Raw genomic sequence first — 57184 nt, 5'->3', positions numbered from 1 at the left:
CTTGAGAATGAGGAATCGTTAAATGCTCTTCTTGTATTTCTAAATCACCATAGAATAAAATATCAATGTCAATGGTTCGAGGGCCCCAATGAATCTTGCGAACCCTTTGTAATTTTGCTTCAACCTCATGAAGGTAAGTCAGCAACTCTTGCGGAGAAAGGAGACTTGAGATTTTTAAAGCTAAATTGATAAAATCATCTTGTTTGACACCACCTACTGGTGAGCTTTCATAAAATTTTGATTGTTTTTCAATAATAATTTGGGGGTGTTCACCCAATAGACGTACCGCTTCATGCAGATGATACTGACGATCACCCATGTTACTCCCTAAACTTAAATAAATGGTTTGCATCTTTTACTCCTTCATAAACACTACATTTTTAAATCAGCCACGCATTTCAATCTCAGCAGAATCAAAAATGCCTTCAATTGGTACCGCTAATTTTCTAAGATGAATTTCGACTGCTGCAATTCGTTCAGAGCTTGCTTTGACAGCTCTTATAATCTCAAAAGCTAAATTTTCAATCAAATCTGCTCTAGAAGTCGCAATAATTTGTGCGGTGGCCTCATAAAAATCAACGTAAGATAGGGTCTCTTCCAATTGGTCTAATCCAGAAAAATCAAAGTTTGTTTCAACAATGAGGTCGACTTCAATATTTTGACCGACCACTTTTTCTTCTGGAAGAACACCAATATGGGCTTTAAATTTCATATTGTTTAGCTTTATTTTATACATATTTCTCCAACTTTGAGTGTCAAAAAGGCTATGAATCTCTTCATAGCAATATTTTCAGAGATATTTTACAATCGCTTTCCAAGCTTCTTCGATTCCTGTTTTATCCGTAGATGAGAAGATGATAAAATCATCGGTACTGTCAAATTTTATCGCTTTTTTAATGATTGATTCGTGCTTGTTCCATTTGCCATGCGCTACTTTATCCGCTTTTGTTGCGACCAAAATGACTGGAATATGGTAGTATTTCAAAAACTCATACATCATAATGTCATCTTCTGAGGGCTCATGACGGATGTCAACTAGACTAACGACCGCACGTAAATTCTCGCGAGTGGTGAGGTATTCTTCAATCATTTTACCCCATTTTTCACGTTCTTTTTTGGAAACGCGGGCGTAACCATAGCCGGGCACGTCAACAAAGTGAACTTGATCATCAATATTGTAAAAGTTCAAGAGTTGTGTTTTCCCTGGTTGTCCAGAAGTGCGGGCGAAATTTTTTCGGTTGAGCAATGTATTGATAAAGCTTGATTTCCCAACGTTTGAACGTCCTGCAAGCGCAATCTCAGGCCAATCATTTTCTGGATATTGCTTTTTTGAAGCTGCCGAGATGGTCAGGCTAAGGTTATTTGTATTAATCGTCATTTTTTTCAGTCTTTCGTATCATTTGGGGTTCTGCTTTACCATCGACAACTTCTGCGTTGATGACAACTTTAGTGATTTCGTCGTCACTTGGCACTTCAAACATGATGTCCATCATTGTTTCTTCTATGATTGAACGAAGTCCACGCGCTCCTGTTTTACGCTCAATGGCCTTTTTAGCAATTGCAAAAAGAGCATCCTGCGTAAAGTTTAAATCAACGCCGTCAAAGAATAAAAGTTGTTGATATTGTTTAATCAGCGCATTTTTAGGTTCGGTCAAAATACGAATTAAATCCTCTTCTGTCAGACGTTCTAAAGCAGCAACAATCGGTAGACGACCAATAAATTCGGGAATCAATCCAAATTTTTGAATGTCTTCGGCGATGATTTCTTGCATATAAGAATCTTCTTCGCTCAATTTTTTATTATTGGCACCAAAACCGATGATTTTTTCACCTAAACGTTGTTTAACGATTTCTTCGATCCCGTCAAAGGCGCCACCGACGATAAAGAGAATGTTTTTGGTATCGATTTGAATCATCTCTTGGTTAGGGTGTTTACGCCCGCCTTGTGGTGGCACACTAGCTACAGTTCCTTCAATAATTTTCAAAAGGGCTTGTTGGACACCTTCACCTGAAACGTCACGGGTGATAGAGACATTTTCTGATTTTTTAGCGATTTTATCAATCTCATCAATATAAATAATCCCACGTTCTGCGCGTTCAATATTGAAATCAGAGGCTTGCAAGAGTTTGAGTAAGATGTTTTCGACATCTTCACCGACATAACCTGCTTCTGTCAAACTGGTTGCATCGGCAATTGCAAAAGGAACATTGAGCGACTTTGCGAGGGTTTGAGCAAGGAAAGTTTTCCCTGAACCTGTCGGGCCAATCAGCAAAATATTTGATTTTTGGAGTTCAATATCCTCGGCAAGTTTACTTCCTGAGAAATTGATTCGTTTGTAATGATTATAAACAGCTACGGCAAGAGCTCTTTTGGCTCTTTCTTGCCCAATGACATAGGCGTTGAGCAGTTCTAACATTTCACGTGGTGTCTTTACTTCGAGCATTTCCGAAGTTTTTTCTTCCTGCATTTCTTCTTCAAGAATGCGCGTTGAAAGTTCGATACATTCGTTACAAATGTAAACGTCTGATCCGGCAATCATTTTTTTGACATCATCTTGGCTTTTTCCACAAAATGAGCAATGGATATCTGGGGTAAGTGTATTATTTGGCATAATTCTTTTTAATTCCTAATTTTAAAACAGCGTGCCAGAAAAGGCATGAATGGCGTTTACGAGGTTAGTAAAAGCATTGAGCACAAAGAGTGTGCCTAAGCCCCAGCGCTTTTTACGGAAACACTGAATGGCAATGACAATACTAACCCAACAAAGGAGGGCTGTAAATAGCCCAAAAATTGATTTCGTCATCTTATTTTACTCTTTTATATTTTTTGATGGTAAAATCGTAGGGATTTTGCGCATCTTTATGATAGGTGCTTTGTGAAATTTCTTGATAATTTTCCCAAGCAAATTGACTCGGAAAGTAGGCATCACCTTCAAAATTACCATGAACAACCGTGCGATAGAGCAATTCAAGTTCGGGTTCAAAAAGGGCTAAAATCTCAGCACCACCTGTAATAAAAAGGTCTTTTTCTTGGTTTTTGTACCACTCAAGAACTTCTTTAGGACTGTGCAAAACAAGCACGTTTTCATTTTCTGAGCTGTAATTTTCATCTCGCGTCAAAACAATGCTTAAACGTCCAGGTAAAACGCGCTTGTTCATGCCGTCAAAGGTTTTGCGCCCCATGAGAATGACTTGATTCATGGTTGTCGCTTTAAAATGTTGCTGCTCAGCTGGCAGGCGCCAAGGCATTTTTTCGTTTTTGCCGATAAGTCCTTGCTCGTCTTCGGCCCATATTCCAATAATCATCGCAGTCCCCTTCAGAGAATTTTCACTTTTACTATTATAGCAAATTTTTAACATTTTCGCTTTGTCAAGTTTTCTTCATCAAGGCTTTATTTTCCTGCTTTATACAAAAAAACAATGAATTTTATTAAAAAAATTCACTTTTTCCTTTACAAATTTGAAAATAAGTGTTATCATAATAATTACATTAGTTTGTTTCAATCTTTCCTGTTATGATTAAAGCAAATTAGTCCCCCAACTAGACTTCTTGCTGAGATTGACTCCGAGGGGTCTAGTTTTTTTGTTTTTTAGGCTTATTTTTAATGATTTTAACAGAAATTACCTCCATTTTTACTGACGTAAAGTTACGTCAGCAAATTCTCTCTGACGGATTTTTTCGTCAGTATTTTCTCTGGCTGATTTCTATTTTTTTTAGATAAGAAAGTGTACTTTTTATGAATCATATCGCTCTTTTTGAACCACGTATTCATTTTAATACGGGAAATATTGCGCGGACTTGTGCTGCGACAAACACTACTTTACATTTGATTGAGCCGTTTGGCTTTGAAATTTCAGATAAAAATCTCAAACGTGCAGGATTGGATTATTGGGACAAGGTCAATATTATTTACCACAAAAACTTGCAGGACTTCATGAACTCAATTGTTGACGGTGGCAAGCTTTATTTGGTCAGCAAATTCGCCGAGCAAGTTTATTCTGACGTGGATTATTCTGATGACAGCTCTGATCACTACTTCTTGTTTGGACGAGAAGACACTGGCTTACCTGAAGCATTTATGCATGAACATCGCGACGAATGCATTCGCATTCCGATGAATGATGAACACGTCCGCTCGCTCAATCTGTCAAATTGTGCCTGCATGATTGTCTATGAAGCCATTCGTCAGCAAAATTTCCGCGGTTTAGAACGCATACATACTTACGAAAAAGACAAATTGAAGTAAATTTACTGACGTAACTTTACGTCAGTAAAAAAGTTCATCCAGTCCTCTGATAAAATATTATCTACTAAAAAAAGCGAGCCTTATGTGCTCGCTTTTTTATATTATTCTTATGAATTAATCAATTCGGCTTGAGAAACTTTTTCTTTTTGTGGTGCTTTCTTATGGTTGAAAATTAAATTTAAAACAATCGCAGCTACAGTACTCATCACAATGCCATTAGAAACAAAGGGCTGGATGAAGCTAGGTAAAGCTGAAAACAAATTTGTAGAGTTAAAACCAACTCCCATTGCCACTGAAACGGCAGCGATAAGCAGATTTTGATTACCTTCAAAGTCTACTTGACCAAGCATTCTTACACCTTGTGTTGCCACCATACCAAACATCACAAGCATAGCACCGCCCAAGACAGGATTCGGAATCAACTGAGCAATGGCTGCAAATTTAGGAATCAAACCCAAAACAAGCAAGAAAGCAGCTGTGTAATAAAGCGGCTTACGTGTTTTGATGCCTGACAATTGCACCAAGCCGACATTTTGCGAAAAGCCAGTATAAGGGAAAGTATTGAAAATTCCACCTAACAAAACGGCAAAACCTTCGGCACGATAACCATTGCGTAAGCGTTGCTCATCAAGGTTTTCACCCGTAATATCGGCTAACGCCAGATAAACACCCGTTGATTCAACGAGGGAAACAACAGCAATGATAATCATCATCAACGAATCTACTAAATAAAATTTTGGTGCAGCAAAATAGAAAGGCTGAGGCAAATGTGCCCACGGTGCTTGTCCGACGACATTAAAATCAACCAAACCCATGCCAGCCGCCAAAATTGTACCAGCAATCAAACCAATTAAAATCGCAATTGAACGGAGAAAACCCTTAGCAAAAATGTTAATCAACAAAATAACAGCCAATGTGAAGAGGGCCAAAATCAAACTTTGCAACGTTGGCTTCGCCACATTATTACCCATATTGCCAATTGCCACCGGAATTAAGCTCAAACCAATCGTTGTAATCACAGAACCTGTGACAATCGGAGGAAATAGTTTACGGATTTTTGAAAAAATGCCAGAAATTAAAATCACAAAAACTCCCGCAACAATCAATGAACCAAACATCGCACCAGAACCATGATTTTGACCAATAATAATCAATGGCGCAACAGATTGAAAAGCTACACCTAGTACCACCGGCAAGCCAATTCCAAAATGTTTGCGCAGTTGCAACTGTAAAAAAGTCGCAAAGCCACAAAGGAAAATATCAGTAGAAATCAGATAAGTCAATTGTGTCGGCGAATAATGAAGTGCGCTCGCAATCATAATCGGAACCAAAATAGATCCCGAATACATCGCTAAAAGATGCTGCAGACCCAAAAGGGCAGATTTGGAGTGGTTTTCTTTTGTTTTTTGAAACATTTTTTAGTTTTCCTTCAATTTTTCTTTATTTTCTTATTTTGGCTTAATTTTAATCGAAAGCAAGGTCATCGGCTAGGGCAAAGCGGACTTGACCATTTTCAAACTGAGCAATGCGGGCAAGACTTGTCAGTTTTATCCCTTTTTCTAGAAGTTGTTGACGACCATTTTGGAATGATTTTTCGATAACGATTCCCATTCCAGCAACATCAGCACCAGCTTGATGCATTAACTCTAGTAGCCCAAGTGCGGCTTGACCATTTGCTAAAAAATCATCAATGATTAGGATTTTGTCAGTCTCTTCAATGAGTTTCTTAGAAATCTGTACAGTTGAAGTCAATTTTTTAGTGAAAGAGTAGACTTCAGTAGAGAGTAATTCGTCATTCATCGTGACATTTTTGGCTTTTTTAGCAAAGACAAGCGGAACTTGAAGTGCTTCTGCTGTATAAAGTGCTGGCGCAATGCCACTGGCTTCAATAGTGACCACTTTTGTAACTACTGCTTGCGCATAAACTGCGGCAAAACGTTCACCAATCGCCCTCATCAAAGCATAATCAACTTGGTGAGTCAAAAAACGGTCAACTTTGAGGATATCCTCCCCTAACACTTGACCATCTGTATGAATGCGGTCTTCTAATAATTTCATTGGTTCTCCTTAATAAATTCGGTGCTACTTTTGCCCAAAAGTAAACAAAAAACGCCCTGTTAAACTGAATTAACAGGGCGTTTCAAATACGCAAAAAAAGAAATCTAATTTTATTGAAAAATTGAATTTCCTTATTGTCTCGCATTTACGGTACGAGGTAGAAACGCCCAGCCATATCCCAGGTATAAATAAGATGATATTTCAAGGGGGCTTTCAACCCCTGAAATAGTATTATAGCAAAATTTTATGAAGATTTCACTAATAAAAGCGAACAATTTTAGAAAAGAAGAATCAAATGTTCGGTTCTCACAGTAACTAAGAAAGATTTTTTAGGGTTGAAATATTTTATAATTTAGGTCAACCTAATCTTTTTGCCAAATTAGATAACATATGCTATACTATTGCTATTATCATTACACGGGAGATGAGAAAGTGTTAACATTATCAAAAACTGAACAAGATTATCTCAAAGCAATCTATACCCTAGAAAAGAAAGATACCAAAGCGTCTGTAAGCATTCATCAGGTGGCGCAAAGGCTATCTGTGGCTAATCCTAGCGTCACCGAAATGGTCAACCGCCTCTCTAAAAAAGGACTTGTTGACTATTTTCCTTACCGCGGGATGACCTTAACACCGAGCGGAGTGACTCAAGCACGTTTTATCTTAAAGAGTCATCGGGTATGGGAAACTTTTTTGGTGGAAAAATTGGGCTATTCTACTAAAGAAGTCCATGAAGAAGCTGAAAACTTGGAGCACGCTTCCTCGCCCAAGCTTGTTGAGTCGCTCTATGCACTCCTTGATTATCCTCAGAAAGATCCTCACGGCTCTTCAATTCCGTCCGAACTTTTTTGGACGGAGAATAATGTAGAAATTACTCTAAATCAGGCTGAAACAAATAAAAGCTATGCTATCACTGCTCTAGATAATGAAGGACTGGATTTTTTCCGAAAACTTAAACAACCCCTTCCTCATCTCATCACCATTATAGAAGTTCTTCAAGACAATTCTTTAATCATCAAGGAAGACAACGAAAAAATGATCATTATTCCTCTATTTTTACAAGATAAAATCCGTGTGATTCAGCGAACAGGACAAATTTCTGATGCTTTGTCTTAAAAATTTCTGACATTTAAATTTTACACTTAGAAAAGATAAACATGAACAATCAAAAAAATCAACGCCATCGATTCGTCCAGCATCCCAATGGTAAATCTTTAGAAGAAATAAATAGCACAGTCAAAGTCCCCAAGGACTCAAGCTTTTTCAAAACACTCCTTGCTTATTCTGGGCCCGGAGCGCTAGTCGCAGTGGGATATATGGATCCTGGTAACTGGTCAACTTCGATTACTGGGGGCCAAAATTTTCAGTATTTGCTCATTTCTGTTATCTTGATGTCAAGTCTCATCGCAATGCTCTTGCAGTATATGTCGGCAAAGTTAGGAATTGTCAGTCAGATGGATTTGGCTCAAGCGATTCGTGCACGGACAAGTAAGCCTTTAGGCTTCGTGCTTTGGGTCTTAACGGAGCTTGCAATCATGGCTACTGACATCGCCGAAGTCATTGGAGCAGCCATCGCGCTTTATTTACTTTTTAATATTCCCCTCATCTTAGCTGTGTTTATCACCGTCTTTGATGTCTTTATTCTTCTCTTATTAACTAAAGTTGGATTTAGAAAAATCGAAGCGCTGGTCATCTGTTTAATCCTAGTTATCCTCTGCATCTTCATCTATCAGGTGGCACTTTCTAGCCCTAATTTGAAAGAAATGCTTCAAGGTTTCATTCCTAATAGTCGCACCTTCTCCTCTTCTCCTTCAATAGCGGGCATGACACCACTAACAGGAGCATTGGGAATTATAGGAGCAACTGTTATGCCTCACAATCTCTATTTGCACTCGTCAATTTCTCAAAGTAGGGCGCTTAATCGTGCAGATAAAAAAGAAGTGAAAAAAGCAGTCAGATTCTCAACTTGGGATTCTAACATTCAGCTCTCTATTGCTTTTGTTGTAAATTCATTATTATTGATTATGGGTGTGGCTGTTTTTAAAACTGGGGTGATTGATGATCCTTCTTTCTTTGGACTTTATGATGCCCTTTCTACTCCTTCGCTTTTGAGTAATGGGCCTCTTGCGGAAGTTGCTAAAACAGGCGCTTTATCGACCTTATTTGCGGTAGCTTTACTTGCTTCGGGACAAAATTCTACAATTACAGGAACTTTGACAGGTCAAGTTATCATGGAAGGTTTCATTCATATGCATCTGCCGGTTTGGGCGCGGCGACTAGTCACTCGGCTGCTTTCAGTCCTTCCTGTGCTCATTTGTGTACTCATGACAAAAGGCTACAGCTTAAAAAGGCAGCATGAGGCGATCAATAACCTCATGAATAATTCTCAAGTCTTTCTCGCTTTTGCCCTACCTTTTTCAATTATTCCTTTGTTAATGTTGACTAATAGTAAATCCGAAATGGGAGAATTTAAAAATAATTGGTTCATACAAGTACTGGGTTGGTTTTCTGTCCTTTCGCTCACTTATCTTAATTTAATCAGTATTCCTGATCAAATTAAAAACTTTTTCCCTGAAAAGTTCGCTCCTCTCTCGGAGATACTTGCGCTTCTTATTATTGTTATCGTTCTTTGTTTACTCATTTGGACGACGGTGGAGCTCTATAAGGGAAATAAAAAATTGGCGTGGAAAAATAAAGGTTGACTGGCGTCATCTGTGTAAAGAAAAAGTCCTGTGAAATGAAATTCACGGACTTTTATCTTACTATTTTTTAGTGGATGTTTTATTTTTAAATGCCGTCGCCATTCCAAATTGAATTTTTCACGACTACGTAATCAACTTTGGTGAGTGCAGATAAATCACGACCCCCAGCGTAAGAAATTGAGCTTTGAAGGTCTTCTTGCATTTCTTTCAAGGTATCTTTGAGTGAACCTTTATGTGGCAAAATGATTTTCTTTCCTTCAACGTTTTTGTGTTCGCCTTTTTGATATTCTGAGGCTGAGCCGAAATATTCTTTGAAAAGTTGTCCATCTTTTTCGATGGTTTGACCTGGAGATTCTTCGTGAGCGGCAAAAAGTGAGCCGACCATAACCATTGTTGCTCCCATGCGGATTGATTTAGCGATGTCTCCGTGAGTTCGGATGCCTCCGTCGGCAATGACAGGTTTGCTAGCGGCTTTTGCACACCATTTAACAGCTGCTAATTGCCATCCGCCTGTACCAAATCCTGTTTTGACTTTGGTGATGCAGACTTTACCTGGACCAATGCCGACTTTTGTCGCATCGGCACCAGCATTTTCAAGTTCACGAACGGCTTCCGGTGTGCCAACATTTCCAGCAATGACAAAGGTTTGTGGCATCAAGCGTTTGATGAGTTGAATGGTTTTGATGACAGACTCTGCGTGACCGTGGGCGATGTCAATCGTGATAAATTCAGGAATGACTGCTTGCGCTGAAATTTCTCGGATAAAGGCGTGTTCATCGGCTTTTACTCCAACGGAGATCGAAGCAATCAAGCCTTGCGCGTGCATTTTTTGGATGAACGCCAATCGGTTTTCTGCCTCAAAGCGGTGCATGATGTAAAAATAACCGTTTTTAGCTAACATTTCAGCAATTTTATCGTCAATAATTGTCTGCATATTGGCAGGAACAACGGGCAATTTGAAGGTATATTTGCCAAGTTTAACGCTGGTATCAGCTTCTTGGCGGCTGTTAATGATACATTTGTTCGGAATGAGTTGGATATCTTCGTAGTCAAATACTGAGTTGAGATTGTTCATATTTTTCTCCCTTTAAGCTGTTTATGCTTGGAATTTTTTGCTTACAGAAAGACCGACCAAACCTTACGGCTTCGCTGGTTGAGCGATTGTAAAATCTCTGTTTGCCCAACCTTCCTTCTTTATTTTAGCTTATTCGGATTTATTTTTAAAATTTTTACTGCCATTTTGTTGAAAAAGTCTTGGAAATGTTCGGAAATAGAAAAAACTGCTCGTTAGAACAGTTTTTTATTTATTTTTGGTGAATAAACTTCCCCGCCGATAAAGCCAAAAGAATACAAGTTCGTAAATTACGACAAAAATTAAGAAAGTATGCATGAAAAATTGTTCAGGCAAAACATTGATAATCGGGTCGGTCGCTGGGTCAAAAAGCCAGCTATTATCCCGAAAAAGCACTTCATGAAAAGCGACAAAGAAACGATCAAAACCAATGAGCCAAGCAACAAGGCCCATTGCCAAAGGAAAAATCATCACAACGCGCAGGGCGTTATGAAAAATCATCAGTAGATTTTCTTTGACAAAGAGGATGAGGGCTGGCAAAAGTGCCAAAACGAGTGCAAACGCCAGCATAAAAAGTTGTTTAACTTCGGCAAAATGCTTTAAACCACTGGCGGAGGAGGGGAAGTCGGGCATTTTCAGCTGATTTACAAAAGGATTGACCAGATAATTCATGAGCGCAAGAAAATTGTGCCAGAGCTGAGCCGCATTCATTTGAGCAATTTCAGTCAGATGATACCAGGAAATTTCAAGTCCAAAGAGCGGAATCGCAAGGAAAATAGTCAAGCTCACCGAGAGCGCAATGACCCACAAAATACTTAGAGAAAAGATAATTTTATCGCGCATACGGACTCCTTTGGGCTGATTTGATTGGTTTTTTCTGTGAATTTTTACTGACGGAATTTCGTCAGCGTTTTTTCTCAGAGATTTTACTGACGGAAAGTTGCGTCAGTGTTTTCTCTCAGAGATTTTACTGACGAGAATTTGCGTCAGCGTTTTTTCTCAGAGATTTTACTGACGAGAATTTGCGTCAGTGTTTTTTCTCAAAGATTTTACTGACGGAAAGTTGCGTCAGTGTTTTCACTCAGAAATTTTGCTGACGAAAAGTTGTGTCAGTGTTTTTTCTCAGAAATTTTGCTGACGAAAAGTTGTGTCAGTCAGAAAATATGCTGACGTCTTTAAACTTCCCACTCGTCAAGACTCGCCACAACGTGCGTTGGTGCAATGGGCAAATGTGGCACTTCTTCTGGCTTGGTAAAGCCTGTGGTAACCAATAAGCTATCAATGCCATTGTCAATTCCTGTGTGAATATCTGTCAAATAATTGTCGCCCACCATCAGCAAATCTGCTTTAGGAAGTCCCAATTTTTCAACAGCCTTATCCGCGATAATTTTTTCTGGCTTACCAATAATTGTTGCCTCAACGCGCGTTGCTGCTTCAAGCATTTTAATCAGCGAACCCGCACCAGGCGTCAATCCGCGCTCATTTGGCAAATTCAAATCAGGATTTGTTCCAATAAATTTCGCCCCTTTATGAATCGCAAGTGTTGCCAAAACGAGCATTTCGTAAGTCAAATCAGTGTCCAAAGCCACCACGACGTAAGCTGGATTTTCTCGGTCTTTCTTGTAGCCCGCCTCGTAAATCGCCTCTTTCAGCCCATCCTCACCGATAATATAAACCGATTTTTCCAAGCCTAAATCATTCATGTAATCAACAGTAGCCAAACTTGCCGTATAAATCGTTTCTAATGGTGTATCAATATCAAACTGATTTTTCAAGCGCCGTTGCACAACTTCTGGCGTTTTTGTCGTATTATTCGTCACCAAAAGATAAGGAATTTGCGCCGCTTGCAGCCGATGAATAAAGCGTTCCCCCGCAGGAATCCGTGCGTTTCCGAGATAAATCGTGCCGTCAAGGTCAATCAAATAACCCTTGTATTTTTTATTAGTCATTTCTTCAATTCTTTCTTCTTTTATTTAGAAAATGTGAGCAGCACCGCACTCCCGTCAGTCCTTTTTCTTTAACAGAAAATCCGTCAGCATTTTCTCTAATCCTACTGTTCAAATTTAATTTTCGTCAGTAAATTCTCCAGATTTTTCTGACCCATTTGTCCAATGAATCTCAATTTGGGTGCCACCATCATTAAAATTATGATGACTGATCTGACCCTGCCAACTTAACAAAGCCCGAATTTCCTCACCGTATAGCACCTCATGATTGTATTTGATAAAAATCTGCGCCGGTTGCCAATCCTTTCGAAAATCAAAAGCTACCATATCCGCTGCCCAATCATAATATTTCGCATTATTAACATGACCATTCATGTCCAAGTCCGAAAAACGTACCGGATAAGCCATCTCCTGCGGCTCAACAAATTCATCACTTTTGGCAAATTTATGCGGTCGCAAAATCTTGGCAATTTTTTCTGACGCATAAGGCGCCACAATATCATCCAAAACTCGCTCAATCTTTCGGCTCTCTTGATTCATCAGCACCCAAGTCGAATTAATTGTCAATAAGAGCGCCCCATCCTCTGCAAAAAACGAAAACTTCCGATAACAGAAAAATTTATTGTAACTCGTTGCCTCCGTCTCAATCGTGAGTTTCTCATTAAACCTTGGCAACCGATTTATCTTCAACTCATACTCAATAACTGCCCAAAAGAGGCCATATTTTTCCGCCACCCAGACATCAGAGCGGCCAAGTACCGTCGATTGCTCACCCGAAATCTGTAATGCTACCGCGAGCAAACTTGAGATTCGCATCTTCTTAAAGGCATCACTTTCATAAAAAGGCACCCGATAACTTTGTTGATATTTTAAACCCATTTTTTACTAACCTCAACCTCTATTTTAGCAAAAAAAAGAGTGATTTTCAGAAATCACTCATAAAATATCAAAAAATTAAACTTCGCAGAAGCTAAACCCTCTGACAAGCAATTCCCAAAGTGTCAATCAACTGCTGCTCATAAGGATCCTTAGCATGATATTCATCAATGTAATAAATCGCCTTCACCCCAGCAGCCACGACCAATTTAAGACAGGCCAAACACGGAAAAAGCGTCGTATACAAAATCGCTCCTTCTGGAGAAACCCCATGCTTTGCAGCTTGTGCAATCGCATTTTGTTCCGCATGAACCGTTGCCACACAATGCCCATATTTATCCTCAATACAGCCAATATCCGTACAATGCGGCATTCCAGAAACCGCCCCATTATAACCCGTTGATAACAATTGCCCACTTGGACTCACCAAAAGCGCACCAACCTGTGCGTGCGTACAAGTCGAACGTTTTGCGACTACTTGCACAATCTCCTTGAAATATTCATTCTTGCTTGGCCTTATAAATTTCTCTGGCATCTGAAAGCTCCTTTAACTCTTCTTTCTCCCATTATAACAGAAAAATTAAAGAAGAACTTCTCAAAAATCAAAAATAATCACTCTGTCTCCTGAATCGCTTCTTCTAAGAGCTTGTTCACGCGTTGAATCTCAATAATCGCACGATCATTCGCTTGATTACTTTGGTTTTTCAATTGATTGATCTCATTATTTAAATCACTAATCGCTTGATTTGCTCTGTCCAATTCTTCTTGTTTTTGGCTCACAACTTTTTGAACCTCTTCAACTTTTCTATTGCCTTCCGCTATTTTGTCGTTAATTTCACCATTTTTTTGAGCAATTTCGTTATCTTTTTGAGCATTCTCTCCCCGGAGCTGGTCCACTAAATTCTGAGCATTCTTTAACTCTCCCTCTAATTTAGTCGCCTCTGCTTTTTTTACGTTCACTCGCTCTTTCAAAACATTGATATTACTATAGATAGCTTGAATATCAGATTGTCCTGCCTAAAAATCTTCGGCAAATGTTTTTAGCCCTTGTCCCGAAATCAATACAGCTCCCAAGACCAGTACTACCATTAAAGCTTTTTTATAATTCATTATTAACCCTCTTTTCTTTAGTTCTTATTTTTTTATAATACTAGTATTCTTGTCGACAACTGTATTCTATCAAAAACAAGCCAGCTAATCAATAATATTTATCTGCTGTAATTATCTTTTTATTATTAAAAACAATTAAGAAACTCTAATGAAATTCAAATGAAAAAATAATTTTTATTCTTATTTTATAAAAAATATTATAAAAAAAAAACACCCGTAAGTGTTTTTAATTTATCCATATATTCACTTCATTTTTCACCATTTTCAAACAAAGCCGCATAATTTTTCTGGTCAATCACCATATTCAAATCTAAGTTTCCGCTATAACCAGGCAACTTGCCCTGATCTGTAAACTGTTGCATCCCGTAAGTCAACGATGTTTCTGGCGAAGCGTCCCAAACTCCCGTATTTCGTCCATAAGCTGCAATCCAAATCGCATTAAATTTATCTGTAGAAATCTTGTTATCTTTCAAAAACCAATCTTGAGCGTAAATTCCGATATTTTTTGCCCCAGCTTTTGCTAGTTCTGAGCGAAAAGCCTCGATTCCCTGGTTCATGTTCTTCATATTGGTCACTTCAACATCCAACCAGTAGTAAGTCGGATGATAAACCGAAGCTCGCCGATAAAAATCACGCGCTTGTTTTCTCATTTCAGTTTCATTCTTTCCCGTCACGAAAGCATAAACAGCAACTGGAATTCCCCGTTCCTGAAAATTCTTGATATGCTCTTTAAAAGCCTTATCCTCCCCATCCTTAGTTGCCGAATTATCCGCATGACCATAAGAACCGTTCACCCGAACAACTGCTCCGATGATGTGCTGACTCAAGGTATTATAATCGATGTCACTCGGACGTTGCCAGCCTGACAAATCAACAACCGGCTTATTCAAATCTAAGACTTTTTGATCCAAAACAGGATTCATCATAATATTGGAAGTTGCTAAACTTTCTGACGAACTCGGACGAATGCGAACAAGCCCCAAAAGAAAAACCATTCCTATCATTAAAATTAAGAATAAAACCGCCCCTATTTTTTTTAGTTTACGTCTCATTTTAAATCTCATTAGTTGTATTGTAACAAAAATTTTATCAAATCACATTAAAAATGGACTAAAAATCCAATTTTTCTAATAAAAATTCCTGAAAAACATTATTTCCTAACTCAAACCCCTTATCTGTCAATTGAATTTTTTGGCGATTGTTATTCAAAAGCCCCTGTTCAATCAGCTTTGTAACTTGCTCTCCATACAATTTTTCAAAAGATAAAGCAAATTTTTCTTCAAACTTAGCTACTGAAACACCTGATTTTTTTCGCAATCCAAGAAACATTTCTTCTTCTACTTGCTCTTTTTTCGAGAGAATCTCCTCATGAACGCGTTTGTCCTGAGCATTAGCCGCCAAATAATGATGAATAGGACCACGATTTTTATAACGAACCCCAGCCAAATAACCTGAAGCCCCTGCTCCGAAGCCATAATATTCCGCATTATTCCAATAAGTCAAATTATGCTTACTCTCAAAACCAGCACGAGCAAAATTAGAAACTTCATAATGTTCATAGCCCCTTTGAGCTAAATTTTCCATGATATATTCATACATATCTGCATTTTTATCCTCACTGGGAAGGCGCAAAAGTCCCCGCCGTTGCCGGTTCATAAAAACGGTATGATCTTCCAAAATCAAACTATATAAAGCAACATGGGGCAAATCCAAGCTCAAGAAACGCTCCAAATCATCTTGAACCATTTCCATCGTTTGCCCTGGAAGGGCATAAATCAAATCAATCGTGATATTTTCAAATCCTGCCGCCTTCAAGCGTTCAATGGATTCATAAACCTGAGCTTGCGTGTGTGTCCGCCCAATTTTTTTGAGCAATTGATTATTGAACGTCTGAACCCCTAGTGAAATCCGATTCACCGCCGAATGAGCCAAAACTTCGATGACCTCATCGGACAAGTCCCCTGGATTTGCTTCAACTGTAAACTCTTCTAGATACGTCAAGTCTAAACGAGCCGTCAAAGCAGACAACAATCGTTCTAACTGCAGAGCGCTCAAAACAGTGGGTGTTCCCCCACCGATATATAAAGTTCTCAATTTTTTGATTTCAAAACTTTCAAATTCTTCAATCAAAGCCTCAATATACTCATCAATCGGTTGTCCAGTGGTTAAAACCTTAGCAAAATCACAGTAATAACAGATGTGAGAACAAAAGGGAATATGCACGTATGCTGAATCTACTTGATTAGTCATGCGCTTTTACCCTCCACCATTTCTTTCGAAGAATAACCAAGGCTATTATCCCATTGACCAACATCAAATAAATTGGGAAAGCAAGACTTGTAAAGGACCAAACACTCATGGCGAAAAAGCCTGTCCCCGCATTGAAAACACCCGCGACAAATGGCTCCCAAGTTTCCGTTTCTGGATAACGCCAAGCCTTTACTATAGTTGGAATTGCTGCCATGATATCTGCCAAAATTGCAAAACAAATTGCCAAATCCGGCTCTCGTGTCAAGCCCCAAACTACTAAAGCAAGGAGAGACACCAAACCACAAATCACGTCAAAACGCTCAATCGCCCAAAAAGATTTTCGATTCATAAAAGAACAAATAAAAATCAGAGCCGTTGTCGAAAAAGAAATTAAAACGGGAAACTGTCCCCAATTCCACCCCCTTGAGAGCGCCGCAAAAAAGCCAATTGCCGGAGCAATAGACCATAAGAGCCAAGACACTTTGTTGGGACGAACACGACCAATAATCGTGGCCCAAGCATAAGGAATATTAAATACGAGCGATACCGCTGCGCCAATAAATATCATAAATTGCATAAATTTAATTATAGCAGAGTATTTGCAATTTATAAAGTAAACATCATATTCAGATTTGTAAAACAAGGCGATTTAACTCCCATTTTTCATATTTTATTTCAAAAAAAGCAGCCACCTCTGTTGGACTGCTTTATTTTTCTTTTTAAAAAATTCCAAGAACTTTCAAAATGAGCAAAAGATTTAAAAATGTAAAAATAAGACGACCCACATTTCGCAAGAAATGAAATACCCCTATCAAAACAAGACCAAATCCCAAAATATAAAGTGGATGTTCTCTCAGAAAAACACTGAGAGAAGTAATCATCCCTTGATTACGCTGTAAGAGTTGTTCTCCTTGATGCGTTAAGTTTCCTATATTAGCTTTAAGCCAAGCGAAAATTCCCAAATTAGAAATCAGCGCCCACACTTGAAAAGGATAGCGTTTTACTGTTCGAATGAATGAATCCATAATATTCCTCATTTTCTTAAATTTTTAATGGATAAGAACTGTTTGATAAAAATCATTCAGAATCATCACTTTGCCACGTCTTTGATAAAAATTTTGTATTATCAATATCGTAGTTTACTTTGGATTTTTGGGCCATAAATTTCTTGATGGCTTGATCCGCTGCCAACCACCCTCTTGTGCCAAAATGAATCGTATCGCCCGAAGCATACAAGGTATCATACATATCTGTAAAGTCAGCAATATGTTTAAATCCTTGATCCCGGAGTTGCACTTTGATCTTCGTACTAAATTGCTCTAAGGTTGCTTTAGAAACACCCGTGTAATTCGACCACGCTCCATTAACAGGTTGAATAATAAACAAAACATCATTATGATTTTTCGCAAATGTATTTAGAAGTTGTTGGAAATCCGCATACTCTGGGCTGTTAGTGTAACCAACTTGAGCTTTGCGATTTTCAAGTTTCTTGTATTTTGATTTTAACTTTCGATTCCAAACATGATTATTAATCTGGAAAGGATTGTTATCAGAATTTTTTTCAGCTTGTTTAATGGCTAAATTTTCTAAAGTATCAGATGTGGGATGATTTGGAAGTGCTTTAGAAAAATGTTTAATTTTAGTAGATAAACCAAGTTCTTCTGCTGAAAGCTCCGACAAATTGGAGAATAAAACATCTTCTTTGCGCCAAAATTGCAAACCTACTCCAATCGAAATTTTTTGCCAGTGTGTCAATGCTTGATGATTAGCCAAACGTTTGAGACCAGAATAAATTGTCTTTTCAGCTTCAAGAGATTTAAATTGCAGGAGACGTTGTGCAAGCTGTACGGTTGTGCTTGCTTTTGGGTCTGCTACTTTCATCCAGCTATAAATTTCGCCTTTAGAGACAAAGTTTCTAAATTCCCCTTCGTTCATTCCTTGCTTTGAGAACCACTGTGGGCTGATGACAAACACTATTTTTCGGTTTTTGAGTTCTTCAGAAATCGAGTTAATATAAAAGAAATGCGTCAAGGTCGTCGTTCCTGGCTGTCCGACCAGATAAGGCGTAAAACCTGCAGGATATTTTTTAAAATATGAACTCGGATGAAAGGAGTTAACGTGCTCCATTTCAGAAGAGCCAAGCAAAGGTAAGAATTCTGGATTAGAAAATGCTTGACGTTTTATTGCATAACCTGAAAAACTTGGCGTATTTAATGGAGATTGGGCAAATTTTGTCAATTGCGTTTTGGAATATTTTATTCCGACATTAATTGGTAAAAAAATCAATAAGCCAACCACTACTGCCGCTAAAAGCAAGGGGCCAAAGGCTTTAAATAATTTAATTTTCATCCTGTTTTTCCTGCACGCGAGCCACAATTTTATTGGCTGTATTCCAATCATCACGATCCATTTCTGATGGTGGAAGACTAATGTCGAAATTACTTTCTAGCTCAACAATCAACATGATTGCTTTCATTGAGTCAAGAATTCCTTCTTCAAAAAGATCCATATCTAAATCTTCACGAAATTCGTCTGTTCCAGCAATTGTTTCAATAATGTCAAAAATTTGTTCTTTCATTTTTTCTCCTTAGAATAATGTTTTAAAAGTTAGGTAGTGGTGCACAATGATCGAGATTGTGCATGAGGATTGCATTGGGAAGTCCCGAAAAGATGAGGAAACCAATAAACACTAAATTAAAAGTAATAAAAACGCTTAGTGCTACTGTCCATCTGTTTTTAGGTATTTTCCATTTTTTACGTTTTTTGAGTCGATTCCATGCGTCATAACCAATCATCAGCAGAGCGTGATAAAGACCATATAAGATATAATACCAGGTCAAACCGTGCCAGAGTCCCATGATGAGCATATTTGCAAGGTAGCCAATATTTGAGATAGTGACCATATTTTTTGACCATTTTTTGACCATAAAAGTTTTGACTAAGCGCATGAAAACAAAATCGCGGAACCAAAAACTCAAGGTCATGTGCCATCTTTGCCAGAAATCATGGATATTTTTGGCCAAAAAGGGTTTATTGAAGTTGTGAGGCAGATCATAACCCATTAAATTACTGACCCCAATGGCAAATAAGGAATAGCCTGCAAAGTCAAAGAATAGGTACAAACCATAGGCATACATCGCTTGTGAAACTGTCCATACGCTTGTATGGAGCGTTGCCTCAATAGCAATACCATGAAGCCAATATTGGTCAATTAGATAGCCAATTATAAATTTGTATAAAAACCCTTGAAAAATCCTAAAAATGCCCTGATTAAGTAGTTCAGGATATTTAGCAGAAACAGGAGCTTTCATCTCTTTTGCAAACCGTCGAAAACGATCAATAGGCCCTGATGAAATTGTTGGGTAAAAGTACAAAAAATAGAGGAATTCTTTTAAGGGAACTGCCTTGATGAGACCGTCACGAATTTCCATCAGCATAGCAACTGTCTTGAAGCTGACATAAGAAATTCCTAGAAATCCTAAAATCGAGCTCGGATGTGACGGTTGAATAAGTGGATGAAGTTTGACCAGAAATAAAGGCAAAATAGACAATAAAATCGCTAGATAAAAGATAATTGACTGATTCTTTTTCTGTTTGACGCGATACCATTCGTAAGCTTTTACAAGTAGCGTTTGAAAAATTCCAAAGCCGATAAGTGCCCAAATCGTAACTGTCCCTGAAAAAGTAAGCCAGAGAAAAGCGATAGTGAGAAGCACCTGATAAGCCATCAGTTTTTTACCAAATAATTGGGCAATAACCAATGGAATAAGCGCTGCTCCTAGAATAACAAAGTAAAAGGGAGTTGAATAAGGTTGCACTAGTTACCCCCTCGCTCTTTTGGGGCGAGCGCTTTGCGGTCTACTTTACCGTTTGGAGTCAGCGGAAAATCGGTGAGATAAACAAACTGACTTGGCATCATGTAATCCATAATCGTCTTAGAGAGTTCTGATTTCAAGCATTTTGTAAATGCACGCTCCGCTGCCCTATCTGAAAAAGTCTGCGCCGTCTGCAAGTAAGCAACCAAAGCAGTCACCTTATGCTGATCATTGATTTTAGGTAGGACGACGGCTTTGTCAATTCCTTTCAATTTTTGAAGGTTGGCTTCTATATCCTGAAGTTCTATACGAAAACCATTAAATTTGACTTGAAAATCAATACGTCCTTGATAGTGTAACATTCCGTCAGCACTGATTGAGCCCGCATCACCTGTGTGGTAGGCAGGTTTTCCATCGACCGTAAAGAAAGCCTCAGCTGTCTTTTCTGGATTTTCAAAATAACCCTTGGCTACCGAATCTCCGACAATGACAATCTCTCCGTCAATGATTTTTAATTCAACACCTGGCTTAGCGTAACCGATAGGCAGCCGATTACTTTGCGTCAGCAATTTCTCTGTAATTTTTACTGACGAAATCGCGCCTGTTGCTTCTGTTGGCCCATAAGTATTGAAAATACTCGCTGACGGAAATGCCGTCAGTAATTTCTCTGCCGTTTTTACGGTCAATTCTTCCCCACAGAAAATGAACTGTTGTAATTCCGGATGATTTTTTTCTGTAAATGAAGGATCCAGTAGACAAATATCAGCAAATGAAGGGGTCGAAACCCAAGTATTGATTGTTGTTGAGTTTAAACGCTCAAAAAGTAATTTGAAATTTGTCGTTTCCTCTCTTGACAAGGAAATCAAACTTCCCCCTGTAGTCAAGCTTGGATAAAGACTAAAAATAGATAAATCAAAAGAATAGAGTGCCTGTGAGAGGATTTGATTATTTTCTATTTTTAAGAAATCATTATTCATCCAATTTGTAAAAGTAACCAAATTATCATGACTGACTTCAACGCCCTTAGGAACACCTGTTGTACCAGATGTATAGATAATATAATTTCCAGCAGCGCCAGATACCGCTTTCGAAAAGTCAAAATCAGCATCTTTTTCACTGACGGAAATGTCTTTTTTGCTGACGGAAATTTCGTCAGTAAAAAGTTCTGCGAAATCTTCTGACAAATCTGTCGTTGTTACCACCAAAGCCGGTTTTGCAGTAGAAAAAATCATTTCCGTACGCTCAAATGGCGTGTGCGCATCAACAGGAATATAAGCAAATCCTGAAAAGTTCGCTGCAAGCATGGAAGCAAGCGTCAAAAAATCATTTTTTCCGAAAATTAAAATTGGACGACCACTTTGAGTTTCATCAGTAATTTTCTTTGAAATCTGTACAATCGTACCCATAAGTTCCCCATAAGTATAAGCACGATCACGTTCAAACAGCGCAATACCTTGCGGATTTTTCTTAGCACTTGCAAAAATTTGTTCTAATAATTTCATCATATCTTTCTAAATAACCCTAAAATTCATTATAAATAAAATGTACACCACCCGTATGACTATACGAGTAAAGATAAAGCAAAGCCACAATTATCACAAAATAAAAAAGACTTTTACCTAAAAATTGAAAAATTTCTTTTGAGTTCATCTCATATCCTTTAAATTAGTAGAAATTGAGTTTTAAATTAAAATGTCTCAATCTCTTATTAAACTAATTATACCACTTATTGCTTACTGAAAACTTACATTATTGTAAGTTTAGATAAAGTTGCAACAACATTTGATGAATAAAACAAAATAATTCACTAAATTATTCAGTTATTTTACTTACTACTTTTAAAGAAAGTATTGATTGAAAGCAAAAAAACCCACTAAGATAAGACTTAGTGGGTTTTTAGCGAGAAAGCTTTTTAGTTTCTAGACAATATTGTACACTGTACGTAATCAAAACTAGTCACATTGATTTCACGCTTTTAAACAAGAATCAAATTCTTATTTAAGTGTGATTGAAGCACCAGCTGCTTCAAGTTTTTCTTTGATTTCGTTAGCTTCAGCTTCAGAAGCGCCTTCTTTAACCATTGTTGGTGCACCATCAACGAGTTCTTTAGCTTCTTTAAGTCCAAGACCAGTGATTTCACGAACAGCTTTGATTGTAGCAACTTTTTTGTCGCCAGCTGAAGTCAATTCAACGTCGAATGAATCTTTAGCTGCTGCTGCTTCACCAGCACCTGCTGCTGCTGCAACTGGAGCTGCTGCTGTTACGTCAAATTTTTCTTCGATTGCTTTCACGAGTTCAGAAAGTTCAAGGATTGTAGCTGTTTCAAGTTCAGCAACGATGTTTTCAATGTTCAATGCCATTTTAATATTCTCCTATTAATTTTTTAGTGTGTTGCGTAAATCCGCCGATATAAGATGTGTTGCTTATGATTAAGCAGCTGATTCTTCTTTTTCTGCAACAGCTTTGACTGCAAGAGCCACGTTGCGTACAGGTGCTTGAAGCACTGAAAGAAGCATAGAAAGAAGACCTTCGCGGCTTGGAAGAGACGCAATTGCTTGGATTTCTTCTTTTGAAGAAACTTTGCCTTCGATGACACCAGCTTTGATTTCAAGATGCTCAGCATTTTTTGCAAAGTCAGCCAAAATTTTTGCAGGTGCTACAACATCTTCGTTAGAAAATGCTACTGCTGATGGGCCTGAGAAAGATTCTGACAAACCTTCAAGACCAGCTTTTTCAGCTGCACGACGCAAGATTGAGTTTTTAACAACTTTAAATTCGATGCCTGCTTCACGCAACTCTTTACGAAGTTGAGTATCTTGTTCAACTGACAAACCACGTGAGTCAGCAACAACGATAGATGCTGCTTCAGTCATTTTTTGTGCGTAAACATCAACCAATTCTGCTTTCTTAGCAATTGTTGCTTCATTTACTTTGTAATCGCTCATTTTTTTACCTCCATATTTTATTGTCGGGCATAAAAAAACTATGCCGACCATAGACATAGAGAGTTCAATTATCATTTTTAGTTGATATTTGTCCTCGGTAGGATTTTTATGACTTACGTCCCCTACTGTCTTCGGTCAGTTCTTTTAGAACCGAAATCTAGTATAGCAAAGTTTTTTGTTTTTTGCAAGTATAAATATATTTTTTGCCGATTTATTTTATTTACTCAGTTCATGCGATGTTTTTTTCTTTTTTGAGAACAACACTTGAGTTGATTCTACTCACTTTTTTGTTTTTTTCTTTCCTGCTATTTTTCTCATCTTGTTTGTCTAGCCTCATTGCTAACCAAAGCACCAGCTCATAACTCCCCGCAAAAACTACACCTATTCCTAAAACCGGTAAAATTTCTTTAATTAAAGCCATCATTTTCCCTCTTTTTAGTCTTCTATCTGAGCTTCTTCAATTTCTTCAAAGTGGTCAACCACCGGACCAATAATTCGAAAATTATCTTCTTGCCCCAAATAAAAATCTTTGTACTGCGGATCGGGATTTAAAGAATGGATACGAAATTGATCTTTCTCTTCGAAAACTTGCTTGATATAGAGCTGTTCCTCTCCCAAATCACCCTCTGCAATCGCATAAATATCACCTGAGCGATCAAATCCTGTTTGCAAAAATGTCGCAATAGAAAAATTAGGAAATTCTGGCTCCATTGATTCCCCTTTAACTCGTGCAGCGCCGTCATAGCGAGAAAGTTTCTTGGTTGTGTAGGCTTTATAATGTCCACCATTATTGCTGACAGACTCTCCGAATCCTGCAGATAAAAGTTCATCTTCAACAATAGCATAATGAAGCGTAGAGCGCGGATAAGTCTTCAACTCAATAAGATTTGACTTATTTTGTTCTAGAAGAAAATCTGTAAATGTGATGACTGACTCTTGTTGTTCCTCTGTCAGCGCACGATAATTTTCTAAAAGTTGCTTTTCTTCTTGTCGCTGTGGCGTTTTAATAAGCTCCTCAAATGAAAGCTGATAAATATCCGATAATTTTTCAAGCAATTCCAAAGTAGGGTTAGTCGCTTTTTGTTCCCAAAGTACATAAGCGCTTTGTTTCATCCCAAGCATCTGAGCCAATTGACTTTGCGTAAGTTTGGCATTGGTGCGAAGATACTTTAAATTTTTACCAAAATTCATCAAGCTTTCCTCTCATTCTTTTATCAGTTTTTCTTATATTATATGCTTTATTTTTCATCTTGTCAAGACAAATTATCAGTTTTTCTGATAATAAAAAAGCTGAAAATCAGCTTTTTTATCAAATGTTATAAAATCGTACCACTCTATTTTTTCTAAATACAAGAATAACCAAACCAAATACTAATGCAAATATCACATTTTGAATGGCATTAAAAGGCAAGACGACTGTTATCAAGTACGTAGGATTGATAGTGACATCAAACGAACCCATACTAAACAAATGTACCGCACCAGAAAAAAGTTTATCGACATCAAACCCAGCAGCCAAGCGGTATAAGGGAAGCGCATAGAAAACATTTAAAAGCATCATTGCAAGAACGGCCGTAACCGTTGCAAAGACAACCCCCACCAGATAGTTTCGCACAGAAAACTTTCGCTTAGTAAATAGCCAAACCATTGTCATGAAAAGCCCCAAAGCAATAAAATTCATCGGCACCCCAATCCAAGTTGAAGGACCTTGATTAAAGAGCAAATACCATAGAATTGAACGAATGAGCAAAATAACAAACCCATCACTCAAACCTAAAGTAAAAACTCCGATAAGTACAGGAATAATCGAAAGTTCAACCTTCATAAAATCAATTCCTGGTAACAGCGGAAACTGCAAAATTGGTAACAAAAGCACCGTAGATAATGCAGCAAGCATGGCAATAAGTACCATACGACGTGTTTTAGACATAAAAAACCTCCAAATATGAGAAAATAATTCTTCAAATTTCGAGGAAGTTGATAGACATTTTTTTGTTTGGCCAAAAACCATAATCTTGCCAAAGCATTGATTACAGCACAAAAATTGTTCATCTTCTTCCATCCAGACTTTCAACCAATGAAACTTTATTAAACAAAGCTTTAATCATTGATAAAATGCTCCCACTTGGTCGCATTTAACTGTCGCTAGCAGATTCTCACTGCTTCAATCGCTTACGCGAATCGCGGAGTTGTAAGCTCATAGGCTTATTTACCGCCGGTCCCGAATCACACGGTGCCCTGAAGATAAACTTATTATATCACAAGTCTGTCATGCTTTCCAAAAATAAATATTAAAAAACACCTCTAGGGGTGTTTTTCTATTTTTCTTGAGCTAAATTAATCAATTGCGATACTTCTTTTTTACTTAGGCGACGGTATTGCCCCGTAGGAACACCATCCAGATTCAATGTTCCATATTGAACACGACTCAGTTTTTGTACGGGCAATCCAACTGTAGCGAACATTTTTTTAACCTGATGATTTTGCCCTTCATGAATAGTCAGGCTGACAACTGAATGATTTTTCGCTTTATCTTGCTTGATAATTTCATAGCGAGCAGGGCTCATTTTCTTGCCTTCAATCGTCACTCCAAGTGTCAATGGACGCAGATTTTCTTTATTTGCTTGCCCTTCAACCTTTGAAATATAAACTTTTTCAACCCCGTGACGTGGGTGAGTCATTAAATTAGTAAATTCCCCATCATTTGTTAGCAGAAGCAAGCCACTCGTATCCCAGTCCAACCGACCAACAGGATAAATTCGTTCTTTAACCTGCGGCATCAAATCCATCACTGTTTGACGTCCTTTTTCATCGCTAACAGAAGAAATATAACCGCGTGGTTTATTCAATAAATAATAAACAGGCTCTTCATTGTAAACAGCTACACCATTTACCTCAACAACATCCCCACTAGAAACTTGGTAACCAAGATTTGTCATAATTGTTTGGTTCACACTAACTTTTCCTGACAAAATCAATTCCTCAGATTTACGTCTGCTGGCTACACCTGCGTGTGCCAAATATTTATTTATTCTCATCTTCTTCACTTTCATTAAATAAAATTTGCTTTTCAGCAATAAATTTTGCTTCATCAATCTCAGGCAACTCTTCTAAACGATTGATGCCAATATAATCTAAGAAAAATTCCGTCGTTGCATACAAGCTTGGACGCCCTGGCGCCTCAAGCTCGCCAACCTTTTCCACCAAGTCAAAGGCACGCAAAGTCGAGATTACTCCTGATGAGTTTACTCCACGCAATTGATCAATCTCCAATCGAGTCAAAGGTTGCTTATAAGCAATAATTGCCAAAACTTCAAGTGCTGATTTTGACAAGGACTGATTAAGAGGCGTTTTGGCATAAGCCCTGAGCAATCCAGCAAATTCTTCTTTAGTTGCCATACGGTATTTCTCCGCAGTTTTAATAATCGTCAGAGCTGATTCTTCGTCAGCTTGATACTTTTCTTTTAAATAATCAATTTGTTGCTGGCAAGCTTGTTTTGATAATTCTGTCAACCCTGCTAATTCGGGCAATGTCAATCCAGCTTCACCAGATACAAAAAGCAAAAGTTCACAAGTTGCTGTTTTATTCACTCTACTCTTTTCTTTCTAAAATAATTTCTCCAAAAAGCTCTCCTTGCACTGCTGAAATCTGTTGATTTTTCATTAATTCTAAAAGTGCCATAAAAGTCGTAACTAATTCTTCTCGACTAGCTAAAGGAGAAAACAATTCTGAGAATTTACATATTTTTTGCTTTATAAACTTCCGACTCAATTCTAAGATCTTATCCGCAATCGTATATTTCTCAGCTTCAATTGTCGTATGCTCATCCTGAAATTGTTGTTTTTGAATTTCCAAGATTTTGTTAAAAGCCAAAAATAAATCAAGTCCTGACCTATCCTTAAGTAATTTAGTTTCATCAGTAATAATTTCTGTTTTAGCTTTAGAGTAAAATTGGCTACGCTCTTGGTGAAGTTCTTCTAAATCTTGTGAAAGCAACTTATACTTTCGATACTCATCAATTTGAGCTAATAAATCATATTCCAATTGATCAGTATCATCGTTAAAAGTTTCAGTCAAAGTAGGTAACAGTCTACGCGACTTAATTAACATCAACTGACTTGCCATTAGCATATATTCCCCAGCAATTTCCAACTCTAAATTTTTCATCTTCCGAATATATGCAAGATATTGTTCAATCACTGGCACAAGAGGGACTTCAAAAACATCCATCTGATATTGACTTACTAGATGTAGCAGCAAATCAAGTGGCCCTTCAAAGTTATTTATTTTTATACTAATTTCTTTAATCATAGTTTACATATTTTTAATGATGTAAAAACCTATCTATAATATTTTTCCAACGTAGCTGTGGTACTTAATCCCAAAAGACCCGCTAGTTCATAAATCGTTTTTCCTGCTTTTACTTGATGTAAAATATATTGTTCTCGAATCTCTTTCGATGAATAATCTGTAAATTTTTTCAATTCTATATAAAGAAACTGCCTTGATTTAGCAAACAATTCATCCGCATTATTAATTGCTTTGACTCGGAGAGCAAATTTTTCTTTAATCGGTAAAACGCGTTTAATTCCTGATTTTTCAATAGTGAGGTACTTAAATTTCCAGTTGAAATTTTCCCACTTCAACCCTTGAATCTCTGAAAAATTTAATCCAAACTCCAAAATCAATAACGCTAAAAATTGACCGGGACAAGTTAACGGACCGTAAAATTCTGGAAATTCCTTAAGCTTTGGGTGATAGCCTTGCGACTGTTTTATTGTTTTTTGAGGAACTTGATCCAATTTAAAATAGCGATCAAGCTGGTTGTTTTGATACAAATAGAGCAAATATTGATTTGCACTCGAAATTTTTCGGCGTTGAGCAGATAGAGAAAGCTCACTCAATTGATGTTTATAGAGCGCTAATGTATCTTCGGAAATTGGCTTATCTTCAAAAAATTGATGCAGAGAAGTTAAGTCGTAATAGTAATTTGAGCGAGTGTTTACTGAAAAATTCTTACTTGCTAAATACTCCTCAATCTCATTTGGTAATTTCATAATGTTTTGTCAAGGTAAGGTGAATTATAAAATGAATTGTAATTCAGAAATTGGTTCATGTTGGAGGTTTCGATAAGAAATTTTGTATTGACGATCAGTGATTTCAATAGTAGCATACATCTTCACATCATACTCACCACGTGGCTGTGCAACTGAACCTGGGTTAAGGTATAGAACACCATTAATTTTTTGAGCTACTGGCCGATGAATGTGTCCAAAAAGGGCAATATCTGCACCTTTTTCTTCTGCAAAATACGAATAGCGATCCAAGCCCAAGCCAACGTAAAAAAGATGGCCATGTGTAATCAATACCTTTTTACCTTCAACCTCTTGAAGAATGAAATCCTGATAACCATTATCATAATCACAATTGCCGGCAACAACTGTAATTCCATTCCAGATTTCATCCGAACTCAATAACTCTGAGTCACCACAGTGAAAAATCGCTGTGGCACTTGCCTGATACTTCTTTTTGATTGACTCAACCACGTTGCGATCATAGTGGGAGTCAGACATGACTACAAACATCCAAGACCTCTCGTTTCTTCTGTTTTACAGAAATAAATTTATGTTAAATCATTTTTCTAACCAAGCAGGTAGCTCTTTCATCAACTTTTGTAGCGCTTTTCCTCGGTGAGAAACTTTATTTTTTTCCTCATCTGATAGCTCTGCTGCTGTCCGAAATGCGTCTACAAGAAAGATAGGATCATAGCCAAAACCGTTTTCACCTTTCGGTGTTAATCCAATATAACCATTCCAATCAGCTTCAACCACTAAGCTCTCACTTCCTGGTTTAGCAGCAACTAGTGTTGTGTGAAAATGTGCACTTCTTTTTTCTGGAGTTATGGCCGTTGGCGCCAATTCATGAAGTAATTTTGTGATGTTTTTTTCATCCGTCGGGTTTGGTGCAGAAAAACGATGCGACCAAATCCCTGGTAAACCACCTAGAACATCAACGCAAAGACCAGAATCATCTCCAACAACAAGCTCACCCGTAATTTCTGAAATTTGCTCGGCTTTTAACCGCGCATTTTCTTCAAAAGTACTTCCTGTTTCCTCTATTTCCGGTAACTCAGGGTAATCGGTTAAATCCTTAATTTCATAGCCGAAATCAGCAAATAACTTCTTAAATTCTCTAGTTTTCCCAGCATTTCTCGTTGCAACGATTAGTGTTTTTTTCATTTATTTTTCCTTGTTGAAACTTTCTATCTCAGCATGTTCAATATGGAGTGGTTCAAGTTTTAACCACTTTTCAGCAATTTCTCGAAAGGAGTCAACTCCTGCTGTTGTATAAAAGCGATGCTGACACTTTTGTCGTTCTTCACTATTAAGTAAAAAATAATTCAGTAGTACTGAAATGTCACGGACGGTTTCGGCCCCCGAATCAATCAATCTAACCTGCTCGCCCATCGTTTCTTGAATTAAAGAACGTAGCAAAGGATAATGGGTACAACCCAAAATTAAAGTATCCACTTTGCCAACCAAAGGTGCTAATGTTTCAGATACTACTCTTTTGGCAATATCAGAATGCATTTCGTTTGACTCAACAATTGGGACAAATTTAGGACATGCTAGACTTGTCACTTCAATTGATGATGATTTAAAATTGATGGTTCTTTGGTATTCTCCTGAACGAATGGAAGCCTGTGTCGCAATAACACCAATTTTTTTATCTTTTGTTTTTTGAATCGCTGAGGTGGCGCCAGCTAAGATTACCCCAATCACTGGGATATCAAGCTTCTCTTTAACCTCCGTGAGGGCGGCCGCAGTGGCTGTATTGCAAGCCATCACAATCATTTTTACATTTTTAGAAAGTAAAAAATTGACCATATCCCAAGTGAACTCAATAATTTGTTCACTACTACGCGGACCATAAGGGGCTCTGCGGGTATCTCCGATATAGACAATTTCTTCATTTGGGAGTTGCCTAAGGAGTTCACGAGCAACAGTCAGTCCACCAACACCTGAATCCAATAGGCCTATTGGTCGATTGTCCATCTTTTTTCTTTCTTCTCCTTCAAAACAGATATCTTTAGTTAAGAACTAAAAAATATTTCATTGATATAAAAAGTAAACGCTGAGTGAGCTTGGAACTTGTCCTGCTGCTTCGCTCAGCGTATAACTTTAGCTTATTTTTTCTTTGTGTCTGCTTGTTTAGCAGCTGCACGAATTTGGCGAAGAACTTGTTGTACTTGAACTTCGCTTGGTTTACGACCCATTGATCCCATCATGAGACGAACTGCGTCTTCATTAAGTGGTGGGTTATCCATGAGCAGTTTTTTTGTTTGACGTTGTGAAAACCAAGTGCCGCCAAAAAAACCAGCCAAAAGGCATACAACCATGAGCAAGATAGCTATCAATAAGTTCATTTTGAATCTCCTAAATTTGGCGAAACGCTTTCGCCATTGATGACACTTTATTATATCAAATTTTATGCCATTTGTCAGTAGTTTATTTTATGAAGCACTTAAGCCTCATTTTTTGAAGTTTCTTATCCTATCCTTCAACAAGAAGTCTACTAACAAATAAAATCAAATCCATCCAAAGTTGCAAAATAATCTGAAGGTTTTTCGGCACGACGAATGAGACGAGCTTCTCCATTTTCTTGAAGTAGAATTTCTGCGCTTCGTAATTTCGCATTATATTGATAGCCCATAGAAAAACCATGCGCTCCCGTATCATGGATAACTAATAAGTCCCCTTCTTGAATTTCAGGTAATGCTCTTTGTTTTGCAAATTTGTCATTATTTTCACATAAAGAGCCTGTCACATCATAGATTTCTGTTGCTTTCTCATTTTCTTTACCTGCTACTGTAATGTGATGATAGGCGTCATAAAAAGCTGGACGCATGAGATTAACTGCGGACGCATCTACTCCGACATATTTGCGATAAGTTTCTTTGAGATGGAGAACTCTAGTGATAAGGTGACCGTGTGGCGCGAGCATGAAACGCCCCAGTTCAGTATAAATTTTAAGGTTTTCAATGCCATTTGCACTCAACACTTCTTGATAGGCTTTTTGTACTCCCTGACCAATTTTAGCAATATCATTGGCTTCTTCTTCGGGACGATAGTTAACGCCAATGCCGCCTGAAAGATTGATAAAATCAAGCGTGATTCCTGTTTCTTGACGAATTTCTAAAGCAAGTTCGAAAAGTTGATGGGCAAGTTTCGGGTAATAATCGTTAGTTACCGTATTTGACGCCAAAAAACTATGCATTCCAAATTTTTTTACTCCCAGATTTTGTAAATCTTTGAAACCCTGAATAAGTTGAGCTTTGGTCATCCCAAACTTTGATTCTTCTGGATTGTCCATAATTTTTGTACCCATAGCAAAGACACCGCCTGGATTATAGCGCAAACTCATCGTTTCTGGAAACTCAAAATCCGACAGCGTTTCTAGAAATTGAATATGTTCATAAGCATCTAAATTGATTGTAGCCCCGATTTCTTTAGCAAATTTAAATTCTTCTGCTGGAGTGTCGTTTGATGAAAACATCATTTCTGATCCGTCAAATCCTGTTTTTTGTGATAGGAGTAATTCAACATAGCTTGCACAGTCAACTCCACAACCTTCTTCATGCAAGATTTTCAAAATAGCTGGCGTTGGGGTTGCTTTTACAGCAAAATATTCTTTAAAACCTTCATTCCAAGCAAAGGCAGCCTGAAGTGCACGCGCTTTTTGGCGAATGCCTCTCTCATCGTACAAATGAAAAGGTGTTGGAAATTCAGCAGTCAACTGGTCAAGTTCTGCTTTGGTAACAAATGGTACTTTCATGGCTTACCTCTATCTTTTTTATTCTATTATATCAAATTATTTACTGAAAAAAGTCCTTGCCACTATGGACAAGAACTTTTTTACCGATAAAACTTGCAAGTTAAGCTGTAATCAGTTTCATCAGTTCTTCGTCAATTGCTTCTGCAGTTTTTCGACCTTCTCGAATTGCCCAAATGACTAATGAAGGGCCGCGTTTCGCATCGCCAGCGACTAAAACTTTTTCATTGTTGGTTTTGTAATCATCATAAATCTCTTGAACGCCAAAAGTGTCCAAAATTTCCTTATCTGCACCAACAAATCCCATTGCTAGCAGAATCAAATCTGCTTCCAAAAGACGCTCAGAATTAGGGATTACTTTGAAATCTGATCCAACTTGGGAAACCCGCAAACCTCGTAACTCATTGTGCTGATTACCTTCAAATGCTGTTGCTGTCATTTGGTAACTCGTCAAATCATCGTTTCCTGCAAAAACTGCTTCGGCTTGTCCGTAACCTTGTTTCAGAACCATTGGCCATTCCGGCCATGGATTTTCTTTTGTACGCTCCAAGGGCAAGCTTGAGGTAATCTCTAATTGTTGAACACTAGTTGCTCCCAAGCGAATTGCTGTGCCGATACAGTCATTCCCTGTATCTCCACCACCAATGACAATGACTTTTTTTCCTGCTAAACTTTTCGGAAGCTTATCTTCCCCATATTCAAAAACTTTTTTTGTCGTCTCTGTTAGGAAGTCTAAAGCAAACTGAACACCTTTTAATTGACGACCGGCAACGGGTAAATCACGAGGAACTCCGGCACCAATTGCCAAAATAATCCGGTCAAAATCTGCTGCCAGTTCTTCATAACTGACGTCACGTCCAACTTCTACCTGAGTTACAAATTCAACACCCAATTCACTCATTAAATCAATACGTGTTTGCACGACTTGTTTGTCTAATTTCATATTGGGAATACCGTACATCAATAGTCCACCAAGTCGGTCTGATTTTTCAAAAACAGTGACAGAGTGCCCCAATTGATTGAGGCGCCAAGCTGCTGCCAGACCTGCTGGCCCAGAGCCAACAATAGCGACCTTGAATCCTGTTGGGGCTGCTGCTTTTCCAATCTCTGCTACCCAACCTTCGTCATTTGATAAGTCGCCTAGGAAACGCTCGTTATCTTTGATTGTAACCCCTGCCCCATTAAGGGCCTCAGCACAAGATTTTTCACAAGGTGCTGGACAAACTCGTCCAGTAAATTCAGGAAAGGGATTCGTTAAAACTAGCCGCTCATAGGCTTTTCTTTGTAAGCCTCGATAAATCAAATCGTTCCATTCTGGGATATGATTATCGTTTGGACAGCCCGAGACTGCCCGTTTTCCACCATAAAAAACTCCTTGATGGCAAAACGGAACATCACAGTGCATACAACGCGCCGCCTGTCTTTGACGTTCTTCGGTTGATAAAGGAAGTTGTAATTCAGAAAAATCTTTGACACGTTCCGCTAATTCACGATAAGGATTATCTATCCGTTGATATTTCAAAAATCCATTTGGATCTGCCATGTTACATCACCTCCGTTACTTTTTCAAAGGTTGTCAGCGTGAGTGCGTCGCCAGACAGACCTGTTTTTGCTAATTCCGCTTCGACGGTCTTGATATGATGGTATTCTCTTGGGTAAACTTTAACGAATTTTGCCCGCTCTGTTGTCCAGTTTTCGAGAATGAATCTTGCTTTTTCTGAGTTTGTATAAGTCAAATGGTTTTTCAGGAGCACTTCGAGAATTTCATCGTCTTCTGTTTCGTTCAAATGATATAGGTCAACCATTTCGTGGTTCACATTAGCACTAAAATCATTCGTGCGATCATAAACATAAGCCACGCCGCCAGACATCCCTGCGGCAAAGTTGCGTCCAGTCTTACCTAAGATGACTGCAACACCCCCCGTCATATATTCACAGCCGTGATCACCAACACCTTCAACGACAAACTGAGCACCTGAATTTCTGACGCCACAACGCTCTCCAGCCCTTCCTCGGAAGTAAGCCTCGCCAGCAATTGCCCCAAAGAGTGAGACATTCCCTACAATTGAGGTATTTTCCACATCATAGGCTGCATCAACAGGCGGTTTTACAATTAAACGACCGCCAGACAATGATTTACCAATGTAGTCATTTGCCTCACCAATCAGAGTTACTTCCATCCCAGCCGTGGCATAAGAGCCGAATGATTGGCCTGCGACTCCTGTATACTCATAATTTACACTACCGTCTTTTAGGCCAAAGTTACCGTAACGTTCGGCTAGCCAACCTGCCATACGAGCAGTTGCGGTACGATTCGTATTTTTAATCGTATCGTGTACAGTTGCTTTTACTCCGGCATCAAGTGTTGCTGCTGTAAAATGATCAAGCTCTTGCCATTGGTGCGGGTTAGCAAAGGGATCAGAATGTTTTGGCGCGATAGGGAGGCTTTGCCCAAGCATACGGCTAAAATCTAAACCACGCATCTTATCTGGCAAATCATCTTTGGACTGCAAGAGTTCTGCATGACCTACCAATTCATCAATCGTTCTAAATCCAAGCTCTGCTAGGAGTTCCCGAAGTTCTTCAGCCATGAAGAACATGAGACGTACAATATGCTCTGGTTTGCCCATAAAATTCGCACGTAATTTCGGATTTTGGGTAGCAATTCCTACGGGACAAGTGTTCAAATGACAATTTCTCGTCATGATACAACCGATTGCGACAAGAGCTAAACTACCAAAAGAATACTCTTCTGCGCCTAACATTGCAGCAACTGCAATATCTCGTCCAGTTACTACCTTCCCATCAGTTTCAAGCGTCATTCGATCGCGTAAATTGTTCATTGTTAAAGTTTGATGCGCTTCAACAAGACCCATTTCCCACGGAAGCCCAGCATCCCGAGTAGAATTTCGTGGACTTGCTCCTGTGCCTCCATCATATCCAGAGATGACAACTTTATCAGCACCAGCTTTGACACAACCCGTAGCAATAGTTCCAACTCCTGTTGAGGAAACCAGTTTGACATTGATTTTTGCATATGGATTGATTTGTTTGAGGTCAAAAATAAGCTGAGATAAATCTTCAATAGAATAGATATCATGATGGGGTGGTGGAGAAATTAAGCTGACACCTGGAGTGGAGTTTCGTACTTCTGCAACCCATGGGAATGCTTTTTTACCTGGTAATTGTCCACCTTCACCTGGTTTTGCACCTTGGGAAATCTTAATTTGGATTTCTTCTGCAGACATCAGATAAGCAGCAGAAACGCCGAATCGCCCTGATGCCACTTGCTTGATTTTGGAATTGTAGATTGTACCATAGCGTTTAAGATTCTCACCACCTTCACCCGAATTGGATTTGGCACCAATTGAGTTCATCGCTTGGGCAAGACATTCGTGCGCCTCTTTAGAAAGTGATCCAAAACTCATCGCCCCAATTTTGAAGCGTTTTACGATGGCTTGAGCTGGCTCAACTTGGCTAAGTGAAATACTCTTACGGTCTGATTTGATTTCCCAGAGATGGCGTAAACTCGTTGGTGATTTTTGAGCTTCTTCATTTAAATATTGGCTGTATTTTTTGTATTTTTCATAGTTGTTTTGACGAACAGCGTTTTGAATTTCGTAAATCATCATTGGATCATAGATGTGATGCTCACCTTCATCAGCTCGATATTGGAAACTTCCGCCTGTTTCTAATAAATCACTTGAGCGGTGGCCGTAGGCTTTTTCATAACGCGCCCGATATTCATTTTCGAGCTGTGCAAGGGATAGTCCACCGATTCGACTGCTTGTTCCGGCAAAATATTTGTCAACGAGCTCTTTGGATAATCCAATCGCCTCAAAGAGCTGCGCGCCCTTGTAGCCGACAATGGTGGAAATTCCCATACGGCTCATCACTTTGACAATTCCTTTTTCGGCAGCTTGACGGAAATTTTCTAGGTGTTCTGGTGTCCCCATTCCCCAATCGCAAAGGGTAGCATAAGCACCGTAAGGGTGAATCCCTGAGGCACCATAGCCTACCAAAGCTGCAAAATGATGGACTTCGCAAGCTTCTGCTGTATCGACGATTATGGCAAATTTCGATGCATTGTGTCGCCCAAGCATATAGTGATAAAGTCCCGATAGAGCAAGAAGAATCGGCATTGGCACTTTATTTTCAGCAAAATCACGGTCTGATAAAACAATAATTGTTGCACCTTGGTTGATGAGTTCTTCTACTTTGTAAAAAAGTTTATTAAGTGCATTTTCCAGAATGTCGTTTTTATCGTACAACGTTGAAACAACTTCTGTCTGATAATGTGGACTTTTCAAAGCTAATACTTTTTCGAAATCAGAAGTTGACAGTACTGGACTTTCTAGCTTAAGTTTACGAACATTTTGGGCTGAAATTTCTGCTGGATTTCCATCTTCACCTAAGTAAGTTTCTGTCCCAATGACAATCTTTTCTCGAATGGCATCAATAGGCGGGTTAGTGACTTGGGCAAATTGTTGCTTGAAAAAATTGTAAAGCGATTGCGATTGACCAGAAAGAACGGCTAAAGGAGCGTCAAATCCCATTGAAATTGTAGGCTCATTCGCTGCTTCTGCCATGGGTAATAGGACAGTTCTGATTACTTCATCGGTATAGCCAAATAATTTCCAAAGGGTCTTCAAGTCTGCTGGAGCAACAGCTGGTGTTTTTTTACTTTCGCTCAGTGCTGAGACGTGTTTTAGACCAGCTGATAACCATTCTTGGTAGGGGTGCTTATTGGCGTAGTAAGCTTTGACTTCTTCGTTACGAATAATTTTTCCTTCTGCTGTATCAACCAAAATCATATTTCCAGGGCCAAGTACGGATTTTTCGACGATTTCACTAGCAGGAATATCTACAACGCCAGATTCACTAGATAGGATAATGAAATTATCTTTTGTCACAAGATAACGGCTTGGTCGCAGACCGTTACGATCTAGTCTGGCACCAACGGTTGTTCCATCAGTAAATACAAGGGCAGCTGGGCCGTCCCAAGGGGCAATATGGGCCGTCGAGTATTCATAAAAAGCTTTAAGTTCTGGACTTAGACCGGTTTTTTCTCCCCAAGCCTCTGGAATCATTGCTAACAAGCTTTCAGGGAGTTCGCGACCGTTGCGATAGAGATATTCCATGCAGTTTTCTAGCTTGGCAGAGTCGGAATTTTCTTCATTATACATCTCAATGTCATTGACTTTCATCCAGTTTTCTGCGCCACGCAAGGTGTTGATTTCACCATTGTGCGCCAAAAAACGGAAGGGCTGTGCGCGGTTCCATGATGGAAAGGTATTGGTTGAAAATCGACTGTGCGTCAGGGCAATAGTACTTTTAAAAATCGGATTCGATAGGTCTGGATAGAAGAGCTTCACCTGATAAGCGTGCAACATTCCTTTATAAACTACTGTTTTGCTAGATAGTGAACAAATGTAAAGTTCATCTTCTTCAAAACGCTTTTCCAAAGCACGGCGGATTTGAAACAAATCTGTTTCAAAATCAGAGATTTTGCTGACGGAATTGACTTTTTTACTGACGGAATTTTCGGTAAGTCTTTTTTCAACAAAAACTTGAACAAAAGCAGGCATAATTTTTTGTGCTGTTGCTCCGCAAGATTCATAATTAAAAGGAACTGAACGGGTAAAAAGCACTTCATGTCCCTGTGCCTTAATGGCCGCCTTGATTGCTTCCAAAGCTTGTCTTTGTTTATTTTCTTGACGGGATAAGAAAAATTGACCCACGGCATAATCGCCAAGTTTGGGCAATTTCACTTCATTTTCGTCAGCAATCTGGCGGAAAAATTCATCTGGTAACGCCAACAAAATTCCCGCACCGTCACCCGTTTCTGGCTCTGCACCTGTCCCGCCACGGTGATTCATGCGCGTCAGCATCGTCAGCGCGTGCTCCACCAATTGGTGACTGGCTTTTCCATCAATTTGGGCGATGAAGCCCATGCCACAAGCATCTGACTCAAAGGAAGGATCCCAAAGGGTCGTTTGTTGGGCGTATTTTGCTTCTTTATTCATAACAACCTCATTTTTACGATTTGATGTTTCTATTTTACTAAAATTTTTATGAAATATCAATATTTTCTGACTATTCTATATAAATGTAAAAGACTTTTTACACGTATTAAAAAAAGGACTGAGAATTTTCCCTCAGCCCCACTTCACTACTTCTTTAGTCTACTTTGACAATCCAGCCCTCTGGGGCTTCAACGTCGCCAAATTGAATACCAACTAATTCATCATACAATTTTTTAATGGTTGGACCTACTTCTGTCTCCGAATGGAAAGTGTAAGAAGTTTCTCCATCATCAATTCGTCCGATTGGTGAAATAATTGCTGCCGTTCCACAAGCTCCTGCTTCTACGAATTTGCCTAAGTCTTTAACCAAGACTTCGCCTTCTGTCGCTTTCAAGCCCAGACGGTGTTCTGCCAAATACAAGAGGGAATATTTTGTAATCGATGGCAAGATTGATGGACTCAACGGTGTGATAAATTCACCATCCGCAGTGATTCCAAAGAAATTCGCTGCGCCAACTTCTTCAATCTTTGTGTGAGTTGTTGGGTCAAGGTAAATGGCATCAGCATAACCTGATTTTTTAGCGCCAACTTCGGCTTGTAAAGAAGCGGCGTAATTTCCCCCAACCTTTGCACCACCAGTCCCTAAAGGAGCGGCACGGTCGTATTCACGAGAAATTACAAAGTTTGAAGGTGCCAATCCGCCTTTGAAGTAAGACCCAACAGGCATTGCAAACACCGTGAACAAGTATTCTGTCGCAGGTTGAACACCAATGATATCCCCCACACCAATTAATAAAGGACGCAAATACAAGGTCGCACCAGTACCATATGGCGGAACAAATTCTTCATTTGCTTTAACAACTTGTTTGATAGCATCGATAAACATTTCTGTCGAAACTTCCGCCATGCAAAGGCGGCGAGCTGTTTTTTGCAAACGTGCTGCATTTTGATCTGGACGGAACAGTTGAATTGATCCATCTTTAGTGCGGTAGGCTTTCAAACCTTCAAAACCTTGTTGACCATAATGTAAGGCTGGTGAAGATTCGCTCAAGTGCAATTGATTATCCGCAGTTAAGTTGCCTGCATCCCATTTTCCATCTTTATAATGTGCCACATAGCGAAATGGCAAGTTTCGATATTTAAATCCTAAATTTTCCCAATCTAATTCCATTACGATAACATCCTCCAAAATTTTTTTGTTATAATAGATTATATTCTTTTCTGAAAAATAAAACAAGGAAATATTCACGATAGTCAATAAAATTTCAAACAATTTAAATTTATTTTTCTGCAAAACTTGATAATTATAGGATTTTCAAGCCTTTTTTTAAAGAATAAAATGGAGGAATCATGAACATTTTACGCACAAATTGGCAAGATTTAGGTGGTCTTTTACTAGATAAATTGCTGACAATCATTTTGGTCAGCTTACTTTTTTTCATTCTCTACCAAGCAAGCAGTCGCATTGTCAAAAGGCTATTTAAAAATTACAGTGAGCAACGCTGGACGGACACTTCCCGTATTTTGACCCTCTCGCGATTGACCACTAGCGCGCTACATTATTTAACGGTCTTTCTCTATATTTACACCGTGCTTGGACTAATCGGAATTCCCGTAGGCAATGTTTTAGCGGGTGCTGGGATTCTTGGTGTGGCGCTTGGTTTTGCTGGACGTGACTTAGTCGCTGACATTATCAATGGCTTTTTTATCATCGTTGAACATCAGATTAACGTTGGAGATACGGTAGTTTTTGCTGGTCTAGATATTGAAGGTGTAGTAAAAACCGTTGGTATCCGCTCTATCACTTTGATTGGCGATGACGGCGCAACGACTTTTATTCCCAACCGAAATATCGCGGCACTCAAAAACTATTCTTATAAAGAACGAACCATTAACCTTGATGTCGCAGTCACTAATGAGACTTTAGCTGAGGTCAAGGCGCACATTTTGGCTGTCAACGCCAACTATCCCCAAGCTCAATTTGCAGGGATTGTTAACATTGAAGACAAACTTTTCTTACGCACAAAGTTGACTGCCCCTTTAACCAAACTTACGCCTTTGAAAATGGAACTTTTGGACAAATATTACGAGAGAAAATACTGACGGATTCCTGATTTGGCAAAATTTGCTAGAAAAAATGCTGACGTAAATTTACGTCAGCATTTTTTCTAACTTTTTTGCTTCATTTTGCATATTGTTTTCGTCTCTAATAATTTCATGATAAAATTATGATATTAACTTAAGAAATGGAGAACAAATATGACAAAACTCAAATTTGAAGGTGTCTTACTGACAGTAAAAAACTTCCAGCGCGCGCGAGCTTTTTATGAAAATTTGCTTGATCAAATCCCCATTGACAATACGGACTGCAACGAACAAATCATTACTTATGAAAGCGGCATTAGTCTTGCCTCAGAAAGTGCTTATCTGAGTTGGCTTCAAGTCGATAAACATCCGCATTTCAAAACCACACGACGAGCCAACACCTCACAACTTTATTTTGAAGTGGACGATTTAGACGCTTTTCATACGCTGCTCACTTCAAAAATTGTCGTGGATTGGATTCACAAACCTATCGATTCGGGCTACGGCACGCGGACTATGCGCTTTTACGACTATGATGGACACACAATCGAAGTCGCTCAGAGTCTCCCTGTTCTTGTGCAACGCTCTTTTGCCCAAGGGATGAAAATTGAAGATATCGCTGAACACTTCGATCTTCCTATTGAAACCATTCAAACATTTCTCCTTGAAGTTGAAGTCAGTAAAAAAGCCAACTAAAAAGTCAGCCTAAGTCCTGTAAGTTCCAAAAGTTAAACCAATTCTAACTTTTGGAACTTATTTTTTAACATTTACCATTGATTTAATAGGTTCATAAGACTTACGATGAATCGGCGTAATCCCTTGTTTTTCAAGCGCCGCCAAATGTTTCGCCGTCCCATAGCCGGCATTATGTTCAAAATCATACGCCGGATAACTCAAAGCAAAATCATTCATCATCTCGTCACGTGTCACCTTGGCAACAATTGACGCTGCTGCAATTGATAAAGACTTTGCGTCTCCGTGAATAATTTTTGTCTGTGCCACGGGAAAATCCAACTGCATCGCATCAATTAACAAATGCTCTGGCTGGATTTTGAGCTTTTGTAGTGCTTGAATCATGGCTAATTTTGTTGCTTCATAAATGTTGATTTCATCAATTTTTGCTGCATCAACCACTCCAATGCCAATTGCCAAAGCTGATTTTTGAATCTCAGAAAACATCTCATGGTGCCGTGATTTTGGTACCTTTTTGCTATCATTTAGACCACGAATTTTACAATTTTTAGGCAAGATAACCGCCGCCGCAACCACTGGACCAGCAAGAGGGCCGCGCCCCACCTCATCAATTCCTGCAATCAGTTCAATACCCTGAGTATACAAGTTTTTTTCAAATTCCAACATCCGCTCAAGGCGCTCATTTTCTGCAAGCTCCGCCAATATTTGCTTCTTGCGTTGTTTGATTGCTGAAATTACCCCTGAGCGTTCGTCTGCTTCAAACGCAGTAAATTCAGGTGCTGACAAGTCTGTCAAGCCTGACAAAATCACTTTTATATCCTTTATGGTCTGCGCCATTATTTCCCTCTCTCCTCATTTCTTCAAAAAATCACTGACGTAATTTCCGTCAGTGATTTTACATAATAATAATTACGTAAAACACTTCTAGAAATTTACGTCAGCAAATTCTCTGCTTATTTTTTTGTGAAATTAGGTTCAGTCAGCTACTACTTCATCCAAACAGAAAAGCCCAAGTTTACCATCCCGAACATCTTTGACAAACATCGTATAAAAACGATCATAATCATCTCGAAAACCAAATCGCGCAGTCAATTCCATGATCAACTCAGGAATCTCCAACTCCAAATCTTCCTCGCTCATTCGATAACGCTTCATCGTCACCGAACGATAATTTTTCAAAAAATGAGTCAAACCAAAAATTGTCACTTCATCCATTGGCAACAAGTCATCTTTGATTGCCCCTGTCAAAGCCAGTTTCAAACCAACCAATTGATCCTCAAACTTCGGCCACAGAATCCCTGGTGTGTCTAACAGTTCTAGCTCCTTATTTGTTCGAATCCACTGCTGTCCCTTAGTCACACCCGGACGATTTCCTGTGACAGCTACTTTTTTGCCCGCCAAGCGATTCATCAATGTTGACTTCCCAGCATTAGGAATCCCGATAATCATTGTACGCAAAGTCGTACGCGCAATCCCTCGCTCTTTATCATGCGCCATTTTATCAGCCATCAATCGCTTCGCAGCTACAGTCAATCTTTTTGCCGTATATTCTTCTTTAGAATTGATTGCCAAAGTCACAAAACCCTGCGCATCAAAATACTCAATCCAAGACGCAACAGCCACCGGATCCGCCAAATCAACCTTATTCAGCGCAATAATTCGTGGCTTGTCCCCAATAATTTGACTCAACATTGGATTACGTGAAGCCATCGGCAAACGTGCGTCCACCAATTCAATCACAAAGTCCACATATTTTAAATTTTCCTGCACCTGTCGCCGTGCTTTGGACATATGCCCTGGAAACCATTGGATATTACTCATTCTTATAACTCCTTGTGTATCAAGGCTTTTCGAGCTTTGATAATTTAATTTTTTATTTTTGGGCAGTTTTTGGGCAAAATTGCTGAATCAGCATATTTTGCTTTCATTTACTTCCACTTTATCAATAAAGCGACTAATTGCTTCAACTGATTTTTGTTGTGATGCACTCATCAAATGAGTATATCCATTTGTTGTCGCTTCTTGAACGTGTCCTACACGAGCTTGAACCTCTTTTAAAGGAACTGTTGGGTCATTGCGTAATACTGAAATATGAATATGCCTAAAGCTATGAGGAATAGCATTTTTAGTCCATTCAAAACCATATTTTTCTTTGCAGTCTTTTTTCAAAACTTTATTTACTCGACCCAAAATTTCTCTAAAACTGTGTGAAGTAATCGGTGCACCATACTCAGTTCTAAAAAGAAAATCAAACTTTCTAAAGGCTTGTGATGGAAAATTATCCATGTGTTCATCCAACTGTTTATTTCGTTCGATAACTCGCTTTAGAGCTTGTATAACAAATTCAGGAAGCTGTTCTACACGTTCACCTGCGTCTGTCTTAGTTGTATCAAGATAAAACTCATCAATTTTTAAATCATGTGCCTGTAATGATTTATCAATCGTAACCAAATGATTATCAAAATCAATGTCAGAAGCAGTCAAAGCTGATGCCTCTCCAATACGACAGCCAGTACCAATAAGAAATAAAGCAAGGTCATAGTAATTCTGATTTCTTCGCATTTTCAGTTCTGACAAAAAAGCTCTCACTTCATGCTCATCTAAAAATTTCTTTTCAAGTCGCTGTTTTTTCGCACGTTTTTCTTCAACAGTTGCATTTAGTTTAACAACCTTTGATGGAGAAAAAGGAATAGCATTATGCAAAACACCATAATCAAAAATTTTATTCAGCGTGCATTTGATATGTTGCATCGTTGAGTGTGTGGATTGATACTTTTCTCTATACTCATTTAAACAATTTTGAATGAGTAGCGGTGTAATATTTTCAAGTAAAATATCATCAGCTATCAGATCTGAAAGCCTATTGATAACAAGTTTTTCACGTTTGACAGTTTGAATTTTAACAGTAGTTTGCCAAACTTCAAACCAACTTGTTTTTAAATCAAGAAATGTAGTCATTGATGAACCTTTGAAAAATCCTTGTTTTTTAGAAATAATTTCATCAATTTTATCAATTAACTCACGTTCAGCTTGCCGTCTTGCTCGTGCCGTATTCTTGTGATACACCACAGATGCACGCTTTTTCTTACCTGTTAGTGGGTCAACATATCGTTCAGCAGCTACATAAAATAATTTCCCACCTTTATTTTTTCTTTCTTCAAAATACATACTTTATCCTTTCCAAGTGACGATATGAAAGATGATAAAATAGAATTTGATTAGCAAGTTTCATTTTACCATTATTTGTGCTATTTTGCCATAACTCTTGAGTAGCCATGCTGTTTCCAATAAAGAAAATCTTCAAAAATTTCTAGGTTTATAAAGACTAACTTATGCGTTGGATTGATTACACCATTTCTAAAGCGTTTATTGTCACGCATTTCAGATAACCAACGGTTCAGGGTGTAAATATTGAGATTTTCGTAACGCATTAAAATCCCTTTCTTGTTCGTCCAAACAGCATCATTTTCAATAGACGTATTTTTTATTTTCATATCGTACCTCAATCTGTCATCAACCAAATATGATATAATGACTTTACAAAATTATTTTTGGAAGTCCTGATTGCCGTCAGGGCTTTTTGTGTTTCTTAATTTCCATACTGTTTCAGGAGGGGAGTTTTGAATCAGTTCACCTTCTTCTGAAATGTCAATGCGATATATAGAAACATCAGCTTTAAATTCATTATCAAGTAAATTTTTCTCACCTACAACAAATGATGGCTTGAAATCTTTGAAATAATTATCTGAAAGCTCCTCATAAGAAATTTCAGGTTGTTTCAATCCACGACTTACAAAATATCTAGGCTGATTAAACGCACTAGGCACTTCAATTAATTCTGCCGTGATATATTTTGCAATGTAACTTGATGCTTTTTCTTTACTCTGAATTTTAGATACAGTGCTAAAGCCATTTTCCCAGTTTTCGGCATTATATATCTGCATTCCATTTTTCTGAATAAGTCGATTACTTTTTAGGTAACGAGCTTCAATAAGCGGTGGGGAGAGTTTACCTGTAACACCATGGAAATGTATTCGCCCTGATTTATGAAGTTCAGGAACAAAGAGAAAATCAAATTTGCCATATTTTTCCCTTTGATACTTTAACCATGCTTGAAGTCTTTTCCTTGAGTAGGTATAATCCTTAGCATTTACTTTGGTATCATCTAATGTTAAAGTCCAAAATAAATCAAAATCATTGGACTGACAATAATATTTTATTTTCCGCTTTATCCGAAAAGCTTGTTCCAAAGCACGTCTTTTTTGCCGTTCTTCATCATCACTATCATTATGAGCTTTTATATTTCTATCATTTTTATCAGATGGTACTGTTATTCGATTTGTACCATATTTGATAATTTCAATATGGTCTTCAAACATTATTATTTTTGAATTATATTTCTTCATATCCATTACTCGTATTTCATCAGCTTATCTTGCGTGTATGTCAAGTAGTACACGCAAGACTAACTGAGTCGTCATTGGGCTTGTGGCGAGCCACCGCCCTGCGCCTCAGTTAATTTTAGTAAAGTTGCTTTAAAAGGTAATTTTTCATCGTCATAATAGGGAGAGTAAAATACTCTGGGTGTTTCCCAATTAAGGGCATCTAGCCAAATAATTCCCTCGTAATTTGATGAATCTGCTTGAGGTAAATCTTTCAAGTTCATGGAAAAAAGCTCCTGTGCTTGAAGTTGCGAGGTTTTTCCGAGATTCACAATCATACCTAAGTTACTGCGTACTGTTGTATCTCCTAAAAGGCTAGCTGGAAAGGCTTGTCCTGAGATTAGCAATGCGATTGATGCTTGTCTTGATTTGACAATAAGAGATAGAATTCTATCTGAAATTTGTGGCATTAATCTATCCGCTGGCTTTTTCAACTTATCTGATGCCTGCGTTGCAGAAGCAAGAGCTAGTAGTTCATCGCAAGCAATTAAAATCGTTCCTTTATTAGGAAATTTCTCGATAAAGGTTACATCATTTTCATCTGCCAAGTCACGATTCATTTCATCATAGCGTTGATTCATAATTGCAATAGCATTATCTAATAATTTTAAGCAAGCCTCTGCAGTAGTGGCGGTGGGGATTTTTGCAAATTTTCCTGATTGTGCTAGAAAAGATGCTTTTCCATCTATGAGCATGAGTTTATTGTTATTGTCATTCGCCATAAAAGAAATAATGATAGATTTTATTAAGCTGGTTTTTCCGCTACCAGTTTTACCGAAAATACCTATCTGCGGTTGCTTCTTAATATCCCATGAAAGTTGTGTCGTTAGTGGGATATAAACCATATTAGATTTTTTGAGTTTCCTTAAATCATCAATTGCTATTCGTTCATCCGCATGATGAGAAAATACCATTTTAATTGAACCACTTTTTATGCTATTGTCTTCTAGAATCCAAACATCATTCGTTTCTTTCATCAAGAAACCTAGTAATCTACGTGCAATATCTTTTTCCATTTCAAAATGAACATGCCCGCCAGTTTTTAGAGTTATTGTGATTTTTTGTTCTGATGCCGAATAAATCCATTTAACAGATTTAGTAAAATTAAATGAATCATCATGTTGTGTTAATATATTGGCTTCTTCTGTAAAATTTCTCAAAAGCGATTCTAATTTCCATTTCTCAATTGGAGAAAATCGGGAATGAAAGAAGTTCCATAATAAAGTTACAAGTATTCCTAAAATGAGAACTGTCAACATCACCATAAGAGGGAATTTATCAAAAATTAGTTTTCCTTGTGAAATGCTAAGTAGAATATTTATGGAATTGCACCAAATCATTATCAAAATGGTAAGGACAATCCAAATTTTTAAAACAAGTAGATAACATTGTTTCTTTTTGTATGAAATTTGAGCTTGATTCTTATCAACAGTCAATTTGCTCGAAAAGCCCCACATTGGAGGCAATCGAGTAAACCATTCAACAAACTTTTCAATCTTCACAGTCGTCAAACTCTCCTTTCATCTTTCCAGTTAGGATGTCCCTAGCAATAGAAATTAAATCTAAAGCACGTTTTTTGTTATAAGTATCATCTTTCAAGCAGTATTCAATTTCATTCAAATATGCCCAAACACTTAGTTCTTTTTTGTTCATCTTACTTACCTTCACTTTCTTTTTCGCTGATGTCTAATACTAATTTCAGACTACGCCAACCTCCGGCATTTCTTCCTTGCCCTTGTTCCCACTTCAACATGACCTTTGCATCTTTCAATAAGATTTCTGATCCAACTAAATCACTGGCTGAAAGTTCAATCAAATCTTGTTCACTGCCAATCAATTCAAGCGGGTATGTCTTTAGCTCTGAAATGTCTGCGCCAGATTTTTGAATGATTTTTGCCAAATCTGAATCAATGAATTGACAAGAGATTTTAGCCACAGAGCCTTGGATTGGTTCACCTGATTCAGCGTAACGTGGTGACTTACTGACCGCTTGAATCGTCGCAGTTTTGGGTACTACAACATTTGAAATAACAACTTCAGATAATTTTGTTTGTCCTAGCAACATAAATTCCCTCCAGTAACCATTTGCGACTAGCTACATCAATATTTTATGGTAGAGTTCGCAACCTCATTGCATCTACCGAAGCGCTTCGATAGATTTATTCTATTAAATTTTCATCAGTTGCTAAATCTGTGCAAAAGTGTTTCTAAAAAAATAAAAAAAGCACCTATTTTTTGAACAGATGCGAAAAAACCTGCCAATTAAGACAGGTCATGAAAAAATATTTACTTACAATAACTTAATAAGCTCAATTTTTAGTAAAGGAACAATTTTTTTTTCAGAGAAATTTTCTAAGGCATCATTTAATTTTTTAAAACCAAGATATTCATTGAATTCTGTTCCATCTAGGACTTTTGATGTTCTTTCATCAAAAATCCATTCATTTGTTTCAGCTATTTGGAATATAAGATTTGTTACATTAATTGCTTTTGTGAAGTCTAAAAATTCATCATTCAGTTCTTTCTTAATATTATTATAAATAAACTGGGGTACATCAGTGACTACTTCATTCAAATTATAGGCTAAATCCGTGAAAGAAGTCTTTATGATAATGTTGTTACTGTTAATGCCATCTTGGAATATTTGGAAAAACATATCTTCTAAATATTGTTTAATTTCTTCTTCGCTTCCCCATAGCATTTCGTGAATGCTAGAAAACTCTAAAACATTTGCTAATTGCGTGTAGTATTTCGCAGGTATTAGATACTTTGTTTTTTTATCCTTTTGGTCATTAACCATGATTTTTGAAATAACATTTATGTCATACTCTCTCTGATAACTTTCAGCATCATCATAGTTTTTCTTTGAACTAAATCCAGCAATATTATAGTCTGTCAATTTCTTTTCTTTATTTTTTAATCTTTCAGAATTTAATTTCTCCTTTTTCTTCCTTAATCTTTCAGAGGTTAATCTAAAAATAAATTGACTTGTATTTTGAAATTCAACTTTCTTTGCCATTTTACATACCAAACAATTCGGCAACAGGTTTCCATTTATCAGCTACCATCTCATCTTCCCATTCACCATCATTAAGATAAAATAGTTCTTCATTCACATCACGAACAAATGCCCATCTGCAATTATATTCTGAAGCATATTTTTTTAATGCTTCATATTTTGCAGTTGCATAAGGGTCAATATTCTTATCTTGTCCTTTATTATTTTCTCCACCTTTCGTTTCAATGATATAAATATCTCCGTTTTTCATTTGAACAATGAAGTCAGGATAGAAATGAGAAGCACCACCATTTGTAGTATAAACAAGCGAAAAGTATTGCGTGCCCTTATCTCCATTTTTATAAACAAAATCAACATTTTCAAAATGTTCTTCAAGCCATCGTTCCATCAAGCGTTCAACAATACTTGGACGAACAGCAATAGATGCAGTTGTATATTTTTCATAAGCACTTGTTTCAACAATTTTTGCATCTGCTAGTTTGGGATTATAAGTATAACGCTCAATCAATGGAATAGTAAAATCATTTTTCTGAATATTATTCAAATCAAAACTTCCCTGAACAGATTGCGCAACATCCGTTTTTCTAAATTCTTCTCGCAGTTCTCGCCAGTTATTTAAGATAAATGCCGTCCATTCATTCGCTGACATTTTGGTAATGGTATTTTTTCTTCGATTATCGCCAAACAAGAAGAAAATTCTAAGCATTGCTTCAATTTTTGAAACAGGCAGATGTAACACACGGTCGAGTTCATGGAACGCATGAAGCAAATCAATACGGTTATCTTGATAATCAGCTTTTATATATCGTTCACGGTCTTGCAATTTATCAACGTGTTCAAGTGTATCAAAGCGCCCTTGCTTAAAAGTTGTAACAATTTCATCGCCCATGGTATAGCCTTGATTTTTTAAGATGAGATAGTTTGCATCTAAATCTTCTGTAAAGTTTAAACGTTTCTTTAGTCCATCATATACATTATTCAAAATCAATTTTTCGTTTAATACCGCATCATATTGAAGCACACGCTCAGAAGTCAATTTTAAACTTTTTGCTTTATCTTTGAGATCAAGCAAAGGAGTTGGTGCAACTGCTCCACCTTGTGCAAATGCGCCATTTAAGAAATCTGTGTCGAAAGTATAAAGATAAGCATTATCCAGAACATCTATATCATAATGCCCACGCCAAGGTTGAGGCATACGGCGAATCCGTCCAAGCGTTTGAATTGTAAACTGTTCACCCATATTCTCACGTATTTTAATAAGAATTTTTGCTCGTGGGGCATCCCAACCTGTTGCAATCGCTTGTTTGATAATCAAATATTCAACTTTGTTATCTAGCTTTGAAACATCAATGACATTGCGCTTTTGCTCTGAAAGCCAAATACCGAGTTTTCCATCTTCATAAGTTTTTTGCATTTTTTCTTGAAGATGCTGCTCAATGCGTAGAGATAAATCAGGTGTTGATTCATCTGGAAGCTGGACAAGTACCAAAGGATTTACACCAATGACACCATTTTCTGAATAACTTTTTACAATCGCTTGTCGCTTTTTCTCCGCAGCATCAAATAAAATCGCAAATTCATCTTTACCATCAAGTTTGATGTCTATTTCTTCATTAACAACGACAGCACGAGTAATCAAACCTGATGCAATAACAGCCTCTTCCTCTACTTGATAAAATTCAACGGTATCAGGTGTATTCGGATCATCTATCGTTGCCGATACACGTACCGTTTTAGAAGCATTAAATCGGGATATAATTTCACGTGCCTTTGAGGTATCATTTCGGTGTGCTTCATCAATAATCACGATGAAATGACGATTATTTTGAACGGCTTTATCAATCTTATCGACAAGATTATCACGCTCACTATCTGTCAGCATTGCTTTTGATTTCTTTCCGACAACTCGCTCATAGTTGATAAATGTAGCAGAACCTCGTTCAAATCCATTTAATAGCGCATCATCAACAGATTGTGCTTTAATGCTTGAAAAATTATTGGCTTTATCTTGTGACTGTTCCTCTAATTCGCCAGCACCTGGTGTAAACCACACAAAAGCAACATTATCAGCCGTTGAACGAATATATTCATCAATCCACGATAAAAGCATGATAGTTTTCCCTGCTCCAGTTGGTGCTTTGATGGTTAGGTTATTTACGCCATATTCAGGTGCTATAAAGGCAAGAAGTTTATCTACCACATCTTGTTGGAAATATTTTAAATTAATCATTTAGATTCCTCACTCTTCTAATGAAATCATTGATTTTATATCAAATTTTTTTGAATATTTGTTGTAGTAATTATATTTATTAATTAAAGCTACATTCGGTAGCAAAGGCGCAGGTGCCTTTGAGTTTTCTTCTGTGTACATGTATTTATTGTTAAAAGCCCAAACAACAAAGTCAACGTCAGATTTTATAAATGACTTCATAAAGTTTTTATCAAAAAAGGGAAGACTTAAAAAAATATCTCTACCTTGAACTCTTAGTTTTGATAAATACATCGTTGAATCATCGACAATTAAGAATCCAAGTTTTTTGTTAGGATAGTTCTTTCTATAAGCTTCTACACTAACCAAATGTTTGTTACAGATTCGAGTGAAATTGTTCAAATATGCTCCATAGTTATGATGGCTAACAGAATTATCTGGCGTAAAAGTATCAGTTTCAGGGTTATACCTTGTATCCCCGTGCGCAATAATCATTAAATCTTCATGAAATGTGCCCTTTGGAAAATTACTCATCCAGCTTTCTACATCCCGTAATGCTCTAGCATCTGCCTTACGTTGAGGATTATTTTTTCCCTTCTTAGAAGTGACTATATCATCAATTTCGAACATCTCAATCATGAAATCATCAGAAATAAAATCAGGTCTTGTACTTGTATTATCAGTCCAAATTGCTTTTGTTATTTCATCAAGTAGTTTTCGTTCTTTTTTGGATTTTGCATATAACCCTTCTGACTGTAGTACGTTTTTAAAAATATCCCATTCTGTTTCATTGCTGAAAATTTTAATCATTTACTCCACAACTCCATTCCAAAGAAGTAATTAGGAATTTCTTGCACTTTGATTTGTAAGTCCGACAAGACTTGATTTTGTTCTGCATCTCGGAAAATATCGGGGTGCATGAACAAAGTTGAATAAGCTACCAGCTCATTATTTTCAATCAAACTTTCAAGCTGTCCATCTGTAATCACAATTTGAACTTTAGGATTAACAATGTCAACTGTAAATTCAAGTTCCACAAGTGGTGTGATATATCTTAAAAGCTCATATTCGAGTGAAACATTAGGGAATTTTTCTTTGATTACAAAATCAGTTTTGAGATATTTCAAATTCATTGGTTTTGCTTCATATTTTTCAGTACCCGAAGAAACACGTTTCATCCGTTCATAAGTTACTTCCTCGGCAATATTATTTTCATTATTTGTTGCAAGAATAAATTTACGATTTCCGCCATCTTCATTGTTGAGTTCTGCTACAGCTTGTCCAGTCGTTCCAGAACCTGCAAAAAAATCTAAAATAATCGCATTTTTATTACTAAAAGTAATTGATTCTAACAACTCTTTAGCCAAGCTGACTGGTTTAGCATATGCAAAATCATTTTTTCTAAATCCTAATTTCTCTAACTCAAGTGAACCGTCAGATTTCAAAGAAATAATAGACCTCAGAAGCATTCTGTTGGTATCCTCTAGATAATTGATACTAGATATTTGAGTTTTTTCATCTTTTGCATACCAAATCCTACCTTTTAAATATCCTCCATCCTCCAATTCTTGAAAATCTCCATTCAAGGCATCTTTCAATGTTTCATAACGCCATCTCCAACCTCTATCTGGAACTTTAACTGGATTTTTAGTTTTAGGATGCAAAACATCATATCTAGGTCCAAAAGTATTTGCATTTGGCCATGACATATTAATTTTTCCAAATATCTTATAATTATTGTCTACATTATTATATAGTGTAATAGCTCTTGGAAATTCATTCTCACGATAATACTGCTTTAACATATTCTGTGATTCAAGTGGTGTTTTCCCTGATTTTTTTGCATTTTCTACTAAAGAAAAAATTTCTTCTAATCCCTCTTTTTCAACTAAAAACTCATTCTTTTTGTTTTTGCTATACACTAAAATATACTCATGAATTGCACCGATTCCTTTATCATTTTTAGGGACGCGCTTATTCCAAATCAAGTTTTCTACAAAGGCATCTTCTCCAAATAACTCATCTAATAATAACTTGATTTGTGCGTATTCATTTTCATCAATATGAAGAAATAGAACCCCATCATTTGTAAGCAATCTTTCAGCAATTTTTAAGCGAACATTTATAAAGCTAAGCCATTTTGAGTGAATATAAGAATCATCGTTAAGTATCAATTTGTCATTATATCGAAATGCTCCTTCTTTAGTTCCTGTATTATAAGGTGGGTCAATATAAATTACATCAATCTTCCCAAGATGTGTTTTTTCCAAAAGATGCAAGCTGTGCAGATTATCTCCCTCTAAAAGAAAATTAAAATCTTCCGAATCTGGATTATCGTTGATTTTCTTGCCTTGATCTTCGACAAAAACAGGAATTTTCGTTTTCATTTCTTCCTCAACTAACTCGGCGTGTTCTTCCCAGACTAAGCCATATTTTTTCGAGTTAAGAAGTTGAATCAATTTTTCAAGTTTTGGAATATCAGAGTCACGAGCATCAGTTCTCGCTTGTTCAATGAGGGACTTTACAAAGTCGATGGATTCTTGTTTTTCATTTTTATGAGGGCGGTCATCAAAGGGAATTTTAGGCATTATAAAACACCTCCAAGAATCCTGTTGGAAGTATTTTTTGCGTATGGTAAAAAGAGGTAGTATCTACCTGCTGTGCTGTGCTGTTCAATTTTAGTCATCGTCCTGTTCTTTGTCAAATATTTGCTTTGTTTTTAAGAGGTATATTTTCTTTTTCTTGAAACATTTTCCCTCTTTGTCTTAATACCAGAATAAATACATCAATACATGAATAAATCAGTTGATGTAATTCTAAATATTGCTCTTCAATAAATTCTGTTTTTGAACCATACATCGTTAACCCAAAAGCACCATCATCTAAATCTTGATACATTGAATAGAAATGTCTTAAGGTGGGATGAACATATTTGGAAAGATTCTTATATGGTTCGTTCACATCATAACCGACTTTATTCTTGTAAACTTCACAGAGTTCTTTACCTGTTAACCGCCATCGTATGCCTTTTTTATCTGGTGCTTTCGTTAATTCCCCAGTTTTGAAATACTCCTTAAAAAAGGAATCGTAATCAGAACTAGGAACTTGGAGAAAGTAGATTAGAGACATAGTTGCATCCAGTAAAGAACGAGTTAGAATCGCACAAGGAACAAATCTTTTCCCAAAATAGGAACTCTCAATATCGTCTAATAATGCCATTGCAAAGTTTATTGTTGGAAATAAAAACAGGTCATCTCTAATCATTTTTTCGTTTTTAAAAGCATTAAGTAGTTCTTGCTTTAAGGCATCGTTTATTTTTAACTGCTTATCATCACCGTGTATTTTAATATAAAAACATCCTTGCTCCATTCCGTCTCCTCTATCATAATAAATTAATAGTTGTTTTAACAATAGTTATATTATAGCAAAATCTTTGCCATGCAACCATTCAAAAAAGTGTTATTAATGATAGGTACTATTCAAATATTTTGATATAAATTAAATTGGGCCAATTTTTGGGCAAAATATGATTTTTATTGCTTATTATTGCTCAATAAGGTTGTTTTTCTATCTTTTCTAAGATAATTAAAAATTATTCGCTTTGAATTTTCTGAAAAAGAAAAAGCCCTATTTTGCAAGGACTTTGAGCTAATCAAACTACAAATTCTATCTATTTTCAAATCCAATTTTTTCAAGAAGTCAACATCCAGTACATTCAACCATTGAATAACCATCTCTACTCCTTAATCCTGCTGCAATAATACTTGCAGCCCTTTAAATCTTCTTTAAAATGAACAACTCTAAAAACTCTGGGCTTTTCTCCCAAAATTTTAATGTCCGAATAAATTAACCAACTTCCAAACCCTTCTTCTCAATTCTAGCTAGTCTAAAAATCAAGCAAAAGAGCCAGATACTTCTCTATTCTACCATTTTTAGCCATATTTTTCCTTAATCCATATTCCATTTCATTCTCTGTCTTACGACGATATCTTATTGACTTTGAAAGTCAAAAAATAGGATGACAATACATCCTATTTTTTAGCTCGTTTTACAAAATTTCTGATTCTTTTAAAACCCTCAGTTATTTTTTAAAAATCACTCATTTTTTCGCTCAACCCTTACTTCTTACTTCTTTTTTCTTTTTTACTTGCGCCTAAAGCTAAAAACATAGCTAAAAGGGCAATGATCATCCCAGAAACTGGGGTCAAATTGACCCCTATTCGTTGAGTCACTTGCGCGCCGACCAGTGATCCAAAGGCTATCCCAACATTAAAGGCCGAAATATTAAAAGCTGAGGTGAGAGCAATATCTTTGGGCGCTTCTTTTTCGGCCAATTGAACAACATAAAGCTGCAGACCTGGAACATTCATAAAAGCAAAGAATCCCAAGACCAAGACAGAAATTAGTCCAAGCCACATATTACCATTAAAAATTGCAAGCGTCATAAAAAGCAAGGCGAAAGCTAGAGCAGCAAACATTTTAATTAAACTTTTCAATACACTCCTATTAGCCCAATAGCCACCTAAACTATTTCCAAGAGCAACCGTTAGACCATACCCGAGCAAAATAAAAACAATTGCCTGTTCCGAGAAGCCAAATTCATGCTCTAAAATGGGAGATAAATAAGTGTACGCAGCAAAAGTGCTCCCATAACCTAAGGCCGTGATTACAAATGAAACAACTATTGATTTATTAGAGAAAATTCGTTTAAAACCAAGCAAATCCACACGACCAGGAATTTCCAAATGACGAGGAATAAGTAAAGCACTGAAAACCAAGCCTAACAAACCAATTAAGGCGATAAAAATAAAGGCGCTATTCCAACGACTTTGTTGCCCAATAAATGTCCCTAAAGGAACGCCTACAATCGTTGCAACAGTCAATCCCATGAACATCATAGCAATTGCTGAGGCACGCTTTTCTGGACGAACCACGTTTGCAGCAATCACCGTTGAAACTGACATAAATATCCCATGCGCCAAAGCAGCAATCACGCGCCCTAAAAGCAAAATGGTGAAAGTCGGTGAAAATGCTGTAAATAAATTCCCAATAATGAACAAGCTCATAATGGCAATCATCAAAGTGCGCCGATTCCATCTTCCTGTAAAAACAGTGAGTAAAGGCGCACCAATTGTTACCCCTAAAGCATAAAGAGAAACTGTCAAGCCAGCCTGAGCCAATGTCACATGAAATTGTGTGATAATCATTGGCATCAAGCCAACACTTATAAATTCTGTAGAACCAATCGCAAATGCATTAATTGCAAGAGCGAGCAATGTTAAATGAGGTGATATTTTTTTCTTCATTTTCTTCCTTTATGATTTTATATTGACCTTTTGGTCTATTTTTTCAACGAAAATTATTGTATAATAAATAAAACGATTTGCATAGTACCTACTTTTTAGTGCTATACCTACCAAAAAGTGTCTATTAGCTTAAAATAAAGAAAAAATAGGAATAAAAATGTCAGAAAAAATTTATAATATTGCTGTCGAAGCCACCATGGAGGTCATCGGTGGCAAATGGAAACCCATTATCTTGTGTAATTTGCGACATGGAGCCGTTCGCCCAGGTGAATTAAAGAGACAAATTTCTGGAATTAGCCAAAAAATGCTGACTCAGCAACTCAAAGAATTAGAATCTGCTCACATCGTAACCCGAAAATCCTATAATGAAGTTCCGCCACGCGTCGAATATTCACTTAGTGAATATGGAGAAAGTCTAAGTACAATCATGGATAGTCTTTGTGATTGGGGGAAACTCCACATTCAAACTCTAAAAAATCAAGGGCAATCCGTCACTCTTTTACAGGATTAAAAAAGCATCGTTAAATAACGGTGCTTTTTTAATTTAATAATTATTGAGCGTGTAAAATCTCTTCTTTAGAATGAATAAGCTGTGTAAGAAAATCACAGTAAGGTGTAGGAACGTGATATTTTTTTCCTTTACGAGAAACTGCACCATTGATATAGTCAATCTCTGTAAGTCGATTGTGTTTGATTAGATCTTGATACATTGAAGGATAGTGCAGACCTATAAGTTCTGGATCAAAACAAGTTTCAATATGGGCTATGACCTCTTCAACATCAAGAAATACCTCTTCTTGAGCTGCAATCTCAGCAAATTCGTTCACAATTTTTGTAACCATTTCGTCGGCAAACTTAGTTGCCCCAAAGCCGGCCATGTTAGTATCTAAAATTGTACACAGACCATTCATAGTCCCATTGACACAGGCTTTACGATAAATAGAATAAAGAATATTATCAGAGTATTTAGCGTTCAAGCCAGCTTGAGACAAAATTTTTGCCAATTCAATAGCCGCCTCTTCTTGACCTTTTGCAAAATTTTGTAACTCAACAGACCCTTCGCCAAATAATTTGACGCGTCCAGGCCCTTCAATTCCAGCTGTCCACATTGTATTTCCAATAAAAATATTTTGTTCTGGAACATAACTTGCGATGATATCTTCATGACCAATACCATTCAAAAGACATAAAACTTTTGTATTTTCGGAAAGAACCGGTTGGATATCCTGAAGCATCTGATCCAGTTGCATCGCTTTTGTAAATAAAACAACTAGCTCTGTTTCAGTCTTCAAGCTTGAAAGCTCTTGTTGCCATTCAATTGCTAGATGAGCAGTCACTTCTTCTCCGTTGAAATTTGCTTTCAAACCATTTTCTTTGATTGCTTTGACATGATCTTGCCAGCCATCTACAAGCGTTACCTCGTTTCCTGCTTGATGAAGCATCAAGCCAAAACGACTTCCCATCGCTCCTGCACCAGCAATGATTATTTTCATTATTTTTCCCCTTTATTTTGACAATGATTCTATCTTCATTGAAAAATTACTTTTGTA

The 57184-nt window shown here is 37.5% G+C and carries 61 protein-coding genes, 1 pseudogene, 1 riboswitch and 1 other annotated feature (1 of these 64 cut by a window edge); of the genes and pseudogenes, 6 read left to right on the top strand and 56 right to left on the bottom strand.

Features of this window, described 5'->3' with window-relative positions; genetic code table 11:
* From folE to EQJ87_RS01175, 6 genes and pseudogenes are all read right to left on the bottom strand, one after another.
* A pseudogene (folE, locus tag EQJ87_RS11475) lies at positions 1-352 on the bottom strand (GTP cyclohydrolase I FolE); it reaches 694 nt to the left of the window's first position.
* Between the two features lie 33 nt (positions 353-385).
* On the bottom strand, positions 386-736 hold the full coding sequence (gene folB, locus EQJ87_RS01195) for a dihydroneopterin aldolase (protein WP_130122969.1): 351 nt from the start codon (positions 734-736) through the stop codon (positions 386-388).
* Between the two features lie 54 nt (positions 737-790).
* The gene (gene yihA / locus EQJ87_RS01190) at positions 791-1378 is read right to left on the bottom strand and encodes a ribosome biogenesis GTP-binding protein YihA/YsxC (protein ID WP_130122968.1); all 588 of its coding nucleotides are present in this window, start codon (positions 1376-1378) and stop codon (positions 791-793) included.
* Positions 1368-2612 carry an ATP-dependent Clp protease ATP-binding subunit ClpX gene (clpX, locus tag EQJ87_RS01185; protein ID WP_130122967.1) on the bottom strand — a complete coding sequence of 415 codons (1245 nt, stop codon included), beginning with the start codon at positions 2610-2612 and terminating at the stop codon, positions 1368-1370. Before clpX ends, yihA begins: the two co-directional genes overlap by 11 nt.
* Positions 2613-2633: 21 nt before the next feature.
* Positions 2634-2804, bottom strand: a complete 171-nt coding sequence (locus EQJ87_RS01180; RefSeq protein WP_130122966.1) for a hypothetical protein — start codon at positions 2802-2804, stop codon at positions 2634-2636.
* 1 nt (position 2805) lies between these two features.
* A complete protein-coding gene (locus tag EQJ87_RS01175; RefSeq protein WP_130122965.1) occupies positions 2806-3306 on the bottom strand; it encodes a dihydrofolate reductase in 501 nt (166 codons plus the stop codon).
* 431 nt (positions 3307-3737) lie between these two features.
* Here EQJ87_RS01175 and EQJ87_RS01170 point away from each other — a divergent pair, with 431 nt between their 5' ends.
* Positions 3738-4247 (top strand): tRNA (cytidine(34)-2'-O)-methyltransferase, encoded by a 510-nt coding sequence (locus EQJ87_RS01170; RefSeq protein ID WP_130122964.1) that lies wholly within the window; start codon positions 3738-3740, stop codon positions 4245-4247.
* Positions 4248-4354: 107 nt separating this feature from the next.
* On the opposite strand, the gene EQJ87_RS01165 is transcribed toward EQJ87_RS01170, so the two are convergent.
* Both EQJ87_RS01165 and EQJ87_RS01160 read right to left on the bottom strand, forming a co-directional pair.
* Positions 4355-5662, bottom strand: coding sequence for a nucleobase:cation symporter-2 family protein (locus EQJ87_RS01165; RefSeq protein ID WP_130122963.1), 1308 nt, complete (start codon positions 5660-5662; stop codon positions 4355-4357).
* Between the two features lie 49 nt (positions 5663-5711).
* A complete protein-coding gene (locus EQJ87_RS01160; RefSeq protein WP_130122962.1) occupies positions 5712-6305 on the bottom strand; it encodes a xanthine phosphoribosyltransferase in 594 nt (197 codons plus the stop codon).
* Between the two features lie 114 nt (positions 6306-6419).
* A riboswitch (purine riboswitch) is annotated at positions 6420-6517 on the bottom strand.
* A 220-nt stretch (positions 6518-6737) separates the two neighbouring features.
* On the opposite strand from EQJ87_RS01160, the gene EQJ87_RS01155 reads away from it, so the two are divergent.
* Complete coding sequence (locus tag EQJ87_RS01155; protein ID WP_130122961.1) at positions 6738-7421, top strand: metal-dependent transcriptional regulator; 684 nt, start codon at positions 6738-6740, stop codon at positions 7419-7421.
* A 41-nt stretch (positions 7422-7462) separates the two neighbouring features.
* Complete coding sequence (locus EQJ87_RS01150) at positions 7463-9007, top strand: Nramp family divalent metal transporter (RefSeq protein ID WP_130122960.1); 1545 nt, start codon at positions 7463-7465, stop codon at positions 9005-9007.
* Positions 9008-9092: 85 nt separating this feature from the next.
* Here the strand turns inward: EQJ87_RS01150 and guaC are convergent, their stop codons facing one another.
* From guaC to EQJ87_RS00990, 32 genes are all read right to left on the bottom strand, one after another.
* Complete coding sequence (guaC, locus tag EQJ87_RS01145; protein WP_130122959.1) at positions 9093-10082, bottom strand: GMP reductase; 990 nt, start codon at positions 10080-10082, stop codon at positions 9093-9095.
* Positions 10083-10307: 225 nt separating this feature from the next.
* Complete coding sequence (locus EQJ87_RS01140) at positions 10308-10922, bottom strand: TIGR01906 family membrane protein (RefSeq protein ID WP_130122958.1); 615 nt, start codon at positions 10920-10922, stop codon at positions 10308-10310.
* 332 nt (positions 10923-11254) lie between these two features.
* The gene (locus EQJ87_RS01135) at positions 11255-12028 is read right to left on the bottom strand and encodes a TIGR01457 family HAD-type hydrolase (RefSeq protein ID WP_130122957.1); all 774 of its coding nucleotides are present in this window, start codon (positions 12026-12028) and stop codon (positions 11255-11257) included.
* Between the two features lie 114 nt (positions 12029-12142).
* Positions 12143-12904 carry an acyl-ACP thioesterase domain-containing protein gene (locus EQJ87_RS01130; RefSeq protein WP_130122956.1) on the bottom strand — a complete coding sequence of 254 codons (762 nt, stop codon included), beginning with the start codon at positions 12902-12904 and terminating at the stop codon, positions 12143-12145.
* Positions 12905-12995: 91 nt separating this feature from the next.
* The gene (locus EQJ87_RS01125; RefSeq protein ID WP_130122955.1) at positions 12996-13436 is read right to left on the bottom strand and encodes a deoxycytidylate deaminase; all 441 of its coding nucleotides are present in this window, start codon (positions 13434-13436) and stop codon (positions 12996-12998) included.
* A gap of 77 nt (positions 13437-13513) precedes the next feature.
* Positions 13514-13861, bottom strand: a complete 348-nt coding sequence (locus EQJ87_RS01120; protein WP_130122954.1) for a hypothetical protein — start codon at positions 13859-13861, stop codon at positions 13514-13516.
* Between the two features lie 398 nt (positions 13862-14259).
* Entirely contained in the window at positions 14260-15063 is an 804-nt protein-coding gene (locus tag EQJ87_RS01115) for a glycoside hydrolase family 25 protein (RefSeq protein WP_223804469.1), read from the bottom strand.
* Between the two features lie 58 nt (positions 15064-15121).
* Positions 15122-16261 (bottom strand): radical SAM family heme chaperone HemW, encoded by a 1140-nt coding sequence (gene hemW / locus EQJ87_RS01110; protein ID WP_130122952.1) that lies wholly within the window; start codon positions 16259-16261, stop codon positions 15122-15124.
* Positions 16254-16838, bottom strand: a complete 585-nt coding sequence (locus tag EQJ87_RS01105) for a hypothetical protein (RefSeq protein ID WP_130122951.1) — start codon at positions 16836-16838, stop codon at positions 16254-16256. Before EQJ87_RS01105 ends, hemW begins: the two co-directional genes overlap by 8 nt.
* Before the next feature lie 142 nt (positions 16839-16980).
* Complete coding sequence (locus EQJ87_RS01100; RefSeq protein WP_130122950.1) at positions 16981-17286, bottom strand: hypothetical protein; 306 nt, start codon at positions 17284-17286, stop codon at positions 16981-16983.
* A gap of 52 nt (positions 17287-17338) precedes the next feature.
* Complete coding sequence (dltD, locus tag EQJ87_RS01095) at positions 17339-18610, bottom strand: D-alanyl-lipoteichoic acid biosynthesis protein DltD (protein WP_130122949.1); 1272 nt, start codon at positions 18608-18610, stop codon at positions 17339-17341.
* On the bottom strand, positions 18600-18839 hold the full coding sequence (gene dltC / locus EQJ87_RS01090; RefSeq protein ID WP_130122948.1) for a D-alanine--poly(phosphoribitol) ligase subunit DltC: 240 nt from the start codon (positions 18837-18839) through the stop codon (positions 18600-18602). The genes dltD and dltC overlap by 11 nt, the downstream gene beginning before the upstream one ends.
* A gap of 22 nt (positions 18840-18861) precedes the next feature.
* Positions 18862-20079 carry a D-alanyl-lipoteichoic acid biosynthesis protein DltB gene (gene dltB, locus EQJ87_RS01085; RefSeq protein ID WP_130122947.1) on the bottom strand — a complete coding sequence of 406 codons (1218 nt, stop codon included), beginning with the start codon at positions 20077-20079 and terminating at the stop codon, positions 18862-18864.
* Entirely contained in the window at positions 20079-21578 is a 1500-nt protein-coding gene (gene dltA / locus EQJ87_RS01080; protein ID WP_130124551.1) for a D-alanine--poly(phosphoribitol) ligase subunit DltA, read from the bottom strand. Before dltA ends, dltB begins: the two co-directional genes overlap by 1 nt.
* A 19-nt stretch (positions 21579-21597) precedes the next feature.
* A complete protein-coding gene (locus tag EQJ87_RS01075; protein ID WP_130122946.1) occupies positions 21598-21726 on the bottom strand; it encodes a teichoic acid D-Ala incorporation-associated protein DltX in 129 nt (42 codons plus the stop codon).
* A gap of 344 nt (positions 21727-22070) precedes the next feature.
* Complete coding sequence (rplL, locus tag EQJ87_RS01070; RefSeq protein WP_130122945.1) at positions 22071-22436, bottom strand: 50S ribosomal protein L7/L12; 366 nt, start codon at positions 22434-22436, stop codon at positions 22071-22073.
* Between the two features lie 69 nt (positions 22437-22505).
* Positions 22506-23021, bottom strand: a complete 516-nt coding sequence (rplJ, locus tag EQJ87_RS01065) for a 50S ribosomal protein L10 (RefSeq protein ID WP_130122944.1) — start codon at positions 23019-23021, stop codon at positions 22506-22508.
* A gap of 23 nt (positions 23022-23044) precedes the next feature.
* Positions 23045-23174, bottom strand: a sequence feature (ribosomal protein L10 leader region).
* 76 nt (positions 23175-23250) lie between these two features.
* Positions 23251-23445, bottom strand: a complete 195-nt coding sequence (locus EQJ87_RS01060) for a hypothetical protein (RefSeq protein ID WP_130122943.1) — start codon at positions 23443-23445, stop codon at positions 23251-23253.
* Between the two features lie 11 nt (positions 23446-23456).
* A complete protein-coding gene (locus EQJ87_RS01055) occupies positions 23457-24212 on the bottom strand; it encodes a helix-turn-helix domain-containing protein (protein WP_130122942.1) in 756 nt (251 codons plus the stop codon).
* 118 nt (positions 24213-24330) lie between these two features.
* Positions 24331-24951 carry an ECF transporter S component gene (locus tag EQJ87_RS01050; RefSeq protein WP_130122941.1) on the bottom strand — a complete coding sequence of 207 codons (621 nt, stop codon included), beginning with the start codon at positions 24949-24951 and terminating at the stop codon, positions 24331-24333.
* Between the two features lie 388 nt (positions 24952-25339).
* Positions 25340-26059 carry a pseudouridine synthase gene (locus tag EQJ87_RS01045; RefSeq protein ID WP_130122940.1) on the bottom strand — a complete coding sequence of 240 codons (720 nt, stop codon included), beginning with the start codon at positions 26057-26059 and terminating at the stop codon, positions 25340-25342.
* A complete protein-coding gene (gene scpB / locus EQJ87_RS01040; protein ID WP_130122939.1) occupies positions 26046-26612 on the bottom strand; it encodes an SMC-Scp complex subunit ScpB in 567 nt (188 codons plus the stop codon). Before scpB ends, EQJ87_RS01045 begins: the two co-directional genes overlap by 14 nt.
* A 1-nt stretch (position 26613) precedes the next feature.
* Positions 26614-27333 carry a segregation/condensation protein A gene (locus EQJ87_RS01035; RefSeq protein ID WP_130122938.1) on the bottom strand — a complete coding sequence of 240 codons (720 nt, stop codon included), beginning with the start codon at positions 27331-27333 and terminating at the stop codon, positions 26614-26616.
* A 29-nt stretch (positions 27334-27362) separates the two neighbouring features.
* On the bottom strand, positions 27363-28079 hold the full coding sequence (gene xerD, locus EQJ87_RS01030; protein ID WP_130122937.1) for a site-specific tyrosine recombinase XerD: 717 nt from the start codon (positions 28077-28079) through the stop codon (positions 27363-27365).
* A 24-nt stretch (positions 28080-28103) separates the two neighbouring features.
* Positions 28104-28607 carry a metallophosphoesterase gene (locus tag EQJ87_RS01025; protein WP_130122936.1) on the bottom strand — a complete coding sequence of 168 codons (504 nt, stop codon included), beginning with the start codon at positions 28605-28607 and terminating at the stop codon, positions 28104-28106.
* A gap of 48 nt (positions 28608-28655) precedes the next feature.
* A complete protein-coding gene (locus EQJ87_RS01020) occupies positions 28656-29261 on the bottom strand; it encodes a nucleoside-triphosphate diphosphatase (RefSeq protein ID WP_130122935.1) in 606 nt (201 codons plus the stop codon).
* Positions 29262-30077: a glutamate racemase gene (gene racE, locus EQJ87_RS01015; RefSeq protein WP_130122934.1), complete on the bottom strand. Its 816-nt coding sequence runs from the start codon at positions 30075-30077 to the stop codon at positions 29262-29264.
* Positions 30078-30208: 131 nt separating this feature from the next.
* The gene (locus EQJ87_RS01010) at positions 30209-30448 is read right to left on the bottom strand and encodes a YneF family protein (RefSeq protein ID WP_130122933.1); all 240 of its coding nucleotides are present in this window, start codon (positions 30446-30448) and stop codon (positions 30209-30211) included.
* 149 nt (positions 30449-30597) lie between these two features.
* The gene (lysA, locus tag EQJ87_RS01005; RefSeq protein ID WP_130122932.1) at positions 30598-31857 is read right to left on the bottom strand and encodes a diaminopimelate decarboxylase; all 1260 of its coding nucleotides are present in this window, start codon (positions 31855-31857) and stop codon (positions 30598-30600) included.
* A gap of 100 nt (positions 31858-31957) precedes the next feature.
* Positions 31958-33397, bottom strand: coding sequence for a glutamate synthase subunit beta (locus EQJ87_RS01000; RefSeq protein ID WP_130122931.1), 1440 nt, complete (start codon positions 33395-33397; stop codon positions 31958-31960).
* Position 33398: 1 nt separating this feature from the next.
* Positions 33399-37880, bottom strand: coding sequence for a glutamate synthase large subunit (gltB, locus tag EQJ87_RS00995; protein ID WP_130122930.1), 4482 nt, complete (start codon positions 37878-37880; stop codon positions 33399-33401).
* A 154-nt stretch (positions 37881-38034) separates the two neighbouring features.
* Positions 38035-39057: a branched-chain amino acid aminotransferase gene (locus tag EQJ87_RS00990; RefSeq protein WP_130124550.1), complete on the bottom strand. Its 1023-nt coding sequence runs from the start codon at positions 39055-39057 to the stop codon at positions 38035-38037.
* 173 nt (positions 39058-39230) lie between these two features.
* On the opposite strand from EQJ87_RS00990, the gene EQJ87_RS00985 reads away from it, so the two are divergent.
* Together EQJ87_RS00985 and EQJ87_RS00980 are read left to right on the top strand one after the other, a co-directional pair.
* Positions 39231-39983 carry a mechanosensitive ion channel family protein gene (locus EQJ87_RS00985; protein WP_130122929.1) on the top strand — a complete coding sequence of 251 codons (753 nt, stop codon included), beginning with the start codon at positions 39231-39233 and terminating at the stop codon, positions 39981-39983.
* A 156-nt stretch (positions 39984-40139) separates the two neighbouring features.
* A complete protein-coding gene (locus tag EQJ87_RS00980; protein WP_130122928.1) occupies positions 40140-40661 on the top strand; it encodes a VOC family protein in 522 nt (173 codons plus the stop codon).
* A 57-nt stretch (positions 40662-40718) separates the two neighbouring features.
* On the opposite strand, the gene EQJ87_RS00975 is transcribed toward EQJ87_RS00980, so the two are convergent.
* The 15 genes from EQJ87_RS00975 to EQJ87_RS00910 all read right to left on the bottom strand — a co-directional run bounded on the left by EQJ87_RS00975 (position 40719) and on the right by EQJ87_RS00910 (position 55634).
* Positions 40719-41495, bottom strand: coding sequence for a ribonuclease HII (locus tag EQJ87_RS00975; protein ID WP_130122927.1), 777 nt, complete (start codon positions 41493-41495; stop codon positions 40719-40721).
* 138 nt (positions 41496-41633) lie between these two features.
* On the bottom strand, positions 41634-42479 hold the full coding sequence (gene ylqF, locus EQJ87_RS00970; RefSeq protein ID WP_130122926.1) for a ribosome biogenesis GTPase YlqF: 846 nt from the start codon (positions 42477-42479) through the stop codon (positions 41634-41636).
* Between the two features lie 87 nt (positions 42480-42566).
* Entirely contained in the window at positions 42567-43826 is a 1260-nt protein-coding gene (locus tag EQJ87_RS00965; protein WP_130122925.1) for a tyrosine-type recombinase/integrase, read from the bottom strand.
* 80 nt (positions 43827-43906) lie between these two features.
* Positions 43907-44152, bottom strand: coding sequence for a DNA-binding protein (locus EQJ87_RS00960; protein WP_130122924.1), 246 nt, complete (start codon positions 44150-44152; stop codon positions 43907-43909).
* A 51-nt stretch (positions 44153-44203) separates the two neighbouring features.
* Positions 44204-45070 (bottom strand): rolling circle replication-associated protein, encoded by an 867-nt coding sequence (locus tag EQJ87_RS00955; protein WP_130122923.1) that lies wholly within the window; start codon positions 45068-45070, stop codon positions 44204-44206.
* A gap of 65 nt (positions 45071-45135) precedes the next feature.
* Entirely contained in the window at positions 45136-46602 is a 1467-nt protein-coding gene (locus EQJ87_RS00950) for an FtsK/SpoIIIE domain-containing protein (RefSeq protein ID WP_223804467.1), read from the bottom strand.
* Positions 46592-46753, bottom strand: coding sequence for a hypothetical protein (locus EQJ87_RS11470; protein WP_190289013.1), 162 nt, complete (start codon positions 46751-46753; stop codon positions 46592-46594). The genes EQJ87_RS00950 and EQJ87_RS11470 overlap by 11 nt, the downstream gene beginning before the upstream one ends.
* 1 nt (position 46754) lies before the next feature.
* Positions 46755-47165: a hypothetical protein gene (locus EQJ87_RS00945; protein ID WP_130122922.1), complete on the bottom strand. Its 411-nt coding sequence runs from the start codon at positions 47163-47165 to the stop codon at positions 46755-46757.
* A gap of 225 nt (positions 47166-47390) precedes the next feature.
* Entirely contained in the window at positions 47391-48119 is a 729-nt protein-coding gene (locus EQJ87_RS00940) for a hypothetical protein (protein WP_130122921.1), read from the bottom strand.
* Position 48120: 1 nt separating this feature from the next.
* Positions 48121-50349: a DEAD/DEAH box helicase gene (locus EQJ87_RS00935; protein WP_130122920.1), complete on the bottom strand. Its 2229-nt coding sequence runs from the start codon at positions 50347-50349 to the stop codon at positions 48121-48123.
* Positions 50350-50358: 9 nt separating this feature from the next.
* A complete protein-coding gene (locus tag EQJ87_RS00930; protein ID WP_130122919.1) occupies positions 50359-51138 on the bottom strand; it encodes a hypothetical protein in 780 nt (259 codons plus the stop codon).
* Positions 51135-52916 carry a site-specific DNA-methyltransferase gene (locus tag EQJ87_RS00925; RefSeq protein ID WP_130122918.1) on the bottom strand — a complete coding sequence of 594 codons (1782 nt, stop codon included), beginning with the start codon at positions 52914-52916 and terminating at the stop codon, positions 51135-51137. The genes EQJ87_RS00930 and EQJ87_RS00925 overlap by 4 nt, the downstream gene beginning before the upstream one ends.
* Before the next feature lie 112 nt (positions 52917-53028).
* Positions 53029-53739, bottom strand: coding sequence for a hypothetical protein (locus EQJ87_RS00920; protein ID WP_130122917.1), 711 nt, complete (start codon positions 53737-53739; stop codon positions 53029-53031).
* A 122-nt stretch (positions 53740-53861) separates the two neighbouring features.
* The gene (locus EQJ87_RS00915; RefSeq protein WP_130122916.1) at positions 53862-54062 is read right to left on the bottom strand and encodes a hypothetical protein; all 201 of its coding nucleotides are present in this window, start codon (positions 54060-54062) and stop codon (positions 53862-53864) included.
* 384 nt (positions 54063-54446) lie between these two features.
* A complete protein-coding gene (locus EQJ87_RS00910) occupies positions 54447-55634 on the bottom strand; it encodes an MFS transporter (RefSeq protein WP_130122915.1) in 1188 nt (395 codons plus the stop codon).
* A 157-nt stretch (positions 55635-55791) separates the two neighbouring features.
* Here EQJ87_RS00910 and EQJ87_RS00905 point away from each other — a divergent pair, with 157 nt between their 5' ends.
* Positions 55792-56145: a winged helix-turn-helix transcriptional regulator gene (locus tag EQJ87_RS00905; protein ID WP_130122914.1), complete on the top strand. Its 354-nt coding sequence runs from the start codon at positions 55792-55794 to the stop codon at positions 56143-56145.
* A gap of 40 nt (positions 56146-56185) precedes the next feature.
* Here EQJ87_RS00905 and EQJ87_RS00900 read toward each other — a convergent pair whose 3' ends face one another.
* Positions 56186-57127 (bottom strand): 2-dehydropantoate 2-reductase, encoded by a 942-nt coding sequence (locus EQJ87_RS00900; protein ID WP_130122913.1) that lies wholly within the window; start codon positions 57125-57127, stop codon positions 56186-56188.
* Between the last annotated feature and the right edge of the window lie 57 nt (positions 57128-57184).

Origin of the sequence: Lactococcus sp. S-13 (assembly GCF_004210295.1) — a bacterium.
GTDB lineage: Bacteria > Bacillota > Bacilli > Lactobacillales > Streptococcaceae > Lactococcus.
This window is presented reverse-complemented; position numbering and strand designations above follow the sequence as displayed.

Excerpts from the sequence above, each read along its gene's own strand:
- folB (WP_130122969.1), bottom strand. The coding sequence starts at position 736 with ATGTATAAAATAAAGCTAAACAATATGAAATTTAAAGCCCATATTGGT.
- yihA (WP_130122968.1), bottom strand. The coding sequence starts at position 1,378 with ATGACGATTAATACAAATAACCTTAGCCTGACCATCTCGGCAGCTTCA.
- clpX (WP_130122967.1), bottom strand. The coding sequence starts at position 2,612 with ATGCCAAATAATACACTTACCCCAGATATCCATTGCTCATTTTGTGGA.
- EQJ87_RS01180 (WP_130122966.1), bottom strand. The coding sequence starts at position 2,804 with ATGACGAAATCAATTTTTGGGCTATTTACAGCCCTCCTTTGTTGGGTT.
- EQJ87_RS01175 (WP_130122965.1), bottom strand. The coding sequence starts at position 3,306 with ATGATTATTGGAATATGGGCCGAAGACGAGCAAGGACTTATCGGCAAA.
- EQJ87_RS01170 (WP_130122964.1), top strand. The coding sequence starts at position 3,738 with ATGAATCATATCGCTCTTTTTGAACCACGTATTCATTTTAATACGGGA.
- EQJ87_RS01165 (WP_130122963.1), bottom strand. The coding sequence starts at position 5,662 with ATGTTTCAAAAAACAAAAGAAAACCACTCCAAATCTGCCCTTTTGGGT.
- EQJ87_RS01160 (WP_130122962.1), bottom strand. The coding sequence starts at position 6,305 with ATGAAATTATTAGAAGACCGCATTCATACAGATGGTCAAGTGTTAGGG.
- EQJ87_RS01150 (WP_130122960.1), top strand. The coding sequence starts at position 7,463 with ATGAACAATCAAAAAAATCAACGCCATCGATTCGTCCAGCATCCCAAT.
- guaC (WP_130122959.1), bottom strand. The coding sequence starts at position 10,082 with ATGAACAATCTCAACTCAGTATTTGACTACGAAGATATCCAACTCATT.
- EQJ87_RS01140 (WP_130122958.1), bottom strand. The coding sequence starts at position 10,922 with ATGCGCGATAAAATTATCTTTTCTCTAAGTATTTTGTGGGTCATTGCG.
- EQJ87_RS01135 (WP_130122957.1), bottom strand. The coding sequence starts at position 12,028 with ATGACTAATAAAAAATACAAGGGTTATTTGATTGACCTTGACGGCACG.
- EQJ87_RS01130 (WP_130122956.1), bottom strand. The coding sequence starts at position 12,904 with ATGGGTTTAAAATATCAACAAAGTTATCGGGTGCCTTTTTATGAAAGT.
- EQJ87_RS01125 (WP_130122955.1), bottom strand. The coding sequence starts at position 13,436 with ATGCCAGAGAAATTTATAAGGCCAAGCAAGAATGAATATTTCAAGGAG.
- EQJ87_RS01115 (WP_223804469.1), bottom strand. The coding sequence starts at position 15,063 with ATGAGACGTAAACTAAAAAAAATAGGGGCGGTTTTATTCTTAATTTTA.
- hemW (WP_130122952.1), bottom strand. The coding sequence starts at position 16,261 with ATGACTAATCAAGTAGATTCAGCATACGTGCATATTCCCTTTTGTTCT.
- EQJ87_RS01105 (WP_130122951.1), bottom strand. The coding sequence starts at position 16,838 with ATGCAATTTATGATATTTATTGGCGCAGCGGTATCGCTCGTATTTAAT.
- EQJ87_RS01100 (WP_130122950.1), bottom strand. The coding sequence starts at position 17,286 with ATGGATTCATTCATTCGAACAGTAAAACGCTATCCTTTTCAAGTGTGG.
- dltD (WP_130122949.1), bottom strand. The coding sequence starts at position 18,610 with ATGAAAATTAAATTATTTAAAGCCTTTGGCCCCTTGCTTTTAGCGGCA.
- dltC (WP_130122948.1), bottom strand. The coding sequence starts at position 18,839 with ATGAAAGAACAAATTTTTGACATTATTGAAACAATTGCTGGAACAGAC.
- dltA (WP_130124551.1), bottom strand. The coding sequence starts at position 21,578 with ATGAAATTATTAGAACAAATTTTTGCAAGTGCTAAGAAAAATCCGCAA.
- EQJ87_RS01075 (WP_130122946.1), bottom strand. The coding sequence starts at position 21,726 with ATGAACTCAAAAGAAATTTTTCAATTTTTAGGTAAAAGTCTTTTTTAT.
- rplL (WP_130122945.1), bottom strand. The coding sequence starts at position 22,436 with ATGGCATTGAACATTGAAAACATCGTTGCTGAACTTGAAACAGCTACA.
- rplJ (WP_130122944.1), bottom strand. The coding sequence starts at position 23,021 with ATGAGCGATTACAAAGTAAATGAAGCAACAATTGCTAAGAAAGCAGAA.
- EQJ87_RS01060 (WP_130122943.1), bottom strand. The coding sequence starts at position 23,445 with ATGATGGCTTTAATTAAAGAAATTTTACCGGTTTTAGGAATAGGTGTA.
- EQJ87_RS01055 (WP_130122942.1), bottom strand. The coding sequence starts at position 24,212 with ATGAATTTTGGTAAAAATTTAAAGTATCTTCGCACCAATGCCAAACTT.
- EQJ87_RS01050 (WP_130122941.1), bottom strand. The coding sequence starts at position 24,951 with ATGTCTAAAACACGTCGTATGGTACTTATTGCCATGCTTGCTGCATTA.
- EQJ87_RS01045 (WP_130122940.1), bottom strand. The coding sequence starts at position 26,059 with ATGAGAATAAATAAATATTTGGCACACGCAGGTGTAGCCAGCAGACGT.
- EQJ87_RS01035 (WP_130122938.1), bottom strand. The coding sequence starts at position 27,333 with ATGATTAAAGAAATTAGTATAAAAATAAATAACTTTGAAGGGCCACTT.
- xerD (WP_130122937.1), bottom strand. The coding sequence starts at position 28,079 with ATGAAATTACCAAATGAGATTGAGGAGTATTTAGCAAGTAAGAATTTT.
- EQJ87_RS01025 (WP_130122936.1), bottom strand. The coding sequence starts at position 28,607 with ATGTTTGTAGTCATGTCTGACTCCCACTATGATCGCAACGTGGTTGAG.
- EQJ87_RS01020 (WP_130122935.1), bottom strand. The coding sequence starts at position 29,261 with ATGAAAAAAACACTAATCGTTGCAACGAGAAATGCTGGGAAAACTAGA.
- racE (WP_130122934.1), bottom strand. The coding sequence starts at position 30,077 with ATGGACAATCGACCAATAGGCCTATTGGATTCAGGTGTTGGTGGACTG.
- EQJ87_RS01010 (WP_130122933.1), bottom strand. The coding sequence starts at position 30,448 with ATGAACTTATTGATAGCTATCTTGCTCATGGTTGTATGCCTTTTGGCT.
- lysA (WP_130122932.1), bottom strand. The coding sequence starts at position 31,857 with ATGAAAGTACCATTTGTTACCAAAGCAGAACTTGACCAGTTGACTGCT.
- EQJ87_RS01000 (WP_130122931.1), bottom strand. The coding sequence starts at position 33,397 with ATGGCAGATCCAAATGGATTTTTGAAATATCAACGGATAGATAATCCT.
- gltB (WP_130122930.1), bottom strand. The coding sequence starts at position 37,880 with ATGAATAAAGAAGCAAAATACGCCCAACAAACGACCCTTTGGGATCCT.
- EQJ87_RS00985 (WP_130122929.1), top strand. The coding sequence starts at position 39,231 with ATGAACATTTTACGCACAAATTGGCAAGATTTAGGTGGTCTTTTACTA.
- EQJ87_RS00980 (WP_130122928.1), top strand. The coding sequence starts at position 40,140 with ATGACAAAACTCAAATTTGAAGGTGTCTTACTGACAGTAAAAAACTTC.
- EQJ87_RS00975 (WP_130122927.1), bottom strand. The coding sequence starts at position 41,495 with ATGGCGCAGACCATAAAGGATATAAAAGTGATTTTGTCAGGCTTGACA.
- ylqF (WP_130122926.1), bottom strand. The coding sequence starts at position 42,479 with ATGAGTAATATCCAATGGTTTCCAGGGCATATGTCCAAAGCACGGCGA.
- EQJ87_RS00965 (WP_130122925.1), bottom strand. The coding sequence starts at position 43,826 with ATGTATTTTGAAGAAAGAAAAAATAAAGGTGGGAAATTATTTTATGTA.
- EQJ87_RS00960 (WP_130122924.1), bottom strand. The coding sequence starts at position 44,152 with ATGAAAATAAAAAATACGTCTATTGAAAATGATGCTGTTTGGACGAAC.
- EQJ87_RS00955 (WP_130122923.1), bottom strand. The coding sequence starts at position 45,070 with ATGGATATGAAGAAATATAATTCAAAAATAATAATGTTTGAAGACCAT.
- EQJ87_RS11470 (WP_190289013.1), bottom strand. The coding sequence starts at position 46,753 with ATGAACAAAAAAGAACTAAGTGTTTGGGCATATTTGAATGAAATTGAA.
- EQJ87_RS00945 (WP_130122922.1), bottom strand. The coding sequence starts at position 47,165 with ATGTTGCTAGGACAAACAAAATTATCTGAAGTTGTTATTTCAAATGTT.
- EQJ87_RS00940 (WP_130122921.1), bottom strand. The coding sequence starts at position 48,119 with ATGGCAAAGAAAGTTGAATTTCAAAATACAAGTCAATTTATTTTTAGA.
- EQJ87_RS00935 (WP_130122920.1), bottom strand. The coding sequence starts at position 50,349 with ATGATTAATTTAAAATATTTCCAACAAGATGTGGTAGATAAACTTCTT.
- EQJ87_RS00930 (WP_130122919.1), bottom strand. The coding sequence starts at position 51,138 with ATGATTAAAATTTTCAGCAATGAAACAGAATGGGATATTTTTAAAAAC.
- EQJ87_RS00925 (WP_130122918.1), bottom strand. The coding sequence starts at position 52,916 with ATGCCTAAAATTCCCTTTGATGACCGCCCTCATAAAAATGAAAAACAA.
- EQJ87_RS00915 (WP_130122916.1), bottom strand. The coding sequence starts at position 54,062 with ATGGTTATTCAATGGTTGAATGTACTGGATGTTGACTTCTTGAAAAAA.
- EQJ87_RS00910 (WP_130122915.1), bottom strand. The coding sequence starts at position 55,634 with ATGAAGAAAAAAATATCACCTCATTTAACATTGCTCGCTCTTGCAATT.
- EQJ87_RS00905 (WP_130122914.1), top strand. The coding sequence starts at position 55,792 with ATGTCAGAAAAAATTTATAATATTGCTGTCGAAGCCACCATGGAGGTC.
- EQJ87_RS00900 (WP_130122913.1), bottom strand. The coding sequence starts at position 57,127 with ATGAAAATAATCATTGCTGGTGCAGGAGCGATGGGAAGTCGTTTTGGC.